Below are 54,693 nucleotides of genomic sequence, written 5' to 3' on the forward strand. Positions count from 1 at the left end.
TTGGCTGGAGGTGGCCCAGGCGCGTCCGTCACCTTCCAGATAGACACGCAGGCGCAGGGCGCCTGGCGCCTTGAGCGGAACGCTCAGCGCCAGCGGGAAGGGCTGGGTAGGCTGGATCTCGACACGATGGCCATGGGCCTGGCTGAGGGTCTGCAACTGTGTCAGCGGCGCCTGGCAGCCGCTCGCCAGCAGCAGGGCGAGCAGTGTGAACAGTCTGGAGTACATCGACAGGGCCCCGGAATGTGAAGGTGCATTCCTGTGCGCGCGGGTCGTATGTCCGAGGGGATGGAGCGGTAGCAACACCGCCGCGCACAGGAAGGCGCGGCGATTCTACGAAGATTGATAGCTCAGAGCCATCATTTTTGTCCGACAAACTGACGGATCAGCTTTCCAGCCACACGTCGCGCGCCCAGTGCCATACCGATTCCCAGGTTTCTTCGGTCACCAGCTCTTCTTCGGCCGACCACAGCACCACGGTGCCGTCTTCCTCGACGCAGTAGTAATCGTCACCATCCTGGCAGATCGGAATCAGCGAACGGTCCACGCCGGCATCCCAGGCATTGGCCGCCACGTCAGGCAGGTAGGTATGCGATTGCGGGTCGGTAACGGTCACCGGCTCCAGGCTGCCGTACACCACATCGCTGACGGTCAACAGGAACTCCCTGAAGACGAACGGGATATCGATGAACAGCTGTTCTTCAATCTCGACCAGCAGGTCTTCGTCGGGCAACTCAAGCGGTACGGGTACCGGTTCGTTGGCTTCACGCAGTTGCTCGATGATTTCTTCCACGGGTTCAATCCTCTTACCTTGACGACACGCTGCGCGTTATACCCTAGTAGGACGCTACGCTAAAAGCAAAACCCCGGGCAAGCCCGGGGTTTTTTGTGCAATGCCTCAAGATCAGCCGTTCTGGCGGATCCCTGCGACCAGCCAAGGCTGGTTTTCGCCCTGGGCACGTTCCATGTTCCAGCTTTCGCTGAACACTTCGCCCTGGTCGAAACGCGAGGTTTTCGACACACCGCTGAAGGTCAGGGTGGCGATGGTGCGGTCGGCACGGTCATCCACGCCTTCCAGTTGCACGTTCAGGTCGTCGATGTAGGTGGACTGGAAGCCTTCACCCAGCTCGGCACGTTCCTTTTTCAGGAACTGCAGCATCTGCGGGGTAACGAACTCGGCGATCTTGTCGATCTCGTTGGCGTCCCAGTGCTGCTGCAGGGTCTGGAAGTGGTTGCGTGCAGCGGCCAGGAAGCTCTCTTCATTGAACCAGGCTGGTGCATTGATTACCGGGCGGGCCGCGGCAGGTGCAGCGGAACCACCGAAGATCGACGGCTGAGCCGGTTGCTCGTGAACTTCACGCTGGAACGGCGCGTGACCGGCAGCGGCCATCTGCGGCTGTTGCTTGCGGCGACGGGCGGCAATGAAACGGAAGATCAGGAAGGCGATGACCGCCATGATCAGGATGTCGAAGATCTGCATGCCCTGGAAGCCGTCGCCCATGAACATGGAGGCCAGCAGGCCACCGGCGGCGAGGCCGGCCAGAGGGCCGAGCCAGCGCGAAGCACCGCTGGCGGCTGCCGGTGGACGGCCTGCCGCATTTGGCGTGGCGGCCGGCGTGGCCGGAGCGGCCTGGCGCGTCTGGTGGGTCGGCGCGGCGCCCGAGCTCTTGCCGCCGCCGAAGCGCTTGGCGTTGGCGTCGAGGCTCAGCGTAAGGCCGATGCACAGCGCCAAGGCGATGCTAAGAAAACGTTGCATAGAAGGGTATTCCCGTTTTGTGGAGTGCACGCGCGCCATGGTGCACAGGTTGTAGGACACATGACTAGCGCCATAATGTTTCTATCTTTTGCTTGGCGCTGTGGGATGTTTACCAAGTGCGTGTAGCAACTGCCCCACCTCTTCGCCGGCAAGGCGGGCTCCCACAGGGGACGGCCTTGCCGGCGGAGGGTGTTACAGCGGCTCCAGCTTGGCGTAGCCAAGCATCAGCCACTTGCTGCCTTCGGCGAAGTTCACCTGCACCCGCGCCTGGGCACCGGCGCCCTCGAAATTGAGGATCACGCCCTCGCCAAACACCGCGTGCTGCACGCGCTGGCCGAGGTTGAACGCGGTTTCGGGGATGTTCGCCGCACCGAACAGGCTGCTCGAATTCTGTTTCTGACCCGAGCCGAACGGCCGGCTGACGCTGTTGGACAAGCGCACTTCCTGCACCAGCCCCGCAGGGATCTCACGCACGAATCGCGACACCTTGTTGTAGGTTTCGCTGCCGTACAGGCGCCGGGTTTCGGCGTAGGTCATCACCAGCTGCTGCATGGCGCGGGTAATGCCCACATAGGCCAGGCGGCGTTCCTCTTCCAGGCGGCCGGGCTCTTCCAGGCTCATCTTGTGCGGGAACAGGCCCTCTTCCATGCCCACCAGGAACACGTGGGGGAACTCCAGGCCCTTGGCGCTGTGCAGGGTCATCAGCTGGATGCTGTCTTCGTGTTCCTCGGCCTGGGCATCGCCGGCCTCGAGGGAGGCGTGGCCCAGGAACGCAGCCAGCGGCGACAGCTCGGCGTCTTCCTCGGCGCTTTCGAAGTTGCGCGCGGCGCTGACCAGTTCTTCAAGGTTTTCTACCCGTGCCTGGCCCTTTTCACCCTTTTCTTCCTGGTGATAGATGATCAGCCCGGACTGCTCGATCACGGTCTGGGTCATCAGGTGCAACGGCATGTCCATGACCTTGGCCGAGAGGTTCTCGATCAGCTCGATGAACGCGGCCAGGGCGCTGGCGGCACGGCCCTTGAGGCCCTTGTTGGCGATCAGCAGGCTCATCGACTCCCACATCGATACCTGGGCGTGACGGGCGTGTTCGCGAATCGCCTCCACGGTCTTCTCGCCGATGCCGCGCGGCGGCACGTTGATCACCCGCTCTAGCGCCGCGTCATTGCCACGCCCTTCAAGCAGGCGCAGGTAGGCCATGGCGTTCTTGATCTCGGCGCGTTCGAAGAAGCGCTGACCACCATAGATGCGGTACGGGATGCGCTCGCGCAGCAGGGCTTCCTCGAGCACCCGCGACTGGGCGTTGGAGCGGTACAGGATGGCGATGTCGCTGCGCGCCATGCCGGTCTTGAGCGCGCTTTCGATGGTCTCGACCACATAGCGCGCTTCGTCGTGTTCGTTGAAGGCGGCGTACAGGCTCAGCGGTTCGCCGTCGCCGCCGTCGGTCCACAGCTCCTTGCCCAGGCGATCACTGTTGTTGGCGATCAGGGCGTTGGCCGCCTTGAGGATGCCGGCGGTGGAGCGGTAGTTCTGCTCCAGGCGGATCATCTGGGTGTCGGGGAAGTCGGCACTGTACTGGTGGATGTTCTCGATCTTGGCGCCGCGCCAGCCATAGATGGACTGGTCGTCGTCGCCCACCACCATCAGGCTGTCACCGCCCTGGGCCAGCAGGCGCAACCAGGCGTACTGCACGGCGTTGGTGTCCTGGAACTCGTCCACCAGCAGGTGGCGGAAGCGCCGCTGGTAGTGCTGCAGCAGGCCCGGGTTGTCGCGCCACAGGTCCAGCGCGCGCAGCAGCAGTTCGGAGAAGTCGATCACGCCGGCGCGCTGGCAGGCTGCCTCGTAGGCCTCGTAGATGCTGCGCATGGTGCCCAGGAACAGGTCGCCGCTGGCCTGGATGTGCTGCGGGCGCAGCCCTTCGTCCTTCTGCCCGTTGATGAACCACTGCGCCTGGCGTACCGGCCAGCGCTGTTCGTCCAGGCCCAGCTCGCGGATCACCCGCTTGACCAGGCGTTGCTGGTCGTCGCTGTCGAGGATCTGGAAGTTCTGGTTCAGCCCCGCTTCCTGCCAGTGGGCACGCAACAGGCGGTGCGCCAGGCCGTGGAAGGTACCCACCCACATGCCGGCCGGGTTGATGCCCATCAACTGCTCGATGCGCTGGCGCATCTCGGCGGCGGCCTTGTTGGTGAAGGTCACCGACAGCACCGAATGGGGTGAGGCCTGCTCGACCTGGATCAACCAGGCGATACGGTGCACCAGCACTCGGGTCTTACCGGAGCCGGCACCGGCCAGAACCAACTGGCGACCAAGCGGGGCCGCTACGGCCTGGCGTTGGGCGTCGTTGAGGGAGTTCAACAGGAGGGAGAGGTCATCGCGCATCCGGCCATTTTAGGGGCGCAAGCGAGCCGGGGGCAAACCCATGGTGGAAAAAGATCGCCCAAGGCGCCGCCCGCTCATCGGGCGCGCCCCTTGGCCCGCGTGCTTGAGGGCTCGGCACTGAAACCAGGTTCCATAATTGCCACGCACAATTTATGACCCAGAGCAGTTTGGCCCAGGCGCCTGCTTGTGTATGCTCCGTGCTCGTTCGAGGCTCACCATTACAAGAACATTGCCTATGACCTTCGCATCTGCCTCCGTCAGCGTGCCGCTGGAAGCGCGCCGCGGTATTCGCAAACAGTTCGCCACGCAACTGGCCGTCGAGCGTACCCGTCTGTTGTACCAGGGCTCGTTGCTGCCCACCCTGTTCATGCTGCTCAACGGCCTGGTGTGTGCCTGGCTGCTGTGGAGCCCGCAGCGCTACCTGCTGGTCAGTGTGTGGATCGTCTGGTTGATGGCGCTGGTAGCGCTGCGGGTCATTCAGGTTGCGGCCTTCGACGCGGCGATGCCCGATCGACAGGTGCAACCGACCTGGTGGCGCATGTTCCTGCTCGGTTCGGCCTTCAGCGGCCTGACCCTGGCCAGCGCGGCGATTGCCCTGGTGCCTGTGGATAACTTCGTGCAACAAGCCTGGGTCTTCGGCTTGCTGGGGGCCGCGACCCTGTCGGCGAGTGTGGCCTACGCGGTCAGCCTGCCGGCGTTCCTGAGTTTCACCTTGCCGTGCCTGCTGCCGCCGATCGCGTTTCTGTTCTGGCGCGGTGACGAGCAGCAGCAGGGCTGGGGCTGGCTGGGGCTGATCCTGCTCGGCGCGTTGATGGTGGTGGCCTGGCAGGTCAATCGGCTGATCGAGGGGGGCCTGTTGCGCCGCTTTCAGAACCAGGCGCTGATCGAGCACCTGCAGGCCGCGCAGGCGCGCAGCGAGCGGCTCAACAAGGCCCTGGCGACCGAGGTCGAGCAGCGTCGGCTGATCGAGGAGCAACTGCGTCAGGCCCAGGCCGGGCTGGAATCGAGGGTGGCGCAGCGCAGCCAGGAGCTGGACCGCGCCAACCAGGCCCTGAGCAAGAGCGAGCAGCGCCTGGCCCTGGCGCTGGAAGCCAGTGAGCTGGGGCTGTGGGACTGGAATCTGGAAACCGACGAGGTGCATCACACCCAATTGCACGAGCTGTTCGGCCTGAACCCGGAGCAGGTGCGGGCGGTGCAGGCGCACCTCAAGCCGCGCCTGCACCCGGATGACGTGCCCGCGCTCAAGCGCGCCCTGGTCGACCACCTCAAGGGGCGCACCGACGATTACCGTATCGAGTACCGCTTCCGCCACGCCCAGGGCCACTGGTGCTGGATCGAGGACCGCGGCCGCGCGGTGGAGCGCGATGCCGCCGGGCGGGTGGTGCGCATGCTCGGCACCCGGCGCGACGTGAGCGCGCGCAAGGCCCAGCAGGAACAGCAACGCCTGGCCGCAACCGTATTCGAGGCGGCCAGCGAAGGCATCGCGATCATGGGGCCGGACTATGCCGTACTGGCCGCCAACCAGGCGTTCTGCCACATGACCGGCTACGTGCGCGAAGAACTGCTGGGGCGCAATGCGCTGGAGCTGCCATGCAGCCGCGACGCGCGCCGGCACTACGGTGCCATCGACCAGGCCCTGGCGCAGCAGGGGCGCTGGGAAGGCGAGCTGGTTGAGGCGCGCAAGAGCGGGGAACTCTACCCGCAGTGGCTGCAACTGACCGGCGTGACGGATGCGCGTGGCCAGGTCGGCACCATCGTGGGTTTCTTCACCGACCTGTCGGCACGCCGCGAGTCCGAAGAGCGCCTGCGGTACCTGGCGCACTACGACGAACTGACCGGCCTGGCCAACCGCGCGTTGTTCCGCCTGCGTCTGCATGAAGCCGGCCAGCGCCTGCGTGGCAGCGGTCGCAGCCTGGCGCTGCTGCACATCGACCTGGACCGCTTCAAGCTGCTCAACGACAGCCTGGGTCACGAACTGGCCGACCGGCTGCTCAAGACCATGGCCCAGCGCATCGGCAACGCAGTGCCCGAGGCCGATACCGTGGCGCGTCTGTCCGGTGACGAGTTCGTGGTGCTGTTCGACGGCTATTCACACCTGTCCAGCCTGGTGCGGGTAGCGACGCGCCTGCTGGACAAGCTGCGCGTGCCGCTGCGTGTCGACGGGCACGAGCTGGTGATCAGCGCTTCAGTGGGGGTCAGTCTGCTGCCCGATGCCAGCCTGGATGTCAGCACCCTGGTGAGCCAGGCCAACATGGCCATGCAGCACGCCAAGCACCTCGGCGGCGACGGGTTCCAGTTCTACACCGAGAGCCTGCAGGCCAGCACCCTGGAGCGCCTGCAATTGGAGAACCAGCTGCGCAAGGCCATCGAAGAGCGCCAGCTGGAGGTCTATTACCAGCCCAAACTGTGCCTGACCAGCGGCCGCCTGCAGGCTGCCGAGGCCCTGGTGCGCTGGCATCACCCACAGGTGGGCATGGTGCCACCGGGCGACTTCATCGGCCTGGCCGAAGAGACCGGGCTGATCGCGCCGATGGGCGAGTTCGTGTTGCGCCAGGCGTGCTGGCAGGCCTGTGAATGGCAACGGCAGGGGCTGGCGCCGATTCGCGTGTCGGTGAACCTCTCGGTGTATCAGTTGCGCCAGGGCAAGCTGGTCAGCCTGGTGCGTCAGGTGCTGGAAGACAGCGGCCTGGCACCGCACCTGCTGGAGCTGGAGCTGACCGAAAGCCAGTTGCTCGACAGCGTGGAGCACATCATCGCGACCTTTCATCAGTTGCATGAACTGGGGGTCAAGCTGGCCATCGACGATTTCGGCACCGGCTATTCGTCGCTCAGCTACCTCAAGCGTTTTCCGGTGAATTACGTGAAGATCGACCAGACCTTCATCCGTGGCCTGCACGAAGGCAGCGAGGACGCCGCGATCACCCGTGCGATCATTGTCATGGCCCACAGCCTGGGCCTGCAGGTGGTGGCCGAAGGGGTGGAAACCCAGGAGCAGCTGGCGTTTCTGCGCGAGCAGGGCTGCGATGAGGTGCAGGGCTACCTGATCAGCCGGCCGGTGGAGGCCGACAGCCTGGCCGCCTTGCTGCGTGAAGATCGGCGCTGGTAGCCCCACGGCCAGGGCCCCGATCAACGGGGCCCTGGCGTTGTAACAAGTCGCAGCCTGCCGGTCAGTGAGTGACCAGGATCTCCTCCAGGCTCACCAGCAGTTTGCCGTTGTGGAAAATATCCACTTTCGGGATGTTGCTGTGGTCGCCGTCCATTTCGAAACAGACCGCACGTTCGGTGATCACCTGGGCAGCCAGGGCGTCCACGTTCTCCAGCTTCAGTTCCAGCGCCAGGGCGTGCGATTTGTCCTGGATGGCGCGTTTCACCAGCACCGGCACGATGGCCGAGGTGGCGACTTCCACGGTGCCATACACTCGAAACCTGGCGTTGCCCGGCATCTTGTCGTTCTGCGCGATCCAGCCTTTTGCTTTCAGGGACATTCCTTTGTACTCCATTCGATGGTGGGTGGGATGTTGCGTGCCCACTATCGAACAGCGCGGCTGCACCCGGCAGCCGGAAAACTTTCAACCGTGCCAGGCGCGTCCCTGGTGAGCCAGCAGGCTATGGGCCTGGTCCGGGCCATTGGAGCCGGCCGGGTAAGGGCGCGGGGCCTGGAAGTGCTCCTGCCAGCCAGTCAGGATCGGGTCGATCCAGGCCCATGCGGCCTCCACTTCGTCGCGGCGCATGAACAGGGTCGAGTCGCCGTCCAGAACATCCAGCAGCAGGCGTTCGTAGGCGTCCCAGCGTCGTGCCTGGCCGAACACCTGGGCCAGGTTCAGGTTCAGTTCCACCGGCTCCAGGCGCATGCCCTTGCCCGGTGCCTTGGTCATCATCTGCAGGCTGATGCGCTCATCGGGCTGCAGCTGGATCAGCAACTGGTTGGCCTGGTCGCCGTCGAACAGGCGATGGGGCACCGGCTTGAACTGGATGACGATCTGCGAGGAGCGCTTGGCCATGCGCTTGCCGGTACGCAGGTAGAAGGGCACGCCGGCCCAGCGCCAGTTGTTGATGTGGGCTTCGACGGCGACGAAGGTTTCGGTGTCGCTGTCGTTGTCCACGTCCTTCTCGAAGTAGTAGGCCGGAACCTCCTGCCCGCCGATCTTGCCGGCGCTGTACTGGCCGCGCACGGTCTTGTCCTGCACGTCCTGCCCGGTGATGGGTTTGAGGGCCTTGAGGATCTTGACCTTTTCATCGCGCACCGCCTCGGCCTCGAACTGCGCAGGTGGCTCCATGGCTACCAGGCAGAGCAGTTGCAGCAGGTGGTTCTGCAGCATGTCGCGGGTCGCGCCGGCACGGTCGTAGTAGCCGCCGCGGTTTTCCACGCCGAGGGTTTCGCACACGCTGATCTGCACGTGGTCCACCTGGTTGGTGCGCCACACCGGTTCCAGCAGCGCGTTGGCGAAGCGCAATGCCATGAGGTTCTGCACCGTCTCCTTGCCCAGGTAGTGGTCGATGCGAAACACCTGGGATTCGGCGAATACCGCGCCGATGGCGCTGTTGATCGTGGTGGCGGACTCCAGTGAGTGGCCGATGGGTTTTTCCAGCACGATACGCGCTTCGCTGTCGACCAGCCCGGCCACCTGCAGGTGGGTGGCGATGGGCACGAACAGGTTGGGTGCGGTGGCCAGGTAGTAGACCCGCGTCAGCCCGCCGGGCTCGCCCAGAAAGCGGGCGAGGCGGCCGAAATCGGCGCTCTGCATGGCGTCCATGGAGAAGTAGTCCAGGCGCGTGGAAAAGCGGTGCCACACCTCGTCGCTGAAGTCCTGGGGCGCGATCTGGGCGCGGCAGCGGCGTTCGACCAGCTTGAGAAATTCAATCCGTGGCAAGGGCCGGCGGGCCAGGGCGATGATCCGCACGGCGTTGTGCAGACGGCCTTCGCGAAACAGGTGGTAGAGCGCTGGAAGCAGTTTGTTCAGGGCCAGGTCGCCGGTGCCGCCGAACACCAGAATGTCGCACGGGATAGTCAATGCCACCACTCTCCAAGATCGTTTAGCTGGGCGGGTCGCCGGTCATGTAGTATAACTACAAGAAAGCTACAACCCGGTCAGCCGATCATAACCGAGTCCTGCCCTTGAATCTGTTGCAACACATCGCCCAGTCGCGCCATCTGCTACGCAAATCGGAACTGAAGGTTGCCGATCACGTATTGCTCGATCCAGCGGCTGTCATGCATAGCTCCATGGCTGATCTGGCGCACAGCGTCGGGATCAGCGAGCCGACCATCGTGCGTTTCTGCCGGGCGATCGGTTGCACCGGTTTCCAGGACCTCAAGCTCAAGCTGGCGCAAAGCCTGGCGGCGGGTGCGAGCTTCGGTCAGTTCGCGATTCATGAAGACGATTCGGTAGCCGACTACAGCCTGAAGATCTTCGACACCACCCTGCACACCCTGATGGAAGTGCGCGAGCACCTCGATGCCCAGGCATTGCAGCGCGCCGTGACGGCCATGGCCCAGGCGCAGCGCGTGGAGTTCTACGGGTTTGGTGCATCGGGTGCGGTGGCTGCTGATGCCCAGCACAAGTTCTTCCGCCTGTTGCTGACGGCAGCGGCGTATTCCGACCCGCACATGCAGGCGATGTCGGCGGTCACCCTCAAGCCGGGTGACGTGGCGATCTGCATTTCCCAGTCAGGGCGTTCCAAGGACCTGCTGATCACTGCCAACCTGGTGCGTGAAAGCGGTGCGACGCTGATCACCCTGTGCCCGAGCCAGACCCCGCTGGCCGAACTGTCCACGGTCAACCTGGCCATCGACGTGCATGAAGACACCGAAATCTACACCCCGCTGACCTCACGTATCGCCCACCTGGTGGTGATCGACGTGCTGGCCATGGGCGTTGCCATGGCGCGCGGGCCGAGCCTGGTCAACCACCTCAAGAGCGTCAAGCGCAGCTTGCGCAGCCTGCGCCTGTCGCCCAAGTCGATCAAGGCGATGGACGACTGATCGTCTTGCACCGCCCGAGCTGACACCTTCGCTGGCTTGCCAGCGAAGGGCAGCACCGCATACCACGCCTGATTGTTCATGCTTTTGTAACCCTCCCGCCGCCAAACCGTAACCCCGCCCGGGCACGCTGAAACTCCCCGCAATCGACCAGGGAGACACGCAATGGCTCGTGAATTCGATGGCTCGCACCAACCTACCGCCAAGTCCCGCAAGCAGCAGGAAAAGGATCAGCGCCGCATGGAGTTTCGCCGCGCGATCGAAAGCTATTCCGAGCAGCGCCAATTGCTGCAGGACATCGCCGACTACCCCGAACTGCACGCTGTCAGCGTATGGCAGGTGTCAGCGGCAACGTCCCCGAGAAACGCTCAACAAGCGCGCTGATCTGCGCACGTTCGCTGCGGATGAACGCAACAAAGGCCAGGGCCACCGGCGACTGCCGCTTGGCCTTGGCCTGCACCACGCACCAGCTGCGATACAGCGGCAGCTCCTCTACCGGCAGCTCGCGCAGCACCCCGGTGGCCAGTTCCATGTTCAGTGCATGCCGGGTCAAAAGGGCGATGCCAAGGCCTGCGATCACGCATTCGCGCTGGGCGTCGGCCGATGCCACTTCCAGGGTCTGGGTGAAGTGCACGCGCTTTTCCTTGAAGTACTCCTCGCACGCCTTGCGCGTGCCCGAACCCTGTTCGCGCACCAGCAGCGTATGCGGCTCCAGGTCCTGCAGGCGCAGGCTGTCGAGCGTGCACAGCGGGTGATCGGGCGGGGCCACGGCCACGATCGGGTTGTTCAGGAAGGGCAAAAACTCCAGGCCCATGTCCTGCGGCACCATCGACATGATGATCAGGTCGTCGCGGTTGTCCGACAGGCGCCGGATGGCCTGGGCGCGGTTGACCACGGTGAGGGTCAGGTTGACCTCCGGGTGCAGGCGCTTGAAGGCGGCGAACAGGTGCGGCACGAAGTACTTGGCGCTCGATTCCACCGCCAGCTTGAGCTGGCCCTGCAGCGAGCCCTGCATGTCCGACAGCTGCATGTCGAGGCTCTCCAGGCGTCCGAAGATGTCCCGGCTGGCGCGCTGCAGCGCCTCGGCGGCCTCGGTGAGGTAGAGCTTCTTGCCGACGTACTCGAACAGCGGCTGGCCTACCAGTTCTTCGAGCTGGCGGATCTGTAGACTAACGGCGGGTTGCGTCAGCGACATCTCCTCGGCGGCCCGGCTGTAGGAACGCAAATCACACACTTCATTGAAGATCTGCAATTGACGCAATGTCATACGCATCAGTGACTTACGCATATTTCCCGTCGCCTCGGCAAAACCCTGTTACGGCACTATAAGCAATTGCTAATGCTGCCCCTAACAAATATTGATTTTTGTTTATTCACGTTCGGCGCTAGGGTGATTATACGACTGGCCAGCGACGTCTGGTCACGCGCCGACCGGTACTGCCGGTTCGTTTGTTACCAACGGCTTTGGGAAGACTCCAGTGATAAAAAAAATCCTGATCGCCAACCGGGGTGAAATCGCAGTACGCATCGTGCGTGCCTGCGCCGAGATGGGCATTCGCTCGGTGGCGATCTATTCCGACGCCGACCGTCACGCCCTGCACGTAAAGCGTGCGGACGAGGCCCATAGCATCGGTGCCGAACCCCTGGCCGGTTATCTCAACCCGCGCAAGCTGGTGAACCTGGCAGTGGAAACCGGTTGCGATGCGTTGCACCCGGGCTATGGTTTTCTGTCGGAGAACGCGGAGCTGGCGGACATCTGCGCCGAACGCGGGATCAAGTTCATCGGCCCGGCCGCCGAAGTCATTCGCCGCATGGGCGACAAGACCGAGGCGCGGCGCAGCATGATCAAGGCCGGCGTACCGGTCACCCCGGGCACCGAAGGCAACGTGGCCGACATCCACGAAGCCCTGGAAGAGGGCGACCGCATCGGTTACCCGGTTATGCTCAAGGCCACTTCCGGCGGCGGCGGGCGCGGCATTCGTCGCTGCAACAGCCGCGAAGAACTCGAGCAGGCCTTTCCGCGGGTGATTTCCGAAGCCACCAAGGCATTCGGTTCGGCCGAGGTGTTCCTGGAAAAATGCATCGTCAACCCCAAGCACATCGAGGCGCAGATCCTGGGTGACAGCTTCGGCAACGTAGTGCACCTGTTCGAGCGCGACTGCTCTATCCAGCGCCGCAACCAGAAGCTCATCGAGATCGCCCCCAGCCCGCAGCTGACCCCCGAACAGCGCGCCTACATAGGCGACCTGTCGGTGCGCGCGGCCAAGGCCGTGGGCTACGAGAATGCCGGTACCGTGGAGTTCCTGCTCGCCGATGGCGAGGTGTACTTCATGGAAATGAACACCCGGGTGCAGGTGGAGCACACCATCACCGAGGAAATCACCGGTATCGACATCGTTCGCGAACAGATCCGCATCGCCTCGGGCCTGCCGCTGTCGGTCAAGCAGGAAGACATCCAGCACCGCGGCTTCGCGCTGCAGTTCCGGATCAATGCAGAAGACCCGAAAAACAACTTTCTGCCCAGCTTCGGCAAGATCACCCGCTACTACGCCCCCGGCGGCCCGGGCGTACGCACCGACACGGCGATCTACACCGGCTACACCATCCCGCCGTTCTACGACTCGATGTGCCTGAAGCTGGTGGTCTGGGCGCTGACCTGGGAAGAAGCCATGGACCGCGGCCTGCGGGCCCTGGACGACATGCGCCTGCAGGGGGTCAAGACCACCGCCGCGTACTACCAGGAAATCCTGCGCAACCCGGAATTCCGTAGCGGCCAGTTCAACACCAGCTTCGTCGAAAGCCACCCTGAACTGACCAACTACTCGATCAAGCGCAAACCCGAAGAGCTGGCCCTGGCCATCGCCGCCGCCATCGCCGCCCACGCAGGCCTGTGAGGAACCCTACAATGTCCAAGAAAATTTTCGTAACCGACACGATCCTGCGCGACGCCCACCAATCGCTGCTGGCCACCCGCATGCGCACCGACGACATGCTGCCGATCTGCGACAAGCTCGACAAGGTGGGCTACTGGTCGCTGGAAGTGTGGGGCGGCGCGACCTTCGACGCCTGCGTGCGCTTCCTCAAGGAAGACCCGTGGGAGCGCCTGCGCAAGCTGCGCGCAGCACTGCCCAACACCCGTCTGCAGATGCTGCTGCGCGGCCAGAACCTGCTTGGCTACCGGCACTACAGCGATGACGTGGTCAAGGCCTTCGTGGCCAAGGCAGCAGTCAACGGCATCGATGTGTTCCGCATCTTCGACGCCATGAACGACGTGCGCAACCTGCGCGTGGCCATCGAGGCCGTGAAGGCGGCCGGCAAGCATGCCCAGGGCACCATCGCCTACACCACCAGCCCGGTGCACACCATCGAGGCGTTCGTGGCCCAGGCCAAGCAGATGGAAGCCATGGGCTGCGACTCCATCGCGATCAAGGACATGGCCGGCCTGCTGACCCCCTACGCCACCGGCGAGCTGGTCAAGGCACTCAAGGCCGAGCAGTCGCTGCCGGTGTTCATCCACAGCCACGACACGGCCGGCCTGGCCGCGATGTGCCAGCTCAAGGCCATCGAGAACGGTGCCGACCATATCGACACCGCCATCTCCAGCTTCGCCTGGGGCACCAGCCACCCGGGCACCGAATCGATGGTTGCAGCGCTCAAGGGCAGCGAGTTCGATACCGGCCTGGACCTGCAACTGCTGCAGGAGATCGGCCTGTACTTCTATGCCGTGCGCAAGAAGTACCACCAGTTCGAAAGCGAGTTCACCGCCGTGGATACCCGCGTGCAGGTCAACCAGGTACCGGGCGGGATGATTTCCAACCTGGCCAACCAGCTCAAGGAGCAGGGTGCGCTCAACCGCATGAACGAAGTGCTGGCCGAGATCCCGCGGGTGCGTGAAGACCTCGGCTTCCCGCCGCTGGTCACGCCCACCTCGCAGATCGTCGGTACCCAGGCGTTCTTCAACGTGCTGGCCGGCGAGCGCTACAAGACCATCACCAACGAGGTGAAGCTGTACCTGCAGGGCGGCTACGGCAAGGCACCGGGGGTGGTCGACGAGAAGCTGCGTCGCCAGGCCATCGGCAGCGAAGACGTCATCGACGTGCGCCCCGCCGACCTGCTCAAGCCCGAGATGACCAAGCTGCGTGCCGACATCGGCAGCCTGGCCAAGTCCGAAGAAGACGTGCTGACCTTCGCCATGTTCCCGGACATCGGGCGCAAGTTCCTTGAAGAGCGTGAAGCCGGCAGCCTGACCCCTGAAGTGCTGCTGCCGATTCCGGAAGCCGGCGCGGTGGCCTCGGCCGGTGGCGAAGGCGTACCAACCGAGTTCGTGATCGACGTGCACGGCGAGACCTACCGCGTGGATATCACCGGTGTGGGCGTCAAGGCCGAAGGCAAGCGCCACTTCTACCTGTCCATCGACGGCATGCCGGAAGAGGTGGTGTTCGAGCCGCTCAACGAATTCGTCGGCGGTGGCAGCAGCAAGCGCAAGCAGGCCAGCGAGCCGGGCCATGTGAGCACCACCATGCCGGGCAACATCGTCGATGTGCTGGTCAAGCAGGGCGACACGGTCAAGGCCGGCCAGGCGGTGCTGATCACCGAAGCGATGAAGATGGAAACCGAGGTGCAATCGGCCATCGCCGGCAAGGTTGCAGCCATACACGTGGCCAAGGGCGACCGGGTCAACCCGGGCGAGATCCTGATCGAGATCGAAGGCTGACTCAGGCCTTCATCTGCAAGCGGTTAACCTCTGGGGAGCGAATTGCTCCCCTTTTTTTATCTTCTGTTGGATACGCCCGCTTCGGGTACCCGCCTCACGCACCCGTACGGCACGCTTCCAGCGTCTTGAGCTGACCCTCTGGGCGCTGGTTGTCCTCGCTCAGCCAGCGTTCGAAACCAGCGGCAATGGCCGGCCATTCGTCATCGGTGATGGAGTACCAGGCCGTGTCGCGGTTGTGGTCCTTGGTCACCATGTGCTTGCGAAACACCCCTTCGAAGGTGAACCCGAAACGCTCGGCCGCGCGCTTGGAGCGGGCATTGTCGTTGTTGCACTTCCATTCCAGACGCCGGTTGCCCAGGGCGAAGGCCTGCTTGCCCAGCAGGTAGATGGCCTCGGTGCCCCTGGGCGTGCGCTGCATGGCCGCGCCGAAGGCAATGTGGCCGATCTCGATACGGCCCTGCTCGGGCACGATCGACATCAGGCTGAGGATACCCTGGGTCTGCCCGCTGGCCAGGTCGATCACGCTGTAGAACAGCGGGTCGCTGCTGGCGGCGTTGCTGTCTAGCCAGTGGTCGAAGTCTTCGCGCTCGGTGAATGGTCCGTAGGCCAGGTACTTCCACAGTGTCTGGTCGGCCTCGGGGCCCTGGAACACCGCCCACAGGTGCTCGCGGTCGCGGCGCGGGTCGAGTTTTTCCAGGCGGATGAAGCGCCCGACCAGCGGGACAGGCTGCGGGGCCTTGGCCGGCCGCCAGTTCAACGGTGTGCTCATGGTGGCTTCTCCGATTACAGGGCTTTGCGGAACTGGATGAAACCCGGCCGTTCGGCCACCTGTTCATACAGCGAAATACCGGTGGCGTTGGTTTCATGGGTCAGCCAGTGCACCTTGGTGCAGCCGGCCTGGCGCGCCGTGTCGTACACCAGCTCGATCAGCTGGCGGCCCACGCCCTTGCCGCGCTGGTTGGCGTCGACATACAGATCCTGCAGATAGCAGGCGTTTTCCACCGTCCAGTTGGAGCGGTGGTAGATCCAGTGCACCATGCCCACCGCCTTGCCATCGACCCAGGCCAGCGCAGCGTTGGTCGGCTCGCTGGTGTCGAGCATGCGCTGCCAGGTCACGGCACTGACCGCCTCATCGATGCGGGTCTCATAGAAACGCTGGTAGGCCTGCCACAGCGGCAGCCAGGCGGCGTGGTCATCGGCGGTCACGGGGCGCAGGGTCACGGTAGACATCGAAGGATCCTTGTGTGCGATACAGGGGGTTGGCGAATGGCCCCATCCTAGGCAGGCTATTGGCTTATGGTAAGAGCCATTTCCAGCTTATTTGGCAGGTCCATTTCATGAGCGAACGCAGCGTTGCCTTGCCCTTCGACCCCACCGGCATCGTGCTGGACCGTCGTCAGGGGCTCAGTCGCCAGTTGTACCAGGCGCTGCGCCAGCGCGTGCTGGACGGGCGACTGGGTAGCGGCACGCGTCTTCCCGCCACCCGCGACATGGCCGCAGCGCTGGCCGTCTCACGTAACAGCGTAGTTCGTGCCTACGACCAGCTGTATGCCGAAGGCTATATCGAAAGCCGGGTGGGCGATGGTACCTACGTCAGTCAGCTGCCAAAACTATCCACAAAACTGTCCACAGGGTTATCCCTGGGTTTTTCCACAGGGTTATCCACAAAAACGGGTGATTGCACTGAGGATTTATCCAGTAAAGTTATCCACACGGGCGTGCTGGAGCGCCTGGAAAACAATCATTTATCCGTGCATGAGCCTCGTGCGCCGCGGGCTTTTCAGGTTGGCATACCGGCCTTCGATCTGTTCCCCTTCGAGGTGTGGGCCAAGCTGCAGGCGGGTTTCTGGCGAAATCCCGACCCGGCGTCACTCGGTTACGGCGACCCGGCCGGAGAACCGCTGCTGCGCGAGCTGATTGCCACCTACCTGCGTCGCTCCCGTGGGTTGTCCTGCGTGGCTGAACAAATTGTGATCACCAGTGGTGCGCAGCAGGCAATCAGCCTTTGTGCACAGCTGCTGCTGGCGCCCGGTGACGGTGTGGCTGTGGAAAACCCCGGCTATCGTGCGGCGGGCAAAGCCTTCGCCATGGCGGGCGCGAAGGTGCATGGCGTGGGGGTGGATCTCGACGGGTTGCAGTGCGCTGCCCTGGCCCAGTTGCCCAACTGTCGCCTGAGCTACGTTACCCCCGCGCATCAGTACCCCACCGGCGTCACCCTGAGCCTGGCGCGTCGCCTGGAACTGCTGGCCTGGGCCGAGCGCAACGACAGCTGGATCATCGAGGACGACTACGACGGCGAGTACCGCTACAGCGGCGCGCCGTTGGCCCCGCTGGCAGCCCTGGACCGCAGCGGACGGGTGCTGTATGTCGGCACCTTCGGCAAGGTGGCCTTCCCGGCGCTGCGTCTGGGTTACCTTGTGCTGCCGGCCCGGCTGGTGGAGGCATTCTCGCGCTTTCGGGCGTTGGCGGTGCGCCATTCCGAGGTCGGCACACAGGCGGTGATGGCGCAGTTCATGGCCAAAGGGCACTTCCAGCGTCATATCCGGCGCATGCGCCGCGCGGCGTTGAGCCGGCGCAATGCGCTACTGGCCGGCTGGCCGAAGGCTGTGGCGGGGCTGGGAGCCTTGCCGGAGGTGGCGGCGGGCCTGCACCTGAAGATCGACGTGCACAGCCAGGCGCGCGAACGGGAACTGATCGCCCGTGCCGCAGCGGTGGGTGTCGAACTCAATGCGCTGAGTGATTACTGGTTGCCCGACACGCCGCTGCCTGTGGATAAGCGTGCCGGACTGGTGCTGGGGTTCGCGGCCGTGAACGAGGCCGCGATTGCCCAGGCCCTGGCACGCCTTGCACGTGCCTGGGCCGACTGAGCCTAGCCTTGACGGGCGCGCTCGAAGCCCTCGAGCACGTTGACCGCGTTGACGCCGATCTCGGCCACGGCATAGCCACCTTCCATGATGAACAGGGTCGGCTTGCCCAACTGCGCGATGCGCTCGCCCATGGCCAGGTAGTCGGGGCTGTCGAGCTTGAATTGCGAGATCGGGTCGTCCTTGAAGGTGTCCACGCCCAGCGAGATCACCAGCACTTCGGGGTCATACGCGCCGATGCGTTCGCAGGCTTCGTCCAGCGCGCCGCGCCAGGTGGCCCAGTCGCTGCCTGCCGGCAGCGGGTAGTTGAAGTTGCAGCCCAGCCCGTCGCCTTCGCCGTGCTCGTCGGCATAGCCGAGGAAGAACGGGAATTCGGCCTGCGGGTCGCCATGGATCGAGGCGAACAGCACGTCGTTGCGTGCGTAGAAGATCTGCTGGGTACCGTTGCCGTGGTGGTAGTCCACATCCAGGATCGCCACGCGCTGGCGACCGTGGTCGATGAAGGCCTGGGCGGCGATCGCGGCGTTGTTCAGATAGCAGTAGCCCCCCATCACGTCGCTGGCGGCATGATGCCCCGGTGGCCGGCACAGGGCGAAGGCGCTGTGGGCACCGGCCTGCACCGCCGCCTGTGCGGTCAGGGCAACCTGCGCCGAGCTGTAGGCGGCCTGCCAGGTGCCGGCGGTGATCGGTGCACCGGCGTCGAAGCTGTAATAGCCCAGCTCGCCATGCAGGCCGCTGGGTTTGACCTGGCGCAGGCTGCGCGCCGGCCAGGTGAACGGCAGCAGGTCGCCGTCATGGCCCAGTGCGCTCCAGCGCTGCCAGGCGCCCTGGAAGAAGTCCAGGTAGTCGGCGCTGTGCACGCGCAGCAGCGGTGCGCGGCCAAAATCGGTAGGGCCTTCGACGGGCCCCAGGCCCTGGGCCTTGACCCGCTCGAGCACATGGTCGGCACGCGAGGGCATTTCGAAGCAGGGCATCAACTGCCCGTCGATCAGCTCGCAGCGGCCGTGGTGCAGGCGATGGTCATCGGAATAGATCGTCAGCATTTTTTGTTCTCCGGGTTTACTGGCGTGGCCCCATTGTCGAGAGGTACGCCCACCGGCAGAACGGCGCAAACGGCCAAAAGGGGATCGATATGGCCAACACGGTTGTCCGCATTTCGCCCCCTCGCGGTGCATGCGCGTGTTTCAGGCGCGAAAATGGCTCGGTGCCACGCCGCTCCAACGCAGGAAGGCGTGTCGGAAGCTGGCCGGCTCGCTGAAGCCCAGCACCTCGGCGATGCGGTAGATCGGCAGCTCGTCCTCGGCCAGCAACTGCTTGGCCCGTTCGAAGCGCAGCTCATCGAGTAGTTGTTGATAACTGCTGCCCAGCTCGTGCAGGTGGCGACGCAGGGTGCGTGACGAACAACTCATCTGCCGCGCCAGGCCCTCGAGGCCTGGTGGTGCCTCCAACTGCTGCTGCAGCAGCTGGCGAATGCGCCCGAGCCAGGCCTGGCGCCCGGTGAATTCCAGGTTCTGCCGGCGGCAGCGTTCGCTCATCGCACGGTGGGTGATCGGGTCGGCCAGGGGCAGGGCCCGGGCCAGCCAGTGGCGTTCGAAGGCAAAGGCATTGTCGCTGGCGCCGAACTGCAGGGGGCAGTCGAAAGGCGCACTGTAGAGCGCCTGGTAATCCGGGGCAGGGTGAGCGAAACGCGCGCCCAGCAAGGGCAGCGGCTGGCCGAGCAGGTCGTTGCAGATGACCTTGAGCGACGTCAGGCAGAACTCGGCATTGAACGCCGCAAGCTCCGGGGCCTGGCCGTAGTCGCTGGCGCTGAACCAGACCCGCTCGCCGTCCTCGATCAGGCGCAGCTGGAAAAGTGTTCCCAGCAGCGCGGGGTACTGCAGGGCCAGGTGCAGGGCGTCACCCAGGGTGGCACCGGAAAGCAGGGCGTAACCGAGCATGCCGTAGGATGAAACGTGCATGCGCTGGCCCAGTTCCAGCCCGACTTCCCGGCGCATGGCCACGGCGTTGGCGCACACGCGCAGTTCCTGGTGCGTGGTGATGCGCCAGTCGGCGCGGCCCAGGTCGGCCGGGGTGATGCCGGTGCCTTCGAGCAGCCGATGGGCGGCATGGTCTTCGTCCTTGAAGGCCTGCAGCATCAGGGAAACCGCGTTCAGGGTGGTGAGGTGGGAGTGGAGCATGCTCGGCATCCGGCTGAGGGGCTTGGGGTTGAGTGAGCAATTTGTATGCCCTTCAGGGCCTGTTCGCTGGCAAGCCAGCGAAGGGCTCAACGTAATTCGCCAGCCAGGTCCAGCCCAACCAGCCGTCGCACCTCGTCAACTGGCAACTGGCTACCGAGCAATGCCTGCAATTTGCCGAACGCCGCCTCCCGGGTCATTCCGCCACCCGACAGCACACCGGCCTCGCGCAGGCGGCTGCCGGCTGCGTACACCTCCAGTTCGACCCCGCCTTCATGGCACTGGGTGATCGCCACCACCACGATGTCACGCGCGCGGGCCTGTTCCAGCACGGCCACGAACGCATCGTCATCACACGGCCCGGTGCCGCTGCCATAGCATTCCAGCACCAGCCCCTGGACCCCGCTGTCGAGTGTGGCCTGCAACAGCGCGGCGTCGAGGCCTGGCACCAGCGGCAACACTGCAACCTTGGCCACCTGCAGCGGCGCGCGATAAGCCAGTGCTGCCGGTACAGGCGCCTGCGCCGCACCGCCCGAGCGCTGCAAGGTCGCGAACGGGTTCCGGCCGAAGCTGCGCACCTTGGCGGTGCGGTTTGGTGCCAGCAGCTGACCGTGGAAATACTGCTGAACACCCGGCGACGTACCCTGGCTCAGCACCTGCAGCGCCCCCGTGAGGTTCTCCCACGCATCGCTGTCCGGCGTACCGGCCGGCAGCATCGAGCCGGTGAACAGCACCGGCACCGTCAGCCCGAGCAACTGGAAGCTCATGGCGGCGGCGCTGTAGGCCAGGGTGTCGGTGCCATGCAGCACCAGCACGCCATCGCAGCCCTGGCCATCCACTGCTTCGATGATCGCGGTGCGCAGGCGCTGCCAGTAGCAGGGCGTCATGTTGGCGCTGTCGATCAGCGGCAGCAGTTCGCGGAACTGCCAGGCTGCCAGGCCAGGTTGCCCGGCCAGTTGCTCACGCATGCGCTGCTCGAAGCCCGACGCAGGGGCCAGGCCGCCGGCGCTGGCCTGCATGCCGATGGTGCCACCGGTGTACAGCACCATGATGTTGTGGGCAGGGGCCGGGGTCATGGCCTGTCTCCGTGCTCGACTGAAGGAAAGCCGACCACCTTACGCCATCCCCCGGCGCGCTGTCAGCGGCCGGGCCGCCCGAGTTCGCGATGGGCAGCGTGACGGCCAGCGGTTACCATCGCGCCTGCTTCAGGACGAAGGTGCCAAGGACGTGTCGACGAACAAGTACAAATCCGCGCAAGAGCGCCTGTGCGCCGCGGTGGACCTCAATTGCCCGGCATGCGGCCACGTCTGGTTGCCGAGCGAGGGCGAGCTGGAAACGCTCATGGGCGGGCAGCCGCTCACCTGTGCAAAGTGTGCCCAGGCACTGGTGTTGCCCGAGGCGGATCACCGGGCCATGAAGCGCCACCTCAGCCGTTCCAACTGGGCAGACCTGATCAGCGGGCTGGGCGTGGTGCTGTGCTTTATCGGGGTGCTCACGGTGCGCCATTACACGGGCGATCTGACCGCCTTCATGGTGGCGCTCTGCCTGGCGTTCGTGTGGTGGTTCATGAAGGAGATCGTCAGCGATTCGACCTTCCTGAATGTGCTGCTGCTGCCCTCGTCGGCAGAAGCAGCCGACACCACCGGTTCGCTGTAGGCGCCGGCATTGCTGGCGAAGCTCGCGGCGCAGGCAAAAAAAAGGGCCCGGAGACAAAGTCCCTGGGCCCTCAAAAGGTGAGAGGTGTCTAGTCCCTCAACCTGGTGAGCGGTAGTACGGCGTCGGTTACGCTTTGAGCGGTACCAGACGCGGTGCAATCATGTTTTCCGGACGCAGGATGTCGTTGAGCATCGCTTCGTCCAGCAGGCCTTCCTCACGCACCAGTTCCAGTACGCCGCGGCCGCTTTCCAGCGCGATACGGGCAATACGGGTGGCGTTTTCGTAGCCGATGTACGGGTTCAGGGCGGTGACCAGGCCGATCGAGTGTTCGACCAGTTCACGGCAGCGCTGTTCGTTGGCGGTGATGCCGACGATGCAGTGCTCGCGCAGCATGTCCATGGCGCGTTGCAGCAGACGGATCGAGTCGAAGATCTTGTAGGCGATCAGCGGCTCCATCACGTTCAGCTGCAGCTGGCCGCCTTCGGCCGCGATGGTCAGCGCGATGTCGTTGCCGATGATGGCGAAGGCCACCTGGTTGACCGCTTCCGGGATAACCGGGTTGACCTTGCCGGGCATGATCGAGCTGCCTGGCTGACGCGCCGGCAGGTTGATCTCGTTGATGCCGGTGCGCGGGCCGCTGGACAGCAGGCGCAGGTCGTTGCAGATCTTCGACAGCTTGACTGCAGTGCGCTTGAGCATGCCGGAGAACAGCACGAAGGCGCCCATGTCGGAGGTGGCTTCGATCAGGTCGGCAGCCGGTACCAGCGGCTGGCCGCTGATCAGCGCCAGACGCTGTACGGCCAGGGCCTGGTAGCCCGGGTCGGCGTTGATGCCGGTACCGATCGCGGTACCGCCCAGGTTGACTTCGGTCAGCACTTCCGGCGCCAGGGTGCGCAGGCGGTTGAGGTCTTCGGTCAGGGTGGTGGCGAAGGCACGGAATTCCTGGCCCAGGGTCATCGGCACGGCGTCCTGCAGCTGGGTACGGCCCATCTTCAGTACGTGGCTGAACTCTTCACCCTTGGCAGCGAAGGCTTGGATCAGGCTGTCGAGGCTGGCCAGCAGCGCATCGTGACCCAGCAGCAGGCCCAGACGGATGGCGGTCGGGTAGGCGTCGTTGGTCGACTGCGCCATGTTCACGTCGTTGTTCGGGTGCAGGTACTGGTACTCGCCCTTCTGGTGACCCATCGCTTCCAGCGCGATGTTGGCGATCACTTCGTTGGCGTTCATGTTGGTGGAGGTACCGGCACCGCCTTGAATCATGTCGACCACGAACTGCTCGTGGAAGTCACCGCGGATCAGGCGGGCACAGGCCTCGCTGATGGCGGCGTGCTTGGCATCGCTCAGGTGACCCAGCTCGCGGTTGGCGTCGGCAGCTGCCTGTTTGACCATGGCCAGGCCGACAACCATTTTCGGGTAGTGCGACAGCGGCACGCCAGAGAGGTGGAAGTTGTTGGCAGCACGCAGGGTCTGGATACCGTAGTAGGCATCAGCAGGGACTTCGAGGGTGCCAAGCAGGTCTTTTTCGACACGGAACGATGCAGCAGCGGACATGATAGAGATCATCTCGAGTTAGGCCCGGCACATGCCGGAATGGCGCCAATCCTAGGCCTGCACGGATTTTGCGGCCAATGCTGTTGCACGCTAACCTATGCACAAACGGCATAACGTTCCATGTGACGCCAATTGACATTCGAGCGTGTACCATTTTGGTGCATGCCTGGAGAGCCCGATGAACCTCGAAAGCAAATGGCTGGAAGATTTCAGCGCCCTGGCCGCCACCCGCAGCTTTTCCCAGGCGGCGGAGCGTCGCTTCGTGACCCAGCCGGCGTTCAGCCGGCGCATTCGCAGTCTGGAGGCTGCGTTGGGGCTGACCCTGGTCAACCGCTCGCGCACGCCAATCGAGTTGACCGCTGCCGGCCAACTGTTCCTGGTGACGGCGCGCACGGTGGTCGACCAGCTGGGCGAGGTGCTGCGCCACTTGCATCACCTGGAAGGCGGGCAGGGCGAGGTGATCCAGGTGGCGGCGGCGCACTCGCTGGCGCTGGGCTTCTTTCCGCGCTGGATCGCGCAGTTGCGCAACGACGGTCTGAACATCGCCACGCGGCTGGTGGCGACCAACGTCGGCGATGCGGTGCACGCCCTGCGCGAAGGTGGCTGCGACCTGATGCTGGCGTTCTACGACCCGGATGCGGCCCTGCAGATGGACGCCGAGATCTTCCCCTCGCTGCACCTGGGGCACACCGAGATGCTGCCGGTGTGTGCAGCGGATGCCGACGGCAAGCCGCTGTTCGACCTGGAAAACGACGCCAGCGTGCCCTTGCTGGCCTACAGCGCCGGAGCGTTTCTGGGGCGTTCGGTGAATCTGCTGCTGCGCCAGCGCAACCTGCGCTTTACCACCATCTACGAAACCGCCATGGCCGACAGCCTCAAGAGCATGGCCCTGGAAGGCCTGGGTATTGCCTGGGTGCCGCGCCTGTCGGCCCGTGCCGAGCTTGAACGTGGCGAGCTGGTGATCTGTGGCGGTGCGCAATGGCACGTGCCGCTGGAGATCCGCCTGTACCGCTGCGCGCTGGTGCGCAAGGCCAACGTGCGCCTGCTGTGGCGCAAGCTCGAAGGCGGGCCGGCGACGGCTTGACTCCAGAGTCAGCCCGAAGCCCTGAAAAAGCCCGAAAAATAAGGCTTACAGTTGGTCGCCGGGGTGCATCAAACACACGGCTTTACGATATACTGCGCGGCCTTCGGTCGGTACACCCGGCCCTAATTCGCATAACAAGCCACGCCGGTCGTCCCTGCGTGGCTTGTTGTTTTTTGACGCGCCTGAAGGCGCCCAAGAGAAGAGGCTCGACGATGAGTGCACTGGTTGGCGTGATCATGGGCTCCAAGTCCGATTGGTCCACCCTTAGCCACACCGCCGATATGCTGGAAAAACTCGGCATTCCCTACGAAGTGAAGGTGGTTTCCGCCCACCGCACGCCGGACCTGCTGTTCCAGTACGCCGAAGAGGCCGAAGGCCGTGGCATCGAGGTGATCATCGCCGGTGCCGGTGGCGCTGCCCACCTGCCAGGCATGTGCGCCGCCAAGACCCACCTGCCGGTGCTGGGTGTGCCGGTGCAGTCGGCCATGCTCTCGGGCGTCGATTCGCTGCTGTCGATCGTGCAGATGCCGGCCGGCATCCCGGTTGCCACCCTGGCCATCGGAAAGGCCGGCGCGATCAACGCCGCGCTGCTCTCGGCGAGCATCCTGGGCGCCAAGCACCCGCAGTTCCATACCGTTCTGAAACAGTTCCGCGCTGAGCAGACAGACAACGTTCTGGACAATCCAGACCCGCGCCAGGCCTGAGGTCACACGCATGAAAATCGGTGTAATCGGTGGCGGCCAACTGGGCCGCATGCTGGCCCTGGCGGGTACCCCGCTGGGCATGAACTTCGCTTTCCTCGACCCGGCCCCTGACGCCTGTGCGGCCGCCCTGGGCGAGCACCTGCGTGCCGACTACGGCGACCAGGATCACCTGCGCCAGCTGGCCGACGAAGTCGACCTGGTGACCTTCGAATTCGAAAGCGTGCCAGCCGAGACGGTGGCCTTCCTGTCGCAGTTCGTGCCGGTGTATCCGAGCGCCGAAGCGCTGCGCATCGCCCGCGACCGGCTGTTCGAGAAGAGCATGTTCCGTGACCTGGGCATCCCGACCCCGGCCTTCGCCGACATCCAGTCGCAAGCCGACCTGGAGGCCGCCGTCGCCAGCATCGGCCTGCCGGCCGTGCTCAAGACCCGCACCCTGGGTTATGACGGCAAGGGCCAGAAGGTGCTCCGCACCGAAGCCGATGTTGTCGACACGTTCGCCGAACTTGGTAGCGTGCCCTGCCTGCTGGAGGGCTTCGTGCCGTTCACCGGCGAGGTGTCGCTGATTGCCGTTCGCGGCCGCGATGGCGAGACGCGCTTCTACCCGCTGGTGCACAACACCCACGACAGCGGCATCCTGCGCCTGTCGGTGGCCAGCGAAGACCACCTGCTGCAGGGCCTGGCCGAAGACTACGCGAGCCGCGTGCTCGAGCAGCTCGACTATGTCGGCGTGCTGGCGTTCGAGTTCTTCGAGGTCGACGGTGGCCTGAAGGCCAACGAGATCGCGCCGCGTGTGCACAACTCCGGGCACTGGACCATCGAAGGCGCCGAGTGCAGCCAGTTCGAGAACCACCTGCGCGCCGTGGCCGGCCTGCCGCTGGGCTCGACCGCCAAGGTCGGCGAAAGCGCCATGCTCAACTTCATCGGCGAAGTGCCGGCGGTGGCCGCGGTCGTGGCTATCGACGACTGTCACCTGCATCACTATGGCAAGGCCTTCAAGGCCGGGCGCAAGGTCGGTCACGCCACCCTGCGCTGCGCCGACATGGCCACGCTGGAGCAGAAGATCCAGCAGGTCGAAGCGCTCATCGCAGGCTGAGCGGAACCATTCCCGCCGCGCATCCCTCTGATGGCAGGATGCCAAAGCGCTGACTAGGCTTTGGCTCGTGCACTCAATTCAGAGGGAATGCCATGGGTATCATCGGAACCATCTTCATCGGCCTGATCGTCGGCTTGCTGGCACGTTTTCTGAAGCCGGGCGACGACAGCATGGGCTGGATCATGACCATTCTGCTGGGTATCGCCGGCTCTCTGGCGGCGACCTACGGTGGCCAGGCGCTGGGGATCTACCATGCGGGCGAGGGTGCTGGCTTCCTCGGTGCACTGGTGGGTGCAATCATCCTGCTGGTGATCTACGGCATGATCAAAAAGCGCTGACAGGGCGCTAGAATGCTCGGCAACTTTCCGTCAGTTGCCGAGCTTTTTTTCATGCGCCGAGTCGTACTGCTTACCCTGTTGCTGTGTAGTGGCCTGGCCCGCGCCGAGCTGCCCGAGACCGACTGGCTGGAGCTGATGCCCAAGTCGGACCAGAAGGCGCTGGAGCAGATGCCCGAGATCGACCACAACTCCCCCGAGGCGATGGGTACCTTTACCGAGAAGGGTGGCCTGAAGCAGAGCAAGGGCCTGCCGGCGGTGATGTATTCGAGCAAGACGGTGGCTGCCATGAACGGCAGGCAGATCCGTCTGGGCGGGTACCCGGTGCCGTTGGAGACCGACGCCAAGGGCAACAGCACGCTGTTCTTCCTCGTGCCCTATCCGGGCGCCTGCATCCATGTACCGCCACCGCCGCCCAACCAGCTGGTGCTGGTGCGTTATCCCCATGGCCTGAAGCTGGACGATATCTACACGCCGCTGTGGGTCAGCGGCACGCTGAAGGTGGAGAAGGTCAGCAATGACCTGGCCGATGCGGCGTATGCGCTGGATGCGGGGAAGGTGAGGGTTGTGGAGGACTCCGACCTGTAACCGCGTCGTCTGCATCGCGGGTCAAGCCCGCTCCCACAGGTACAGTGCTGCCCTCATGATCAGTGCAATGCCCGGTGGGAGCGGGCTTGACCCGCGACAGCGGTCTAGAGCGGTTCGCTGCCGATACTGACACTCAGCGAATGGGTCGCCCCGGGCGCAAGTTCCACCACGTCATCCCACACGTTCGCCGTCTCGATGCACAGCATCCGCTGCCAGCCGTCATCGGCCATGTCCGTGAGCTGCGCGGCGCGGTCCACCCACGGGTTCCAGATCACCGCCGAACGCGAACCCTGGGTACGCAGGGTGATACGCCGGTTCCAGCCCGGGTCGACGATGCTCAGACGCTCAGGTGTCTGCAGGTAGATGCGGTCGGTTTCCCCGGCAAACCCCAGGTCGCCCTGCTGGGTGCGTTGCTCCCAGTCTGCCAGCGTCTCGATGTAGGCCAGCCCGTCCACGCCTTCAACCCGCGCGCCACGCACATCGCTGACTGCAAAGTAGCTGTGCAGCGCCTGGCTGAGGGTGACGCTGCCACTGCCCAGGTTGTGGCTGTCGAGGGTCAGCGCCAGTTCTTCGCCGAGCACGATGCTCAGTTTCAGTTCCACCGTGTGCGGCCAGCCGGGTAGCTCTCCCAACGCCTGGGGTAGCGTGAAGTCCACGCGTACCGAATCCGCACTGCTGTCGATACCCAGCAACTGCCAGTCACGCCCGCGCACCAGCCCGTGGGCCGGGGCCTCGGCGCCGTGGAACATGGCCTGTACGGCCGCTGGGTTGCGTTGCAGGTTGCCGAACCAGGGCCAGCACACCGGGGCACCGGCGCGCACCGATTTGCCCTGCCTGAAGATCGCCTGATCGCTGAGCCACAGCAGCGGCGGCTCGCCCACGCGCTGGTAACTGAGCACCTGTGCGCCCTGCTGGGCAATCAGCAGCTCGGCGCGAGGCGTGGTGATACGCCAGCAGGCAAGCTCGCCATGCTGTTCGACTTCTACCTTGGATGTGGACATGCGTTGCTCTCGAAGGGTGGCCTACGAGGTCTTGGACCTCGCGCAGACCCTCGAGTTTAGCGCGCCCCAGGCTCAGCGACGAGGCGGCACCGAGCGGGTGCGGCCGCTGCCGTCGATGGCGACGAACACGAACACCGCCTCGGTGACCTTGCGCCATTCACTGCTCAGCGGGTCGTCGCTCCACACCTCGACCATCATCTGGATCGAGCTGCGGCCGATTTCCAGGGTCTGGGTATAGAAGGACAGTTGCGCGCCCACCGCCACCGGCACCAGAAAGGCCATGCGGTCGATCGCCACGGTGGCGACGCGCCCGCCTGCGACTCGGCTGGCCATGGCCGTGCCGGCCAGGTCCATCTGGGCGACCAGCCAGCCGCCGAAGATATCGCCGAAACCGTTGGTTTCACGGGGCAATGCGGTGATCTGCAAGGCCAGGTCGCCTTGCGGAATAGGATCTTCTTGTTCGAGTTCAATCATGCCGGGGGTGCCTCTGACCCGTAACGCTTCGTTGGTTTGCGCTGGTGCGGACGCCGCGAAAAACGATTCAGCACGAACATACTACGCTGCTTCGCTCTGCCGTGCGGCGAAGGGAAACTCTGCGAAACCGACTAAGCATACCTAGCGGCGTTTTCGCACAACATCCCACACAAGGCGTAACCGTTTGATACGAGCGGCCAGTATATAGAGCCGCGCGTGGGGCGACGACCATGCGGTCATGATTATCTGCCCCGATTATGTCGATCCATGTGCTTTTTCGAACAATTTGCTATCGTTCGACCTCCTGACAGGCCGGGGCCAGCGCTGCCGCGGCCTGATTTGCCAATAAGAGACGCTTCGATGACCTCCGTGCCCCCCTCCATAGAGCAGCCCTCGCGGCCGCTCACCCGCAGTGACTACAAGACCCTGTCGCTCTCCGCCCTGGGCGGGGCGCTGGAGTTCTACGACTTCATCATCTTCGTGTTCTTCGCCGCGGTGGTGGGCAAGCTGTTCTTCCCGGTCGACATGCCCGAGTGGCTGCGCCTGATGCAGACCTTCGGCATCTTCGCTGCCGGCTACCTGGCGCGCCCGCTGGGCGGCATCGTGATGGCCCACTTCGGCGACCTGCTGGGGCGCAAGAAGATGTTCACCCTGAGCATCTTCATGATGGCCGTGCCGACCCTGATCATGGGCCTGCTGCCCACCTACGCACAGATCGGCATGTGGGCACCGATCCTGTTGCTGCTGATGCGCGTGATCCAGGGCGCCGCCATTGGCGGTGAAGTGCCGGGTGCCTGGGTGTTCGTGTCCGAACACGTGCCGGCGCGCAACATCGGCTACGCCTGCGGCACGCTGACGGCGGGCCTCACCTCGGGCATCCTGCTCGGCTCGCTGGTCGCGACCCTGATCAACACCGTATACACCCCCGAGCAACTGAGCGACTACGCCTGGCGGATCCCGTTCCTGCTCGGCGGCGTGTTCGGCCTGTTTTCGGTGTACCTGCGCCGCTGGCTGCACGAAACCCCGGTTTTCGCCGAGATGCAGCAGCGCAAGGCATTGGCCGAGGAAGTGCCGCTGCGCGCGGTGCTGCGTGACCACCGTGGCGCCATCGTACTGTCGATGCTGCTGACCTGGCTGCTGTCGGCCGGCATCATCGTGGTCATCCTGATGACCCCGACCGTGCTGCAGACCCTCTACGGCATCAGCGCCACCGAGGCCCTCAAGGCCAACAGCCTGGCCATCGTGCTGCTGAGCATCGGCTGCATCGTGGCCGGGCGCCTGGCCGACCGCTTCGGCGCCGGGCGCGTGTTCATCGTCGGCAGCCTGGCGCTGCTGGCCAGCTCCTGGAGCTTCTACCACAACCTGGCGGCGCACCCTGAGTGGCTGTACCCGATGTACGCCGTTACCGGGCTGTGCGTGGGCATCGTCGGTGCGGTGCCTTACGTGATGGTGCGCGCCTTCCCGCCGGTGGTGCGTTTCAGCGGCCTGTCGTTTTCCTACAACCTGGCCTACGCGATCTTCGGTGGCCTGACCCCGATCATGGTCACCTCGCTGATGAAGTTCAGCCCGCTCGGCCCGGCCTACTATGTCGCCGGCATCTGCACCCTGGGCCTGCTGGTAGGCATCTACCTGCTGCTCACCAAGCGCTGAAACCCCGCCCCGCGTCCGCTATAAAGGCCATCCCTCGAACGAGGTGATGGCCTTTCATCTAATTGTCACATTCAGTTCATAGAGTAGTCATACGGCCTGCAGATACTTGGGCCCGATCCATCTACCCCCAATTCCTGCTAGGAGTAAGGCATGAAACTGAAGCGTTTGATGGCGGCCCTGACCTTTGCCGCCGCTGGCGTTGCGACTGCCAACGCAGTTGCCGCTGTTGATCCTGCTATTCCGACCTACGTCAAAACCACCGGCGTATCGGGCAACCTCTCCAGCGTCGGTTCCGATACCCTGGCCAACCTGATGACCCTGTGGGCCGAGGCCTACAAGAAGGAATACCCGAACGTAAACATCCAGATCCAGGCCGCCGGCTCCTCCACCGCGCCACCCGCGCTGACCGAAGGCACCGCCAACCTGGGCCCGATGAGCCGCAAGATGAAAGACGTCGAGCTGCAGGCGTTCGAACAGAAGTACGGCTACAAGCCGACCGCCATCCCGGTCGCCGTCGACGCCCTGGCCGTGTTCGTGCACAAGGACAACCCGATCAAGGGCCTGACCATGGCTCAGGTCGACGCCATCTTCTCCTCCACCCGCCTGTGCGGTGCCAAGGCCGACGTGAAAACCTGGGGCGACCTGGGCGTGACCGGCGACCTGGCCAACAAGCCGGTCCAGCTGTTCGGTCGCAACTCGGTATCCGGCACCTACGGCTACTTCAAGGAAGAAGCCCTGTGCAAAGGCGACTTCAAGCCTAACGTCAACGAACAACCTGGCTCGGCGTCCGTCGTGCAGTCGATCAGCAGCTCGCTGAACGGTATCGGTTACTCGGGCATCGGCTACAAGACCGCCAGCGTGAAAACCGTGGCCCTGGCCAAGAAAGAAGGCGGCGCGTTCGTCGAAGACAACGAAGCCAACGCCCTGAACGGTACCTACCCGCTGTCGCGTTTCCTCTACGTCTACGTCAACAAGGCCCCGAACAAGCCTCTGGCCCCGCTGGAAGCCGAGTTCGTCAAGCTGGTGCTGTCGCAGGCCGGTCAACAGGTCGTGGTGAAAGACGGTTACATCCCGCTGCCCGCCAAAGTGGCCGAGAAAGCGCTGGCCGACCTGGGTCTGAACCACGCCGCCAAAGGCGTCGCTGCAAACTGAGTGTGAACGGGCGCGCCCTGCATTTGTGCGGGCCGCGCTGCAAATTGCGAGTCCGCTGCCAGGCATGCCTGAGCGGCGGGCTTTTTTGCGTCACTGCATTGTCATGTTTTTGTCATACGGGACCGCTAGGGTGAGCGCATGAATGATCTGGCCAACTCCACCATGACCCAAAATTCTCCCCCCGTGCGGATTGATTTCAATACGCCCGAGCTGCAACGCAAGCGTCGCCTGCGTGCATTCAAGGACCGCCTGACCCGCTGGTATGTACTGGTGGGCGGGCTCGCCGTGCTGGCGGCGATCACCTTGATCTTCTTCTACCTGGCCTACGTGGTGGTGCCGCTGTTTCAAGGCGCCGAACTGACCACCAAGAAGGCCATGACCCCGGCCTGGCTGACCCAGGACGCCGGCAAGCCGCTGATGATCGCGCTCGAAGAGCAGAACCTGGTCGGCATGCGCGTCTCGGACAAGGGGCAGGCGCTGTTCTTCGACACCAAGACCGGTGCCGAGCTCAAGCGTGTCGACCTGCCGGTACCGGCCGGCACCCAGGTGACCTCGATCGGCGCCGACCAGCCGGGCAACCCGCTGGTGGTGCTGGGCCTGTCCAACGGCCAGGCACTGGTGTTCAGCCACAGCTACAAGATCACCTACCCGGACAACCACAAGACCATCACCCCGGCCATCGACTACCCCTATGGCCAGCAACCGTTCGCCCTCGGCGATTCGGGCCGTGCGCTGGAGCACGTGAGCCTGAACGTCAATGGCGACACCCTGGTGGTGGCCGGCTCCAGCGGTGCGCAGTTGCAGGTACTGCAACTGAGCCGCGAAGAAAACATGATGACCGGCGAAGTCACCAGCGAGCAGAACCACATCGAACTGCCGCAGATGACCGAGGCGGTCAAGGCGATCTTCATCGACCCGCGCCAGCAGTGGTTGTACGTGATCAACGGGCGGGCCCAGGCCGATGTGTTCAGCCTGCGCGACAAGAGCCTCAACGGTCGTTACAAGCTGCTCGACGACGCCGATGCCGAAGTCACCGCCAGCGCCCAGCTGGTGGGCGGCATCTCGCTGATCATCGGTGACTCCAAGGGTGGCCTGGCCCAGTGGTTCATGGCCCGCGACCCGGACGGCGAACAGCGCTTCAAGCAGATCCGTACCTTCCAGATGGGCAAGGCGCCGATCGTGCAGATCGATGCCGAAGAGCGCCGCAAGGGCTTCGTGGCACTGGATGCCAGCGGCAAGCTCGGCGTGTTCCACAGCACCGCACATCGCACCCTGCTGGTGGAGCCGATGGCCGAAGGCGCCGGCGTGCTGGCACTGTCGCCACGGGCCAACCGCCTGTTCGTCGAAGAGGGCGGCAAGCTGATCCCGGCCAGCCTGCGCAACCCGCACCCGGAAGTGTCCTGGAGCGCGCTGTGGAGCAAGGTCTGGTACGAGAACTACGACGAGCCCAAGTACGTCTGGCAGTCCACCGCGTCGAACACCGACTTCGAGCCCAAGCTGAGCCTGTCGCCACTGACCTTCGGTACGCTCAAGGCCGCGTTCTACGCGATGATCCTGGCCGCACCGCTGGCGATTGCCGCAGCGATCTACACCGCCTACTTCATGGCCCCGGGCATGCGCCGCAAGGTCAAGCCGGTGATCGAGCTGATGGAGGCGATGCCCACGGTGATCCTCGGCTTCTTCGCCGGGCTGTTCCTGGCGCCTTACCTGGAAGGGCATCTGCCCGGTGTGTTCAGCCTGTTCGTGGTGATGCCGTTCGGCATCCTGCTGGCCGGCTTCATCTGGAGCCGCCTGCCGGAGTCGATCCGCCTGCGTGTGCCGGATGGCTGGGAAGCGGCGATCCTGATCCCGGTGATCCTGTTCACCGGCTGGGGTGCGCTGACCCTGAGCCCGTTCCTCGAAACCTGGTTCTTCGGCGGCGACATGCGCCTGTGGATCACCAATGACCTGGGCATCACCTACGACCAGCGCAACGCCCTGGTGGTCGGTATCGCCATGGGCTTTGCGGTCATCCCGAACATCTACTCGATTGCCGAGGACGCCGTGTTCAGCGTGCCGCGCAGCCTGACCCTGGGCTCGCTGGCACTTGGCGCCACGCCGTGGCAGACCCTGACCCGCGTGGTCATCCTGACCGCCAGCCCGGGCATCTTCTCGGCGCTGATGATCGGCATGGGCCGCGCGGTGGGTGAAACCATGATCGTGCTGATGGCCACGGGCAACACCCCGGTCATGGAAATGAACCTGTTCGAAGGTATGCGCACCCTGGCGGCCAACGTCGCGGTGGAGATGCCCGAATCGGAAGTCGGTGGCAGCCACTACCGCGTGCTGTTCCTCGCCGCGCTGGTGCTGCTGATGTTCACCTTCGTGATGAACACCTTGGCCGAGCTGATTCGCCAGCGTCTGCGCAAGAAATACTCGTCGCTTTGATAGAAAGGTAGAGATCCGTGAAAAAGGATTCCCTCAAGAGCTGGTTCAAGAGCGGCGCCCCTGGCGTCTGGATAAGCGGTGGCGCGGTGTCCATCGCGGTGATCATGACCATCGGTCTGCTCTCCGTGATCGCCGTGCGCGGCCTGGCGCACTTCTGGCCGGCCGACCTGATCCAGGCCAGCTACAACGTGCCGGGTCAGGCCAACCACATCGTCATCGGCGAAGTGGTGCAGAAGGAAGAGGTGCCGCTGGCACGCCTCAAGGGGGCCGGCCTGCCGGTACCCGACAACGGTCCGGAGTTCATGACCCGCGAGCTGATCAAGGTCGGCAACCGCGACCTCAACGGCAGTGACTTCACCTGGGTGGTCGGCGACTGGCTGGTGGACCAGCAGAAGCCGGTCGACCTGATCGCCCTGGAGCGCCGCGAGTGGGGCAACTTCTACGGCTACCTGGTCAGCGTCAAGGAAAACGGCAAGGTGGTTGCCGAAGGGCAGGCCGCCTGGAACGAGCTGCAGGCACGCCTCAAGCGTGCTGCCGGCCTGGCCGGCGAGCTGCAGAAGCTCGAGAAGAAGGACATCGGTGCGATCAACCATGGCCTTGAGCGCCTGCGCCTGCAAGCCCGCAAGCTGGAACTGCAAGGCAAGCTGACCCCTGTAGCGCAGGCCGACATGGATGCCGAGCGCGCCGAGCTGAACAACCGCTACAAGGCCATCGAGGACCGCCTGGGCAAGCTGCACCAGGACTTCAGCCGCGACAGCCTGGTGGCCCGTGACGGCAATGGCCGCGAAGTCGAGATCAACCTCGACAAGGTGGTGCACGCCTACCAGCCCAACGCCATGAACAACTTCACCAAGCTTGGCACCTACTTCGCCAAGGTGTGGGAGTTCCTCAGCGACGACCCGCGTGAAGCCAACACCGAGGGCGGGATCTTCCCGGCGATCTTCGGCACCGTGATGATGACCCTGATCATGGCCGTGATCGTCACCCCGTTCGGCGTGCTGGCGGCGGTGTACCTGCGTGAATATGCCCGCCAGGGCCCGGTGACCCGGCTGATCCGCATCGCGGTGAACAACCTGGCCGGCGTGCCGGCGATCGTCTACGGCGTGTTCGGCCTGGGCTTCTTCGTGTACGTGCTGGGCGGCTCGCTCGACCACCTGTTCTTCCCCGAAGCACTGCCGGCGCCGACCCTGGGTACCCCGGGCCTGCTGTGGGCCTCGCTGACCCTGGCGCTGCTGGCGGTGCCGGTGGTGATCGTGGCCACCGAAGAAGGCCTGGCGCGGATCCCGCGGACCGTGCGCGAGGGCTCGCTGGCCCTGGGTGCGACCAAGGCCGAGACGCTGTGGAAGATCGTGCTGCCGATGGCCAGCCCGGCGATGATGACCGGCATGATCCTGGCCGTGGCCCGTGCCGCGGGCGAGGTGGCGCCGCTGATGCTGGTGGGTGTGGTGAAACTGGCGCCGTCGCTGCCGGTGGACGGCAACTACCCGTACCTGCACCTGGACCAGAAGATCATGCACCTGGGCTTCCACATCTACGACGTCGGCTTCCAGAGCCCCAACGTCGAGGCCGCGCGGCCGCTGGTGTACGCCACGGCGCTGCTGCTGGTGATGGTGATCGCCACGCTCAACCTCTCGGCGGTATGGATACGCAACCACCTGCGCGAGAAGTACAAGGCGCTGGACAGCTGATACCCCTTATTGCAAGCGCCGCCCGTGTGTTGTGCCGGGCGGTACGATGAAACGAAATTGATAGCGTATGGAGTCTTACCATGCAGCATGAATCCCACACCCACGGCATCGACATGTCCGCCCTGGGTCGCACCAAGCAGAGCCTGCAGCTGGCCGACGAGACCGTGGCCATCGAAGTGCCGGGCCTGAGCCTGTTCTACGGCGAGAAGCAGGCGCTGTTCGATGTCAGCCTGAACATTCCCAAGCAGCGCGTGACCGCCTTCATCGGCCCCTCGGGCTGCGGCAAGTCGACCCTGCTGCGCACCTTCAACCGCATGAACGACCTGGTCGACGGCTGCCGGGTGGAAGGCGCGATCAACCTCGACGGCAACAACATCTACCGCAAGGGCGAGGACGTGGCCGAGCTGCGCCGCCGCGTGGGCATGGTGTTCCAGAAGCCCAACCCGTTCCCCAAGACCATCTACGAGAACGTGGTGTACGGCCTGCGCATCCAGGGCATCAACAAGAAGCGTGTACTGGATGAAGCCGTGGAGTGGGCACTCAAGGGCGCCGCACTGTGGGAGGAGGTCAAGGACCGCCTGCACGACTCGGCCCTGGGCCTGTCCGGCGGCCAGCAGCAGCGCCTGGTGATCGCCCGTACCATCGCGGTGGAGCCTGAGGTGCTGCTGCTCGACGAACCGTGCTCGGCGCTGGACCCGATTTCCACGCTCAAGGTCGAAGAGCTGATCTACGAACTCAAGTCCAAGTACACCATCGTCATCGTGACCCACAACATGCAGCAGGCCGCGCGGGTTTCGGACTACACCGCGTTCATGTACATGGGCAAGCTGGTGGAATACGGTGACACCGACACCCTGTTCACCAACCCGGCGAAGAAGCAGACCGAAGACTACATCACCGGTCGGTATGGCTAGGATTCAACGATTGAACGCCGCCTGACAGCACTTACCGGACGCGCCAAGGATTTCTCATGATCGACAAAGACAGCCTCACCCATCACATCTCCCAGCAGTTCAACGCCGAACTTGAAGAGGTTCGCAGCCATCTTCTGGCAATGGGCGGCCTGGTCGAGAAACAGGTCAACGACGCCGTCACCGCGCTGATCGAGGCCGATTCGGGCCTGGCCCAGCAGGTGCGCGAAGTCGATGAGCAGATCAACCAGATGGAACGCAACATCGACGAGGAGTGCGTGCGCATCCTGGCCCGGCGCCAGCCGGCGGCGTCGGATCTGCGCCTGATCATCAGCATCTCCAAGTCGGTGATCGACCTGGAGCGTATCGGCGACGAATCGACCAAGATCGCCCGCCGCGCCATCCAGCTGTGCGAAGAAGGCGAGTCGCCGCGCGGCTACGTGGAGGTGCGTCACATCGGCGACCAGGTACGCAACATGGTGCGCGACGCGCTCGACGCCTTTGCCCGCTTCGATGCCGAGCTGGCGCTGTCGGTGGCGCAGTACGACAAGACCATCGACCGCGAGTACAAGACCGCCCTGCGCGAGTTGGTGACCTACATGATGGAAGACCCGCGCTCGATCTCGCGGGTACTGAGCGTGATCTGGGCGCTGCGTTCGCTGGAGCGCATCGGCGACCACGCGCGCAACATCGCCGAGCTGGTGATCTACCTGGTGCGCGGTACCGACGTGCGTCACCTGGGCCTGAAGCGAATGAAGGAAGAAGTCGAGGGCAACGGCAACGGCGAAAAAGCTAATGTTCCGGGCAAACCTGACGATAAATAGGACTGCCCCGAGAATGAACGCCCGGCCTTGGCCGGGCGTTTTCGTTTGCGGCAGCGCAACAGCACGCACCCGCGAATGATTTGACGGAGCCCCGGCATGAGCGAAGTCTTGGCAAATGGCCATCAGTCAACGTTATGCTAGCCGGGTCTTGAAGGAGTGGCGATGAGTAAAGTCAGTGTTCTGGTCGTGGATGACGCGCCGTTTATCCGTGACCTGGTGAAAAAGTGTCTGCGCAATTACTTCCCCGGCATGGTCATCGAGGACGCGGTCAACGGTCGCAAAGCCCAGGTGCTGCTGGAGCGCGAGCGTTTCGACCTGGTGCTGTGCGACTGGGAGATGCCCGAGATGTCGGGCCTGGAGCTGCTGACCTGGTGCCGCCAGCACGAAGCGCTCAAGGCCATGCCGTTCATCATGGTGACCAGCCGTGGCGACAAGGAAAACGTGGTGCAGGCGATCCAGGCCGGTGTGTCGGACTTTGTCGGCAAGCCGTTCACCAACGAGCAGTTGCTGACCAAGGTGAAGAAGGCGCTGACCAAGCTGGGCAAGCTCGATACCCTGATGGCCAGTGCGCCCACCCGCGCCACCTCCGCGTTTGCCAATGACTCGCTGTCGGCCCTGACCGGCGGCAAGGCCGAGAACGTGCGCCCGGCCGCCCCAGCCGCGGCCCCGGTGGCGGCGGCCAAGCCACTGATCAATGCGCCGCAACCGGGCGCGGCCAAGGCGGCGGCGCCGGCGGGCCGCGGACAGGGCCAGCTGCGCCTGTCCAGCGGCAACCAGGCCTGCGTGATCAAGGCTCTGAGCCTGAAGGAAGCCCTGCTGGTGGTACGCCGTGGCGAAGTGCTGCCGCAGATCCTGGAAGGCGCGGTGCTGGACCTGGAGCAGGGCGACAATGCCGAGATCGCGCGGCTCAACGGGTACCTGCATGCGGTGGTGGCGGTGGAATCCAAGCCGGACAGCGACTGGCTGCAACTGACCTTCCGCTTTGTCGACCAGGATGCGCAGAAGCTCGACTACCTGTCGCGGCTGATTGCCCGCGGTACGGCGCTCAAGCACTTCGTGCCGGGGGCCTGACAGGCCCTTTGCTGCTTGCGGCCTCTTCGCCGGCAAGGCCGGCTCCTACAGCCGTAGGAGTCGGCCTTGCCGGCGAAGGACACACCACTGATCGCCTGCCATACCCCGCATCACTCCCCGCAACACGCCCTCCATATTCCCCTGCTAGGCTTGCTCACAGCTAACCTGTCAGATGGCCACTACCGATGCCGCCACACCTGCTGCTGTTCTGCGCCCTGTTGCTGGCTGCCGGCCCGAGCTGGGCCATGACCATCTACAAGAACACCGACGCCGACGGCGTGGTGTCCTATTCCGATCGCCCCAGCCCCGGCGCCCGCGCATTGGTGTTCCGTGATCGCATGGTCGAGCAGTTGGGCCAGCAGGTGCAGTTGCAGGTCAGCAAGTACGCCGACGGCGTGCGTTTCAGTGCCCGCAACGAGCTGCATGCCCCGGTCGAAGTGGAACTGCGCCTGGAGCGCCTGGGCAACGTGCAGAACCTGGCGCCGCGCATCGTCCGGCGGGTGGTGCCGGCCCGTTCCACGCTGCTGCTCACTGCCCTCGGTGCGCGCAAGCCCGGTACCCCGGTCAGCTACCGCGAGCAGTTCAACTACACGTTGGGCAACCCCGCCCAGCGCACCCAGGCCTATCGCTACCCGTTCCCCTGGCGCGGCGGCCCGTTCCGCCTCTCCCAGGGCCCCAATGGCACCTACAGCCACTTCGGCCCCAAGGGCCGTTATGCCATGGACATCGCCATGCCCGAAGGCACGCCGATCATCGCGGCGCGGGCAGGGGTGGTGATAAAGACGGAAAACACCCAGAGCGGGCGCGGTACCAACCCGGCAGGCAATTTCGTGCGGATTCTGCATGCCGACGGCACCATGGGCGTGTACCTGCACCTGATGCGCGGGTCGGTGGTGGTCAGCGAAGGCCAGCGGGTGGCCTATGGCACGCCGCTGGCAAGGTCCGGCAACACCGGCAACAGCAGCGGGCCGCACCTGCATTTCGTGGTGCAGCGCAACGTGGGGCTGGCGCTGGAGTCGATCCCGTACCAGTTCAACCAGCCCATCGGCGGGCTGCCGAGCTTTACCGCCGGCAACCCGTAAGGCGCGTCAATCGAGCTTGAGCACCTTGGCCAGCACGATCTTGGGCCCTTTCATCTTTTTGATGATGATGCGCAGGCCGTCGACCTCCAGCACCTCTTCTTCTTCCGGTACGCGCTTGAGCGTCTCGTAGACCAGGCCAGCAAGGGTTTCGGCCTCGATGTGGTCCAGGTCCACGCCCAGCAGGCGCTCGACCTTGAACAGCGGGGTGTCGCCGCGCACCAGCAGCTTGCCGGGCTGGTAGGCGAGGATGCCGCGCTCGGTCTTGCGGTGTTCGTCCTGGATGTCGCCCACCAGCACTTCGAGCACGTCTTCCATGGTCAGGTAGCCGATCACCTTGCCATCGGCCTCTTCGACCAGGGCAAAGTGCGCGCCGCCCTTGCGGAACTGCTCCAGCAGCTGCGACAGCGGCATGTGGCGCGATACGCGTTCCAGCGGGCGGGTCAGCTCGGCCAGGTTGAACGACTCGGGCAGGTGGTCCAGCGCGGCCAGTTCCAGCAGCAGGTCCTTGATGTGCAGCAGGCCGACGAATTCGCCGCTTTCGGCGTCGAGCACCGGGTAGCGGCTGAACTTGTGCCGGCGGAACATCGCGAGGATCTCCTTGAGCGGCGCATGGGCGTCGAGGCTGACCATGTCTTCACGGGAATTGGCCCAGTCGACCACCTCCAGTTCGCCCATCTCCACCGCCGAGGCCAGTACGCGCATGCCCTGGTCGCTGGGGTCCTGGCCCCGGCTGGAGTGCAGGATCAGCTTGAGCTCCTCGCGGCTGTAATGGTGCTCGTGGTGCGGGCCGGGCTCGCCCTGGCCGGCGATGCGCAAGATGGCGTTGGCACTGGCGTTGAGCAGGTAGATGGCCGGGTACATCATCCAGTAGAACAGGTACAGCGGTACCGCCGTCCACAGCGACAGCAGTTCGGGCTTGCGAATGGCCCAGGACTTGGGCGCCAGCTCGCCGACCACGATGTGCAGGTAGGAGATCACGAAGAAGGCGCTGAAGAACGATACGCCCTTGATGACTTCGGGCGATTGCACGCCCACCGCCGCCAGCAGCGGCTCGAGCAGGTGCGCGAAGGCCGGCTCGCCGACCCAGCCCAGGCCCAGCGAGGCCAGTGTGATGCCCAGCTGGCAGGCCGACAGGTAGGCGTCCAGCTGGCTGTGTACGGTACGCAGGATATGCCCGCGCCAGCCGTTCTTGCCGGCAATCGCCTCGACCCGGGTCGAGCGCAGCTTGACCATGGCGAACTCGGCCGCAACGAAGAATCCGTTGAGCAGAACCAGCAGCAGAGCAAAAAGAATCATGCCGAAATCGGCAAACAGTGAAGCGAGGGTGATACCAGGGGAAGGGTCCATGATGGAGTTTTACGGGGTCCGTCTTCTGAAATAAGGGAGTGTGGCAATGCCAGCAGATACTGGCGCGAGTCAGCCAATGTAGCGGCTGACTGCGCAAATTTAAAGGGCGGTCGCTCAGGAAACGGTGCGGGTTGCCACCTGAACGGGGGCGAAATGGCAGGTAAAGGTACTGCCGTGGCCCGGTACGCTGCTGATCTCCAGCCGGCCGCGGTGGCGCAGCAGTACGTGCTTGACGATCGCCAGGCCAAGGCCGGTGCCGCCGGTGGTGGAGTTGCGGCTGGAGTCGACGCGGTAGAAACGCTCGGTCAGGCGTGGCAGGTGCTTTGGGTCGATGCCGATGCCCGAGTCCTGCACGCTCAGGTGCGCGCCCTGGGCGTCGGCCCACCAGCGGATGCGGATCTGGCCCTCATCCTGGGTGTACTTGACGGCGTTGAACACAAGGTTGGAGAACGCGCTGCGCAGTTCCGCCTCGCTGCCCTTGAGGCGCACGCCCGGCTCGGCGTCCAGGGTGATGCGCTGGTTGCGCTGGCCGGACAGGGCCTGGGCATCGCCCTTGATCGACTGCAGCAGGCTGTCGATGGCCACCGGCTGATTGTCGGAGGGGTAGTCGGTGGCCTCCAGCTTGGCCAGCAGCAACAGGTCGTTGAGCAGCGTCTGCATGCGCACGCCTTGCTGCTGCATCTGGGTCAGGGCCCGCACCCAGCGCGGGTTCACCTCCTCGACGTTGTCGAGCAGGGTCTCCAGGTACCCGGCAATCACCGTCAGTGGCGTGCGCAGCTCGTGGGAAACGTTGGCGACGAAGTCCTTGCGCATCTGTTCGAGCTGGTGGATGCGGGTCACGTCGCGCACCAGCATCAGGTGTTCGTTGTTGCCGTAGCGGGTGATGTGCAGCTGGATGCGCAGGCGGTCGCTGATGGGTGAGGGGATTTCCAGCGGCTCGAGGTAGTTCTCCTGTTCGAAGTACTCCTTGAAGCGCGGGTGGCGCACCAGGTTGGTGACCGGCTGGCCGCTGTCCTGTGGGGTCTTGAGCCCCAGCAGGGTCTCGGCGGCGCGGTTCCACCACTCCAGGTTGCCGTCGCTGTCGAGCATGATCACCGCGTCCTTGAGGGCGGCGGTGGACTCCTGCACGCGGTCGATCACTGCCTGCAGGCGCCCGCGCACGCGTTGGTCGCGGCGTTGCAGGTGGTAGATGCTGTCGAACACCTCGCCCCACAGGCCATAGCCGTCGGGCGGGGCCTCGTCGGGTTTGTGCTGGCGCAGCCAGTCGTGCAGGCGCAGCAGCTGCTTGAGGGTCCAGCCCAGATACACGCCAAGGCCCAGGGCCAGGCTCCAGCCGTAATGGCCGCTGATCAGCCCTGCCAGCAGGCAGACGGTGGTCAGCAGCAGCATGTGGCGAATCAGGGTGCCATGCCAGTTTTGGTTCACGGTGGGTCCTTAGGACCCGCTGCAAGCTGCAAGCGGCAAGCTGCAAGATTGAAGCGGATCTGCGTTTGCTTTTGCTCTTACTTGAGGCTTGTAGCTTGCCGTGTTCTCAACTCTTGGTTGAGAACCGGTATCCCGTGCCGCGCACGGTTTGTACCAGATTTTCGTAGGCTTCACCCAGCGCCTTGCGCAGACGGCGGATATGCACGTCGACGGTGCGCTCCTCCACGTACACATTGCCGCCCCATACCTGGTCGAGCAGCTGGCCACGGGTGTAGGCGCGCTCCTGGTGGGTCATGAAGAACTGCAGCAGGCGGTATTCGGTAGGGCCCATCTCGGCAGGCTTGCCGTCGATGGTCACGCGGTGGCTGATCGGGTCGAGCAGCAGGCCGCCGACCTCGATCGGGGCCTCGCCATCACTGGGGCCGGCACGGCGCAGCACGGCCTTGAGGCGGGCCACCAGTTCGCGCGGGGAGAACGGCTTGGTGATGTAGTCGTCGGCGCCGACTTCCAGGCCCTGGATCTTGTTGTCTTCCTCACCCTTGGCGGTGAGCATGATGATCGGGATGTCGCCGGTCAGCTCGTCGCGCTTGAGGCGCCGCGCCAGTTCGATGCCCGAAGTGCCCGGCAGCATCCAGTCGAGCAGGATCAGGTCGGGCTTGCGGTCGACGATGATGGCATGGGCCTGCTGCGAGTTTTCCGCCTCCAGGCAGTCGTAGCCGGCCATTTCCAATGCAACGGCGATCATCTCGCGAATCGGCGCCTCGTCGTCAACGATCAGAATGTTCCTGCCAACCATGCTCAAACCTCTTCCCATTAAGGTGTCTTGGCCCGCATTAGATAACGGAATTATTGCAGTCGTGTGACAGGTCGTGTGGCCTGGCGGCAACATTCCTTGGCTGAGCTAGGCTTTAGCTCCCACCCATCACCAAAAACGGTGAATCCAATGACACGACATACGCTGAACTGGATGGCTCTCTTTGCTGTTGCAGCACTGGCCCTGCCGGGGGTGGCAGCGGCCGCGCCGGGGATGGAGAAGAACGGCGTGCTTGTCGATTCTGCCGGCATGACGCTGTACACCTTCGACAAGGATGCAGGCGGCAAATCCATGTGCAATGACGACTGCGCCAAGAACTGGCCGCCCCTCAAGGCCATGGCGGGCGACGCCGCCGAGGGCAAGTGGACGCAGATCAAGCGCGAAGACGGCTCGATGCAGTGGGCCTACGATGGCAAGCCGCTGTACACCTTCGTCAAGGACAAGAAGGGCGGTGACATGACCGGCGACGGCATGAAGGACGTCTGGCACGCCGCCAAGCCATGAGGCCGGCCTTGCGCGGCCGCCCCCGGGGGCGGCTAGCGCAGGGTGTAGTCCAGTACCACGCCGATGAACACCAGCAGCCCGGCCCAGTGGTTGTGCAGGAAGGCCTTGAAGCAGGCGTCGCGATCCAGGCTGCGGGTCGACCAGTATTCCCAGGCGAAGCACAGCGCCGCGCCTACCAGCCCCAGGTGGAACCAGCCACCCAGCTCGAAGCGGTTGCCGGCCATCAGCAGGCAGCCCAGCGACAGCAGCTGCAAGGTCAGGATGATGGCGCGATCGGCTTCGCCGAACAGGATCGCGGTGGACTTGACCCCGATCTTCAGGTCGTCGTCGCGGTCGACCATCGCGTAGTAGGTGTCGTAGCCCACGGTCCACAGCAGGTTGGCGATGTACAGCAGCCAGGCGATGGCCGGCAGCTCGCCGGTGGCGGCGGTGAAGGCCATGGGGATGCCCCAGGAATAGGCCGCGCCCAGCACCACCTGCGGGTAATAGGTGTAGCGCTTCATGAACGGGTAGCAGGCTGCCAGCGCCACGGCGCCGAACGACAGCCATACCGTCTGCGCATTGGTGCACAGCACCAGCACGAAACTCAGCCCCACCAGGGTCGCGAACAGGACCAGCGCCTCGCGCCCGCTGATGCGCCCGGCCGCCAGCGGGCGTTCGGCGGTGCGCTTGACGTGACCGTCGACCTTGCGGTCGGCAAAATCGTTGATCGCGCAGCCCGCGGCGCGCATCAGCACCACGCCGAACAGGAAGATCAGCACGTTGGCCACGGTGGGCGTGCCCTTGGCCGCGATCCATACCGCCGTGAGGGTGGGCCACAGCAGCAGGTAGATGCCGATCGGCTTGTCCATGCGGCTGAGCTGGATGAAGTCCCACGCCCGGGGGTGCAGGCGATTGAGCGACTTGAGCAGGCTCAGGTACATCAGCGGTCCTCCAGGCGGGTGTCGGTGGCCTGCCACAGGGCGGGCAGGAAGATCTCGGCCACCAGGATGCTCAGTTCACCCTGGTCGAACCGCGAACGGCGTGCCCACAGGCCGTCATGGCGCTGCTCGCGGGGCAACCAGGCGGCAGGGTAGTGGCACACCTCGATGGCCTGGCGGGTAAACCCGGGGCTGCAGAACAGCAACTCGCCCAGCGAACGGCTGCCCAGCGCTTCCATGTCCAGGCCGCCCTGCTGCAGGGCGCTGCGCGCGGCCACACTGCGTGCGTACACCCACGGCTGGCCATGCCCGCGCAGGTACACCTCGCGCACCCAGCCTTCGCTGCCCGGGGCCAGGCCGAGGCTGGTGCACTCGTCGGCGCGCAGCGGCTGCCAGCCCTCGTACAGGGGGGTCACGCTGAAGTGATCGGCGGATAATCGGGTCAGGCGGCGGGTCAACGAGCCCTGGTCGAACAGCCAGTCGGCGGTAAGGGGGTCGGCGCTTGCGGCCAGCGGCGTTTGCTGCTGCAGCCAGTGTGGCGCGGGCACTTGCGAGGTTTCGTACGGCACGGTAGGTATGCGGTTACAAGCCAGTGAGGCGCCGAGCTTAGCATGTTTGCCGGTTGCGCTTGCATCGCGCCACCAGCCTCAGTACAAAGCCCCCTGACGATCCATGCAGCGCCAAGACTGTAATGATCACAACCGATGTGCGTCTGGATTACTGGAGGGAGAGCGATCATGAAGAAGTGGCAATGCGTGGTATGCGGGCTTATCTACAACGAGGCCGATGGCTGGCCGGATGACGGCATTGCGCCGGGCACCTTGTGGCAGGACGTGCCGGAAGACTGGCTGTGCCCGGACTGCGGCGTGGGCAAGATGGATTTCGAGATGATCGAAATCAACTGATCATTTTTTATACAGGGAAGGGATGAAGGCATGAGCGATCCGGTGGTGATTGTCGGTACGGGGCTGGCGGGCTACAACCTCGCCCGCGAATTTCGCAAGCTCGACGGCGAGACGCCGTTGCTGCTGATCAGCGCCGATGATGGTCGCTCGTATTCCAAGCCGATGCTGTCCACCGGCTTTGCCAAGGACAAGGACGCCGACGGCCTGAGCATGGCCGAGCCGGGGGCCATGGCCGAGCAGCTCAAGGCCCAGGTGCGTACCCATACGCGCATCAGCGGCATCGATCCGGGCCACAAGCGCCTGTGGATCGGCGAGGAGCAGGTGCCGTACCGCGACCTGGTGCTGGCGCTGGGCGCGCAGACCATCCAGGTGCCGGTGCAGGGCGACGCAGCCGATGCGATCTTCCCGATCAACGACCTCGAAGACTACGCGCGCTTTCGCGCCGCGGCGGCCGGCAAGCGCCGGGTACTGATTCTGGGGGCCGGGCTGATCGGCTGCGAGTTCGCCAACGACATGCACCTGGGTGGCTTCGAGATCGACATCGTCGCCCCCTGCGAGCAGGTCATGCCGACCCTGCTGCACCCGGCCGCCGCGGCTGCGGTGCAGGCTGGGCTGCAAGGGCTTGGTGTGCGCTTTCACCTGGGCCCGGTGCTGACCCGCCTGGAACGTTCGGCCGATGCCCTGCAAGCGCATCTGTCCGATGGCAGTGTGATCGTCTGCGACCTGGTGGTATCAGCCATCGGCCTGCGCCCCCGCATCGACCTGGCTGCCGCCGCTGGCCTGCAGGTCAATCGCGGGGTGGTGGTCGACCGCCACCTGCGCACCTCGCACGCCAACATCCATGCCCTGGGCGACTGTGCCGAGGTCGACGGCATCAACCTGCTGTACGTGATGCCGCTGATGGCCTGCGCGCGCGCGCTGGCGCAGACCCTGGCGGGCAATCCGACGGTGGTCAGCTACGGGCCTATGCCCATCACGGTGAAGACCCCGGTATGCCCGCTGGTCGTTTCACCGCCGCCACGCGCCCGCGAAGGCCAGTGGCAGGTCGAAGGGCAGGGCAGCGACATCAAGGTGCTCTGCCGGGATGCCGATGGCCAACTGCTGGGCTATGTATTGACCGGTACGGCAGTGATGGAAAAGCTGGCGCTGAACCGTCAACTTCCGCCGTTGCTGGCATAAATAGCTGTCGTTCTGTCGGATATACCCTGCCATTGCCTGAACAATGGCCGCCCAGAGACTGGCGCGGCCACTGGCGGCGTGCCATTCTCACACCCGTCTGCCGCAGTTTAGAGCCTGCGGTGCCTTAGGCGCTGCCTGCAAGGCAGCACGGCATAACAACAAAAAATCCGTCAGAGGGGCTTCACCATGCGTAAACCAGAACTCGCCGCAGCCATTGCCGAGAAAGCCGACCTTACCAAGGAGCAGGCCAACCGCGTGCTCAATGCCGTACTGGAAGAAATCACTAACGCGCTGCACAAGAAAGACAGCGTCACCCTGGTAGGCTTCGGCACGTTCCTGCAGCGCCACCGTGGCGCGCGCACCGGCAAGAACCCTCAGACGGGCGAGCCGGTGAAGATCAAGGCCAGCAACACCGTGGCGTTCAAGCCAGGCAAGTTCCTCAAGGACAGCGTCAATCCGTAAGGCCGTGGGCTACTGATTGCATTGAAGAGCGGGCACCCCTACAAGGTGCCCGTTCTTGTTTGTGTGGCGGCTCTTCGCCGGCAATGCCGGCGCCTGCAGGAGATAACCGCCGTCTGCAGGAGCCGGCGTTGCCGGCGAGGAACCCACCGCGCAGTGCGCTATTGCCGTGCCCCGTGCTTGTGACTAGCATACGCCGCCGCCCACACCCGCGCGGCGGTGTTCCAGGGAGGGAGCGGCATGGGCAACTCATCATTCATCGAATCGTTCGGCTCATGCCTGTGAGCTGTGCGCCCCCCTATCGCTTCTACGTCTGGTTACCCTGGGTATGCCTGGTTTCGCTGCTGTGCCTGGATGTCTACCAGTACGGCCTGCGCGTGGCCGGTTTCGAGCCGTTCCTGCAAATCTACCTGCTGGGCTTCGGCCTGCTTGGTTACCCCCTGTTCGCGCTGTGGGCCAGCCGCCGCCTGCATCTGGCGCCTCGGCACCTGTGGTGGGCGCCGGTATGGTGCGTCCCTTTCTACGCACTGCCCTGGGTGCTGTATGGCCTGGTCTACCTGCTCACCGGTCGTATCGCCGGGTTGGGCCTGATGCTGATGTGGGTGGCCTTTGTGCCCTACCTGCTGGGCGCCGGCTATTTTTTCGTCACCCTGACCGCGCTGCTGCTGGCGGCGCAAAGGCGCCTGTGCAATGGACCTTGAGCTGAAGAATTACCTGGCAGGTCTCGCCGACAGCAACCTGTTCGGCAGCCTGGCCATCCTGTGCCTGTTCGCCTTGCTGCTGAACCTCGGCGAGCGCCAACGCAACACGCGCTGGGTTAGGCTGCTGACGTTTGGCTGCCTGTTGGCGGTGGTGCTGCTGCACGGTGTGGGCACCTACTGCATGAATACCCAGGTACCGTGATGAAGGCAGTAATCGGGGTGGTATTGGTGGCCGTGCTGGCGCTGGGGGTGGGCACGCCGCTGTTCGGCAACCTGCTGATGCTGCTGATGGACCGCGACAACTTCATCCCCGCCGAATCGTCGCTGCTGAGTTTCGAGCCGTATCAGGTGTCTCAGGGCTCATCGAACTATTGGCTGTACGGCGAGGACGACCGTTACTACTACCACTTCACCCATGAGCCCACTCACCCCTATCGCTATATCGCCAAGGACAATCACTGCCCGGCGTTCGACCGTGACGATGTGCGCAGCTGGTGCAATGCGCTGCAAGGAACGCTGCCCAAATGAAGCGACAACTGCTGATCAATGTCGCCCTGCATGCTCTGGCCATCGTGCTCTACGGGGTGCTCAACGATATTGCCGTGGACTGGTACAAGGGCCACTACGGCGGCTTTACCGCCCGTGGCGTGTCCTCCGGCAGCATTGTGTTCCTGGTGATGTGGGTGTTCGTGCCGCTCAATGTGGTGCTGCCCCTGTTGACCAACTGGAAGCTCAAGTACTGGCTGGTGGCCGCGCAAATCGTGTTGATCCTCTGGTGGCTGTTGCCCGAGCACCCGGTGCGGGCGTACTTCTTCAGTTGCCTGGCGGGCGGCCTCAGCCTGTCGGCGGTGCTGATCTCGCACTGGCTGAGGCGTAAATGAGCAGCCCGACCGTAAAGCAGCAACTGTGGCGCTGGCTGGTGGTGTTGGGCGTGCTGGCGTGGGTGGGCTATCAGATTCACGCGCTGATCGAGGCACCCGGACAGACCTCGTTCGTCAGCGAGTCGGGGCGCTACCGTTTCCAGAACGTGCCGGCGCGCAGTTGGCTGATACCTTTCGGCGGCATGGGCTACATGCGCGTGACCGATCGCGAGCGCCCGGGTGAGGTCTGGCGCACGCCGCTGTACGACCTGCAGTCGCTGGACATGCGCGACTTCGAGGATGAAGCCGAAGTGGGCATCTACTGGATCAATTTCAACAAGCGCGACCGCCATTTCGACATCGCCATGCCGCAATGGGAGCCGCACTGGCTCAACAGCTTCATCGCCAATACCGACTACACCGTGGCCGAAGAACAGGCCCGCTGCCGCAAGCCCGAGCACCTGGTGCGCTACATCTGGGACCTGTGGCTGTGGCTGGTGTGGGTCAGCGACTACCCCTGCACGCAAACCGAGTACTACATCAACCCGCCCCCGGTGTATCAGCCATGAAGTCGAGTATCCCGGTGCTGCTGGCCGGCCTGCTGGCAAGTGCGCTGGCGCAGGCCGCGCCGGTTTGCCCCAGCCGCGACTTCGCGATGTTTTTCAAGGCGTTTGCCGAGGATGCGCAGCTGCAGTCCGACTTTACCGCCCATACCCTGGTCGAGCAGCGCCTCCAGGCCGGGCCCGAGGGGCCGCAACCGGTGGTACGCAAGCTCGAGCCGGCCCTGCGTCCTGATCTTTCGCAGCTGTCGTCGGAGCGGGTGGCGGCCAACGGGCTGATCCGTGAAATCGCGCTGCCCGACCGGGTTTACCTGCGCGACCAGCGCGGCGAGGTGTTGCAGGCATTCATCTTCGAGCAGGCCGACTGCTGGGCGCTGGCACGGGTCGAGGACTGGTCGCCGAGCGACGCGCTCAAGAGCGTGAAAACCCCCGATGATGCCGCCCCCGGCGTGCGTGCGCTGCAGCGCGGCGATGCCTACGAGCAACTGGGCCAGGGTGAAATCAAGCCCATCGACAAGCAGCTGTTCATCGCTGCGCTCAACAGCTACCTCGATGCCGTGGACCAAGGCTCTGCCTACGCTGCCTACAGCGCTGCGGCAATCAGCCTGTCGGGCATGGCGCCGCGCCTGAGCAACCAGTGCCTGGAGCAGTTGCTGCGCCTGTCGTCGGCCACTGTGCCTGAAGGGGCACTGATGCTGGCGAGCTTCTATTGCGACGAGGGCCAGTACCGCCCCGACGACAACACCTGCAAACACCCGCAGAAGGCCCTCGAGGCCTTGCGTCAGTCCGCCGCGATGGGCTCGGGCAATGCCTTCAACGAGCTGGGCAGCGTGTATGCGCGCGGTGAAATCGTGCCCGCCCAACCGGCACGCTCGCTGGCCTGCTACACCGAGGCGGTGGCGCACGGTGCAGACTGGGCGGACTTCAATGCCCAGGAGATGATCAAACGCGGCGCCCGCGCCGACAAGGACCAGCCATGCCTGTAGCCCACAACTGGCGCGAATGCCTGCAAGACCCGACGCTGAGCCCGCCCGCGCCCTGGGTCAGCTTTCCCGAGCTCGACCCGCAGGGGCTGGGCAGCCTGCAGGGCGATTTCGAACACTACTGGCGTTACTGCTGGTGGCCGTTCTGGTTGCGCCTGGGCAAGGCCCGCCAGCAGGCCTACCTGCTGCGCCACAACGCACCGCGTGGCTGGGCAGAGTATCTGGCGCACATCGACCACCAGCCTCCGTCGCCCGGGCTGGCGCCACTGCCCGAACACTGGCGTGGCGACAGCCCGGTCACCCACCGCCAGTTGCTGCGCTGGGTGCTGCCGATAGTGGTGCACCTGTTTGCGGTGGTGGCCTACGTGGCGCTAAACGGCACGCTGGTGAGCTGGTACAAGCAGTACGCCGGCGGGCTGACGTCGCGCGGGGTAGCCGTTGGCATAGCGATGTACATGGTGTTCTGGTTCTTCGTCGGCATGAACCTGCTGATCGCCCTGCTGCCACGGGTGTGGGGCAAGGTACAGGCCACGGTGTTCATGGCGGCGATCATCGGCTTCTACCTGTGGCCCGAGCATCCGCTGCGGGCGCTGTTCTACAGCACACTGTCTGCCAGTGTGACCCTGGTGGCCATCGGCGCGAATGCGCAGCTGCACCGCCACTTTCTCAACCTCATCTTCAAGGGTTCGAAATGAAGCGTACCCCTCACGCCGTTGCCTTGGCGTTGTCACTGTCACTGGCAGGCACTGCCCATGCCGCAGTACCTGCCGAAAAAACCATCGAGGGCGCAGGCGGGGCGAAGCTTTCGTTCTCCAAATGGAGCGCCGAGGAGAACGGCTGGCATGCGGTGCAGTGGCAAGGCGCCAATGGCAAGGGCTTCACCTTGTACCCGCACGAGTTTGCGCGGGATGCGATCGATGGCGACGCTTCGGCAGTGTCGCCTGACGGGCGCTTCGTGATGCTCTACCGCCTGCGCCAGTCGGGGCGGCAGTTCACGCCCCCCACGCTGCGCTGCGACATGGTGGCGATGGACACCGGTTGTGTGATGGCCACGCGGCTGGCCCAGTACTGCGTGGGCCGTTGGCAGAACGGCGCCTGGCAGCCGGAGAACAAGCTGCCCTGGGCTACCAAGCTGGAAACCATCAAGCCGGCCAAGGTCGCAGGCCTGCTGCACAGCAGCGAGAACCGCGAGATACCCGCGCGTCACGCCGTACTGGCCGAAGAGGTGTACATGGGCCTGGATTCCTACATGGCCTGCCATGCGCCCCAGGACAACGTGCCCGGCTACAACGACATGGGCTACCTGATCGGCGACGACTGGAACCCCAACCTGATGCTGCGCATCTATCGCGCCATCGAGCCCTTTGCCCAGGGGCGTCGGGCGCTGCAGCTGAACATTGCCGATATTCTCTGGGGCTACGGCAACTCGCGCGAAGCCGGCCCTTACTACGCGCGCTATCGCCAGCAGATGCTGGAGGCCGGCGCGGCGCAGAAGATTCCGTCACGGGTGCAACTGCGCCTGGATGCGGTACCGGCTGCCGACCCCAACCGGTAGGCCGCACACCCTGACATACAGTCGCCTTCAACAAAGCGAAGACGGCTGTAGCCTTTGGTCGCAAAAAAGCTAAACTGCGCCCCTCAGTCACTTTTCGCCTAGGGGCGTATATGAAGTTTCGTTTTCTGCTCTGGGCCATGGGTTTGCTGATGGCGCGGGCCAGCCGCAACAACCCGGCGTTCCAGCAGCAACTGAAGGACAAGGACCTGGTGTTCCAGTTGCAGACCCTCGACGGCAAGGTCGCCCGGCACTTCATCGTCAGCAACCAGCGCATCCGCAGCAAGGGTGGCACCCATGCCGAGCCTGCGTTCGCCATTGCCTTCAAGGATGCCGCCTACGGCTTCGCCACGCTGCAGGCCAAGAACAAGCAGCTGGCGTTCATGCAGGGGATTCAGGACAAGTCGATCCAGATCAAGGGCAACCCGGCCCTGGTGATCTGGTTCCAGGGCCTGATGAAGTACCTGATGCCGCGCAAGAAGAAAGCCTGAGCGCAGCGCCCAGGCTTCAGGTTGTCAGTGCGGGGTGAACTGTGACGCCAGTTCACGCAGCAGCGATTCGGCTTCAAGCACCTTGTGCACCACGTCCTCGGCCTTCTCGCGGCTGATGTTCAGGCGCTCCAGCAACGCGTCGGGGATGCGGTCGTCCGGCCCCGAGCCGATGCCGCGCGCGCGCAGCAGGCGTACCGCCACGCACACCAGGTTGGGGAAGGCGGCATGGTCCCCCGCGTAATGCGGGTCGTGCTGAAAGCGCAGGGCGGTGGCCAGCTCTTCGGGCATGTCCCAGAAGCGCATCAGCCAGGCACCGATCTGCTCGCGGCTGATGCCCAGCAGGTGCTGCTCGACATAGCTGTGGCACAGGTGCGGGTTGACCTCCAGGTGGCGGCAGATCAGCGAGAAATGCGGCGGGAACACATGCGCCAGCAGCAGGTAGCCGAAGTTGTGCAGCAGCCCGGCCAGGTAGGTCAGGCCCGACTCAGGACGCTCGGCGCGGGGCATGGCGCGGGTCAGGCCCTCGATCACGGCGGCGGTGTAGATCGATTGCTGCCAGTAGGGGGTGGTCTGCTGCGGGTGATCCTTGGGCAGGCTCAGGGTCTTGCCCAGGGCCAGGCCCAGCGCCAGGTTGATCACCAGGTCGAAGCCCAGCACCCGCACGATGGCGTCTTCCACCGAGCGGATCTTGCCGGGGGAGGCGTAGTAGGGCGAGGCGGCCCAGCTGACCACCTGCGCGGCCAGCGCCGGATCGGTCTCGACCACACCGGTGATGTCGTCGATGGTGGCGTTGGGGTCGACCCGCAGCTTGATGATCTTCTGTGCGGTCTCGGCCAGCGGCGGGATCTCGATGGTCGATTCCAGGCGCTGCTGGATGCGTCGTGCGGTAAATGCCTGCACCGCCTCGGTGATCTCCTTGCTGTCATCGGCCGGACGGTCGAGGTTGGGGCGGATCTCGCTGAGCAGTACACCGAAATGCCCGGCACTGGCCTTGGCCAGCATCTTCCTGAAGTGCTCGCTGTGGATTTCCAGCAGCAGGCCGGGGGTTCCGGAATGAATCAGCAGGGCCGGCTGCTTGAGCAGGCGCTCCTCGTACAGGCACGGTGAGCTGGTCAGCGCCGGAATGGCGGGCAGGATCGTCAGGCCGTGCTTCTTGAGCATCAGTTCGAGCCGCTCGAGCGGCACGGCGGTGAGCTTGCGGCCGGTCAGCTCGGTCAGGTGGCTGAGGTCCAGCAGCTGGTTCTGCGGGAACAGCACCATCAGCGCACCGACCGCGTCGTCGAGCAGCACGGCCTGGACCTTTGCCTCGGGCGCCAGCTGCGGGTGGTCGATGACCTCGCGGTAGGCGATGCCGAGCTTGTCGAGCAGCAACCGGATAACAGACGGTGTGTGGGGGGTTGCGGTATCCAGGGCAACTTCAGTCATGGTCTGTATCCAGTATTTTTTCAGCGGCCAGTATAGCCGGCTCGATGGGGGCGGCCCGCGTCGACATGGGAGGTACGTCACACCTGGCCATATTGCTGCCCGTGGCGTAACCAGCGGTCGAGCAACGGGCTGACGTGGTCCGGCCAGCGTGCCAGCAGGGCCTGTGCAGCATCGCGCACCGCCGGCAGCAGGTCGGCGTCGCGCATCAGGTCGGCGACCTTGAACTGCAACAGGCCGGTCTGGCGGGTCCCGAGCATTTCGCCCGGGCCACGCAGTTGCAGGTCTTTCTCCGCAATGACAAAGCCGTCATTGGTTTCGCGCATGATCCCCAGGCGTTCACGCCCGATCTGCGACAGTGGCGGATGATACAACAGTACGCAATGGCTGGCCGCACTGCCGCGTCCGACTCGCCCGCGCAACTGGTGCAGCTGGGCAAGACCAAGGCGTTCGGGGTTCTCGATGATCATCAGGCTGGCGTTGGGTACGTCCACGCCCACCTCGATCACGGTGGTGGCCACCAGCAGTTGCAGGTTGCCCTGCTTGAACTCGGCCATCACCGCAGCCTTCTCGGCCGGCTTCATGCGCCCGTGGATAAGCCCCACGCGCAACTCGCCCAGGGCACTGGTGAGCTCTTCGAAGGTGGTTTCGGCGGCCTGGCAGGTCAGCTCTTCGGACTCTTCGATCAGGGTGCATACCCAATAGGCCTGGCGCCCTTCGGCACAGGCGGCGCGCACGCGCTCGACCACTTCGATGCGGCGGCTGTCGGCCACCAGTACAGTGTTGACCGGGGTACGCCCCGGCGGCAGTTCGTCGAGCACCGAGGTGTCGAGGTCGGCATAGGCGCTCATGGCCAGGGTGCGCGGGATCGGCGTGGCAGTCATGATCAGCTGGTGCGGGCACAACTGGCCGCCCACGCCTTTCTGGCGCAGGGCCAGGCGCTGCTGTACGCCAAAGCGGTGCTGTTCGTCGATGATCGCCAGCGCCAGGTTGTGAAACTTCACCTCTTCCTGGAACAGCGCATGGGTACCCACCACCATTGGCGCGCCGGCGGCGATCTGCTCCAGCGCGGCGGTGCGCGCCTTGCCCTTGAGCTTGCCGGCCAGCCAGGCGACTTCGATGCCCAGCGGTTCGAGCCAGCGCTTGAAGGTGACGAAGTGCTGCTCGGCAAGAATCTCGGTGGGGGCCATCAGCGCCACCTGGTAGCCGGCTTCCAGCGCCTGCAGGGCTGCGAGCGCGGCGACCACCGTCTTGCCGGCACCCACATCGCCCTGCACCAGGCGCAGCATCGGCTCGGGCTGGCTGAGATCGTAGGCGATCTCGTTGCCCACGCGCTGCTGTGCGCCGGTTGGAGCGAAGCCCAGGTTGGCCAGGTATTGGGCCGCCAGCCTGCTCGCCTTGGGCAACACCGGGGCCCGC

At 64.6% G+C, this 54,693-nt stretch carries 55 protein-coding genes (2 of these 55 running past the window's edge); 33 read left to right on the forward strand and 22 right to left on the reverse strand.

The window, feature by feature from the left end; genetic code table 11:
* The 4 genes from QMX96_RS07015 to uvrD form a co-directional block, all read right to left on the reverse strand.
* Nucleotides 1-225: the 5' portion of a hypothetical protein gene (locus tag QMX96_RS07015; RefSeq protein WP_058541958.1), read on the reverse strand. The gene continues 588 nt to the left of window position 1, outside the view; the window shows 225 of its 813 coding nt (coding positions 1-225); it begins with the start codon at nucleotides 223-225; its stop codon lies off the left edge, out of view.
* A gap of 157 nt (nucleotides 226-382) precedes the next feature.
* Nucleotides 383-790, reverse strand: a complete 408-nt coding sequence (locus tag QMX96_RS07020) for an SMI1/KNR4 family protein (RefSeq protein WP_014720555.1) — start codon at nucleotides 788-790, stop codon at nucleotides 383-385.
* Nucleotides 791-901: 111 nt separating this feature from the next.
* Entirely contained in the window at nucleotides 902-1,753 is an 852-nt protein-coding gene (locus QMX96_RS07025) for a TIM44-like domain-containing protein (protein WP_043861520.1), read from the reverse strand.
* Nucleotides 1,754-1,945: 192 nt separating this feature from the next.
* Nucleotides 1,946-4,129 (reverse strand): DNA helicase II, encoded by a 2,184-nt coding sequence (gene uvrD / locus QMX96_RS07030; protein ID WP_054916451.1) that lies wholly within the window; start codon nucleotides 4,127-4,129, stop codon nucleotides 1,946-1,948.
* A gap of 235 nt (nucleotides 4,130-4,364) precedes the next feature.
* Between uvrD and QMX96_RS07035 the strand changes: the two genes are divergently transcribed.
* Nucleotides 4,365-7,235: an EAL domain-containing protein gene (locus tag QMX96_RS07035; RefSeq protein ID WP_054916452.1), complete on the forward strand. Its 2,871-nt coding sequence runs from the start codon at nucleotides 4,365-4,367 to the stop codon at nucleotides 7,233-7,235.
* Nucleotides 7,236-7,296: 61 nt separating this feature from the next.
* Here the strand turns inward: QMX96_RS07035 and QMX96_RS07040 are convergent, their stop codons facing one another.
* Together QMX96_RS07040 and zwf are read right to left on the reverse strand one after the other, a co-directional pair.
* Complete coding sequence (locus QMX96_RS07040) at nucleotides 7,297-7,614, reverse strand: hypothetical protein (protein ID WP_282361477.1); 318 nt, start codon at nucleotides 7,612-7,614, stop codon at nucleotides 7,297-7,299.
* A gap of 84 nt (nucleotides 7,615-7,698) precedes the next feature.
* Nucleotides 7,699-9,141: a glucose-6-phosphate dehydrogenase gene (zwf, locus tag QMX96_RS07045; RefSeq protein ID WP_043861580.1), complete on the reverse strand. Its 1,443-nt coding sequence runs from the start codon at nucleotides 9,139-9,141 to the stop codon at nucleotides 7,699-7,701.
* A 104-nt stretch (nucleotides 9,142-9,245) separates the two neighbouring features.
* On the opposite strand from zwf, the gene hexR reads away from it, so the two are divergent.
* Both hexR and QMX96_RS07055 read left to right on the forward strand, forming a co-directional pair.
* Nucleotides 9,246-10,112 carry a transcriptional regulator HexR gene (hexR, locus tag QMX96_RS07050; RefSeq protein ID WP_043861524.1) on the forward strand — a complete coding sequence of 289 codons (867 nt, stop codon included), beginning with the start codon at nucleotides 9,246-9,248 and terminating at the stop codon, nucleotides 10,110-10,112.
* Nucleotides 10,113-10,274: 162 nt separating this feature from the next.
* Entirely contained in the window at nucleotides 10,275-10,493 is a 219-nt protein-coding gene (locus tag QMX96_RS07055; RefSeq protein ID WP_078481432.1) for a hypothetical protein, read from the forward strand.
* Here the strand turns inward: QMX96_RS07055 and QMX96_RS07060 are convergent.
* Nucleotides 10,435-11,382: a LysR family transcriptional regulator gene (locus QMX96_RS07060; RefSeq protein WP_162484870.1), complete on the reverse strand. Its 948-nt coding sequence runs from the start codon at nucleotides 11,380-11,382 to the stop codon at nucleotides 10,435-10,437. The genes QMX96_RS07055 and QMX96_RS07060 overlap by 59 nt on opposite strands.
* A gap of 205 nt (nucleotides 11,383-11,587) precedes the next feature.
* On the opposite strand from QMX96_RS07060, the gene QMX96_RS07065 reads away from it, so the two are divergent.
* Complete coding sequence (locus tag QMX96_RS07065) at nucleotides 11,588-13,003, forward strand: acetyl-CoA carboxylase biotin carboxylase subunit (protein WP_043861526.1); 1,416 nt, start codon at nucleotides 11,588-11,590, stop codon at nucleotides 13,001-13,003.
* Between the two features lie 11 nt (nucleotides 13,004-13,014).
* Nucleotides 13,015-14,823, forward strand: coding sequence for a sodium-extruding oxaloacetate decarboxylase subunit alpha (gene oadA / locus QMX96_RS07070; protein WP_043861527.1), 1,809 nt, complete (start codon nucleotides 13,015-13,017; stop codon nucleotides 14,821-14,823).
* 94 nt (nucleotides 14,824-14,917) lie between these two features.
* Here oadA and QMX96_RS07075 read toward each other — a convergent pair whose 3' ends face one another.
* Both QMX96_RS07075 and QMX96_RS07080 read right to left on the reverse strand, forming a co-directional pair.
* Entirely contained in the window at nucleotides 14,918-15,592 is a 675-nt protein-coding gene (locus tag QMX96_RS07075) for a GNAT family protein (protein ID WP_043861528.1), read from the reverse strand.
* A 14-nt stretch (nucleotides 15,593-15,606) separates the two neighbouring features.
* Entirely contained in the window at nucleotides 15,607-16,053 is a 447-nt protein-coding gene (locus tag QMX96_RS07080; RefSeq protein ID WP_043861529.1) for a GNAT family N-acetyltransferase, read from the reverse strand.
* 107 nt (nucleotides 16,054-16,160) lie between these two features.
* Here QMX96_RS07080 and QMX96_RS07085 point away from each other — a divergent pair, with 107 nt between their 5' ends.
* The gene (locus QMX96_RS07085) at nucleotides 16,161-17,690 is read left to right on the forward strand and encodes a PLP-dependent aminotransferase family protein (RefSeq protein ID WP_282361478.1); all 1,530 of its coding nucleotides are present in this window, start codon (nucleotides 16,161-16,163) and stop codon (nucleotides 17,688-17,690) included.
* 2 nt (nucleotides 17,691-17,692) lie between these two features.
* On the opposite strand, the gene QMX96_RS07090 is transcribed toward QMX96_RS07085, so the two are convergent.
* The 3 genes from QMX96_RS07090 to QMX96_RS07100 all read right to left on the reverse strand — a co-directional run bounded on the left by QMX96_RS07090 (nucleotide 17,693) and on the right by QMX96_RS07100 (nucleotide 20,937).
* Complete coding sequence (locus QMX96_RS07090; protein ID WP_043861530.1) at nucleotides 17,693-18,730, reverse strand: histone deacetylase family protein; 1,038 nt, start codon at nucleotides 18,728-18,730, stop codon at nucleotides 17,693-17,695.
* Nucleotides 18,731-18,871: 141 nt separating this feature from the next.
* Complete coding sequence (locus QMX96_RS07095; RefSeq protein ID WP_282361480.1) at nucleotides 18,872-19,864, reverse strand: AraC family transcriptional regulator; 993 nt, start codon at nucleotides 19,862-19,864, stop codon at nucleotides 18,872-18,874.
* Nucleotides 19,865-19,950: 86 nt separating this feature from the next.
* Entirely contained in the window at nucleotides 19,951-20,937 is a 987-nt protein-coding gene (locus QMX96_RS07100; RefSeq protein WP_282361481.1) for an asparaginase, read from the reverse strand.
* Here QMX96_RS07100 and QMX96_RS07105 point away from each other — a divergent pair.
* Entirely contained in the window at nucleotides 20,936-21,517 is a 582-nt protein-coding gene (locus tag QMX96_RS07105; RefSeq protein ID WP_229589177.1) for a hypothetical protein, read from the forward strand. The two genes, QMX96_RS07100 and QMX96_RS07105, sit on opposite strands and share 2 nt — an antisense overlap.
* 126 nt (nucleotides 21,518-21,643) lie before the next feature.
* On the opposite strand, the gene aspA is transcribed toward QMX96_RS07105, so the two are convergent.
* Nucleotides 21,644-23,068, reverse strand: coding sequence for an aspartate ammonia-lyase (gene aspA, locus QMX96_RS07110; protein ID WP_043861534.1), 1,425 nt, complete (start codon nucleotides 23,066-23,068; stop codon nucleotides 21,644-21,646).
* A 178-nt stretch (nucleotides 23,069-23,246) separates the two neighbouring features.
* Here aspA and QMX96_RS07115 point away from each other — a divergent pair, with 178 nt between their 5' ends.
* The 5 genes from QMX96_RS07115 to QMX96_RS07135 all read left to right on the forward strand — a co-directional run bounded on the left by QMX96_RS07115 (nucleotide 23,247) and on the right by QMX96_RS07135 (nucleotide 26,872).
* Nucleotides 23,247-24,152 carry a LysR substrate-binding domain-containing protein gene (locus tag QMX96_RS07115; protein ID WP_043861535.1) on the forward strand — a complete coding sequence of 302 codons (906 nt, stop codon included), beginning with the start codon at nucleotides 23,247-23,249 and terminating at the stop codon, nucleotides 24,150-24,152.
* Between the two features lie 212 nt (nucleotides 24,153-24,364).
* Nucleotides 24,365-24,856, forward strand: a complete 492-nt coding sequence (purE, locus tag QMX96_RS07120; protein ID WP_054916459.1) for a 5-(carboxyamino)imidazole ribonucleotide mutase — start codon at nucleotides 24,365-24,367, stop codon at nucleotides 24,854-24,856.
* A gap of 10 nt (nucleotides 24,857-24,866) precedes the next feature.
* Nucleotides 24,867-25,949: a 5-(carboxyamino)imidazole ribonucleotide synthase gene (locus QMX96_RS07125; protein ID WP_210014033.1), complete on the forward strand. Its 1,083-nt coding sequence runs from the start codon at nucleotides 24,867-24,869 to the stop codon at nucleotides 25,947-25,949.
* A 92-nt stretch (nucleotides 25,950-26,041) separates the two neighbouring features.
* A complete protein-coding gene (locus QMX96_RS07130; RefSeq protein WP_043861538.1) occupies nucleotides 26,042-26,287 on the forward strand; it encodes a GlsB/YeaQ/YmgE family stress response membrane protein in 246 nt (81 codons plus the stop codon).
* Nucleotides 26,288-26,338: 51 nt separating this feature from the next.
* Nucleotides 26,339-26,872: a DUF3299 domain-containing protein gene (locus QMX96_RS07135; RefSeq protein ID WP_043861581.1), complete on the forward strand. Its 534-nt coding sequence runs from the start codon at nucleotides 26,339-26,341 to the stop codon at nucleotides 26,870-26,872.
* Nucleotides 26,873-26,976: 104 nt separating this feature from the next.
* On the opposite strand, the gene QMX96_RS07140 is transcribed toward QMX96_RS07135, so the two are convergent.
* Nucleotides 26,977-27,873, reverse strand: coding sequence for a D-hexose-6-phosphate mutarotase (locus QMX96_RS07140; RefSeq protein WP_100634852.1), 897 nt, complete (start codon nucleotides 27,871-27,873; stop codon nucleotides 26,977-26,979).
* A 72-nt stretch (nucleotides 27,874-27,945) separates the two neighbouring features.
* Nucleotides 27,946-28,347 carry an acyl-CoA thioesterase gene (locus QMX96_RS07145; protein ID WP_009402429.1) on the reverse strand — a complete coding sequence of 134 codons (402 nt, stop codon included), beginning with the start codon at nucleotides 28,345-28,347 and terminating at the stop codon, nucleotides 27,946-27,948.
* Between the two features lie 360 nt (nucleotides 28,348-28,707).
* On the opposite strand from QMX96_RS07145, the gene QMX96_RS07150 reads away from it, so the two are divergent.
* The 8 genes from QMX96_RS07150 to QMX96_RS07185 all read left to right on the forward strand — a co-directional run bounded on the left by QMX96_RS07150 (nucleotide 28,708) and on the right by QMX96_RS07185 (nucleotide 39,152).
* A complete protein-coding gene (locus QMX96_RS07150; RefSeq protein ID WP_043861540.1) occupies nucleotides 28,708-29,997 on the forward strand; it encodes an MFS transporter in 1,290 nt (429 codons plus the stop codon).
* 150 nt (nucleotides 29,998-30,147) lie between these two features.
* On the forward strand, nucleotides 30,148-31,149 hold the full coding sequence (locus QMX96_RS07155; RefSeq protein WP_043861541.1) for a phosphate ABC transporter substrate-binding protein PstS: 1,002 nt from the start codon (nucleotides 30,148-30,150) through the stop codon (nucleotides 31,147-31,149).
* A gap of 138 nt (nucleotides 31,150-31,287) precedes the next feature.
* The gene (locus QMX96_RS07160) at nucleotides 31,288-33,576 is read left to right on the forward strand and encodes an ABC transporter permease subunit (RefSeq protein ID WP_043861542.1); all 2,289 of its coding nucleotides are present in this window, start codon (nucleotides 31,288-31,290) and stop codon (nucleotides 33,574-33,576) included.
* Between the two features lie 17 nt (nucleotides 33,577-33,593).
* The gene (pstA, locus tag QMX96_RS07165) at nucleotides 33,594-35,264 is read left to right on the forward strand and encodes a phosphate ABC transporter permease PstA (protein WP_043861543.1); all 1,671 of its coding nucleotides are present in this window, start codon (nucleotides 33,594-33,596) and stop codon (nucleotides 35,262-35,264) included.
* An 80-nt stretch (nucleotides 35,265-35,344) separates the two neighbouring features.
* Nucleotides 35,345-36,178, forward strand: a complete 834-nt coding sequence (gene pstB / locus QMX96_RS07170; RefSeq protein ID WP_043861544.1) for a phosphate ABC transporter ATP-binding protein PstB — start codon at nucleotides 35,345-35,347, stop codon at nucleotides 36,176-36,178.
* Nucleotides 36,179-36,234: 56 nt separating this feature from the next.
* On the forward strand, nucleotides 36,235-36,999 hold the full coding sequence (gene phoU, locus QMX96_RS07175) for a phosphate signaling complex protein PhoU (protein WP_043861545.1): 765 nt from the start codon (nucleotides 36,235-36,237) through the stop codon (nucleotides 36,997-36,999).
* A 162-nt stretch (nucleotides 37,000-37,161) separates the two neighbouring features.
* Complete coding sequence (locus QMX96_RS07180) at nucleotides 37,162-38,070, forward strand: response regulator (RefSeq protein WP_213606580.1); 909 nt, start codon at nucleotides 37,162-37,164, stop codon at nucleotides 38,068-38,070.
* A 185-nt stretch (nucleotides 38,071-38,255) separates the two neighbouring features.
* Nucleotides 38,256-39,152 carry a M23 family metallopeptidase gene (locus tag QMX96_RS07185; protein WP_054916463.1) on the forward strand — a complete coding sequence of 299 codons (897 nt, stop codon included), beginning with the start codon at nucleotides 38,256-38,258 and terminating at the stop codon, nucleotides 39,150-39,152.
* Between the two features lie 6 nt (nucleotides 39,153-39,158).
* Here the strand turns inward: QMX96_RS07185 and QMX96_RS07190 are convergent, their stop codons facing one another.
* The 3 genes from QMX96_RS07190 to phoB form a co-directional block, all read right to left on the reverse strand.
* Entirely contained in the window at nucleotides 39,159-40,499 is a 1,341-nt protein-coding gene (locus QMX96_RS07190) for a hemolysin family protein (protein ID WP_043861548.1), read from the reverse strand.
* A 114-nt stretch (nucleotides 40,500-40,613) separates the two neighbouring features.
* On the reverse strand, nucleotides 40,614-41,888 hold the full coding sequence (phoR, locus tag QMX96_RS07195; protein WP_213085772.1) for a phosphate regulon sensor histidine kinase PhoR: 1,275 nt from the start codon (nucleotides 41,886-41,888) through the stop codon (nucleotides 40,614-40,616).
* 142 nt (nucleotides 41,889-42,030) lie between these two features.
* Nucleotides 42,031-42,720: a phosphate regulon transcriptional regulator PhoB gene (gene phoB / locus QMX96_RS07200; RefSeq protein ID WP_028942483.1), complete on the reverse strand. Its 690-nt coding sequence runs from the start codon at nucleotides 42,718-42,720 to the stop codon at nucleotides 42,031-42,033.
* 147 nt (nucleotides 42,721-42,867) lie between these two features.
* Between phoB and QMX96_RS07205 the strand changes: the two genes are divergently transcribed.
* Nucleotides 42,868-43,242 (forward strand): hypothetical protein, encoded by a 375-nt coding sequence (locus tag QMX96_RS07205; RefSeq protein ID WP_043861550.1) that lies wholly within the window; start codon nucleotides 42,868-42,870, stop codon nucleotides 43,240-43,242.
* Between the two features lie 32 nt (nucleotides 43,243-43,274).
* Here the strand turns inward: QMX96_RS07205 and ubiA are convergent, their stop codons facing one another.
* The gene (gene ubiA, locus QMX96_RS07210) at nucleotides 43,275-44,165 is read right to left on the reverse strand and encodes a 4-hydroxybenzoate octaprenyltransferase (protein ID WP_282361482.1); all 891 of its coding nucleotides are present in this window, start codon (nucleotides 44,163-44,165) and stop codon (nucleotides 43,275-43,277) included.
* Nucleotides 44,165-44,692 carry a chorismate lyase gene (locus tag QMX96_RS07215; protein ID WP_213085773.1) on the reverse strand — a complete coding sequence of 176 codons (528 nt, stop codon included), beginning with the start codon at nucleotides 44,690-44,692 and terminating at the stop codon, nucleotides 44,165-44,167. The genes ubiA and QMX96_RS07215 overlap by 1 nt, the downstream gene beginning before the upstream one ends.
* A 207-nt stretch (nucleotides 44,693-44,899) precedes the next feature.
* Here QMX96_RS07215 and QMX96_RS07220 point away from each other — a divergent pair, with 207 nt between their 5' ends.
* The 12 genes from QMX96_RS07220 (at nucleotide 44,900) to QMX96_RS07275 (ending at nucleotide 51,852) form a co-directional block, all read left to right on the forward strand.
* Entirely contained in the window at nucleotides 44,900-45,067 is a 168-nt protein-coding gene (locus tag QMX96_RS07220) for a rubredoxin (protein ID WP_007954349.1), read from the forward strand.
* A gap of 30 nt (nucleotides 45,068-45,097) precedes the next feature.
* Nucleotides 45,098-46,246 (forward strand): FAD-dependent oxidoreductase, encoded by a 1,149-nt coding sequence (locus QMX96_RS07225; RefSeq protein ID WP_054916465.1) that lies wholly within the window; start codon nucleotides 45,098-45,100, stop codon nucleotides 46,244-46,246.
* Between the two features lie 186 nt (nucleotides 46,247-46,432).
* The gene (locus QMX96_RS07230) at nucleotides 46,433-46,708 is read left to right on the forward strand and encodes an HU family DNA-binding protein (protein WP_008366879.1); all 276 of its coding nucleotides are present in this window, start codon (nucleotides 46,433-46,435) and stop codon (nucleotides 46,706-46,708) included.
* A gap of 272 nt (nucleotides 46,709-46,980) precedes the next feature.
* The gene (locus QMX96_RS07235) at nucleotides 46,981-47,406 is read left to right on the forward strand and encodes a hypothetical protein (RefSeq protein ID WP_282361483.1); all 426 of its coding nucleotides are present in this window, start codon (nucleotides 46,981-46,983) and stop codon (nucleotides 47,404-47,406) included.
* Nucleotides 47,396-47,608, forward strand: coding sequence for a hypothetical protein (locus QMX96_RS07240; RefSeq protein WP_043861554.1), 213 nt, complete (start codon nucleotides 47,396-47,398; stop codon nucleotides 47,606-47,608). The genes QMX96_RS07235 and QMX96_RS07240 overlap by 11 nt, the downstream gene beginning before the upstream one ends.
* On the forward strand, nucleotides 47,608-47,934 hold the full coding sequence (locus QMX96_RS07245; RefSeq protein WP_058541950.1) for a hypothetical protein: 327 nt from the start codon (nucleotides 47,608-47,610) through the stop codon (nucleotides 47,932-47,934). The genes QMX96_RS07240 and QMX96_RS07245 overlap by 1 nt, the downstream gene beginning before the upstream one ends.
* The gene (locus QMX96_RS07250; RefSeq protein WP_043861556.1) at nucleotides 47,931-48,287 is read left to right on the forward strand and encodes a hypothetical protein; all 357 of its coding nucleotides are present in this window, start codon (nucleotides 47,931-47,933) and stop codon (nucleotides 48,285-48,287) included. The genes QMX96_RS07245 and QMX96_RS07250 overlap by 4 nt, the downstream gene beginning before the upstream one ends.
* Nucleotides 48,284-48,835: a hypothetical protein gene (locus tag QMX96_RS07255; protein ID WP_078481447.1), complete on the forward strand. Its 552-nt coding sequence runs from the start codon at nucleotides 48,284-48,286 to the stop codon at nucleotides 48,833-48,835. Before QMX96_RS07250 ends, QMX96_RS07255 begins: the two co-directional genes overlap by 4 nt.
* Nucleotides 48,832-49,812 (forward strand): sel1 repeat family protein, encoded by a 981-nt coding sequence (locus QMX96_RS07260; protein ID WP_282361484.1) that lies wholly within the window; start codon nucleotides 48,832-48,834, stop codon nucleotides 49,810-49,812. Before QMX96_RS07255 ends, QMX96_RS07260 begins: the two co-directional genes overlap by 4 nt.
* Nucleotides 49,803-50,504 (forward strand): hypothetical protein, encoded by a 702-nt coding sequence (locus tag QMX96_RS07265; RefSeq protein WP_058541948.1) that lies wholly within the window; start codon nucleotides 49,803-49,805, stop codon nucleotides 50,502-50,504. The genes QMX96_RS07260 and QMX96_RS07265 overlap by 10 nt, the downstream gene beginning before the upstream one ends.
* Nucleotides 50,501-51,364, forward strand: coding sequence for a hypothetical protein (locus tag QMX96_RS07270; protein WP_088513976.1), 864 nt, complete (start codon nucleotides 50,501-50,503; stop codon nucleotides 51,362-51,364). The genes QMX96_RS07265 and QMX96_RS07270 overlap by 4 nt, the downstream gene beginning before the upstream one ends.
* Before the next feature lie 110 nt (nucleotides 51,365-51,474).
* Nucleotides 51,475-51,852, forward strand: coding sequence for a helicase (locus QMX96_RS07275; protein WP_043861558.1), 378 nt, complete (start codon nucleotides 51,475-51,477; stop codon nucleotides 51,850-51,852).
* 24 nt (nucleotides 51,853-51,876) lie between these two features.
* On the opposite strand, the gene QMX96_RS07280 is transcribed toward QMX96_RS07275, so the two are convergent.
* Together QMX96_RS07280 and recG are read right to left on the reverse strand one after the other, a co-directional pair.
* Nucleotides 51,877-53,277 carry an aminoacyl-tRNA deacylase and HDOD domain-containing protein gene (locus tag QMX96_RS07280; protein WP_054916472.1) on the reverse strand — a complete coding sequence of 467 codons (1,401 nt, stop codon included), beginning with the start codon at nucleotides 53,275-53,277 and terminating at the stop codon, nucleotides 51,877-51,879.
* 77 nt (nucleotides 53,278-53,354) lie between these two features.
* Nucleotides 53,355-54,693, reverse strand: the 3' portion of a protein-coding gene (recG, locus tag QMX96_RS07285) for an ATP-dependent DNA helicase RecG (RefSeq protein ID WP_078481456.1). The gene runs 737 nt beyond the window's last position; only the last 1,339 of its 2,076 coding nucleotides appear in the window; the start codon falls outside the window, past its right edge; its stop codon occupies nucleotides 53,355-53,357.

The sequence above is a fragment of the Pseudomonas sp. PS01300 genome, assembly GCF_029960155.1.
GTDB classification, from domain to species: Bacteria; Pseudomonadota; Gammaproteobacteria; order Pseudomonadales; family Pseudomonadaceae; genus Aquipseudomonas; species Aquipseudomonas palmensis.

What these genes read in the sequence shown, in the direction of transcription:
- QMX96_RS07025 (WP_043861520.1), bottom strand. Translation starts at nt 1,753, where the DNA reads ATGCAACGTTTTCTTAGCATCGCCTTGGCGCTGTGCATCGGCCTTACG.
- uvrD (WP_054916451.1), bottom strand. Translation starts at nt 4,129, where the DNA reads ATGCGCGATGACCTCTCCCTCCTGTTGAACTCCCTCAACGACGCCCAA.
- QMX96_RS07035 (WP_054916452.1), top strand. Translation starts at nt 4,365, where the DNA reads ATGACCTTCGCATCTGCCTCCGTCAGCGTGCCGCTGGAAGCGCGCCGC.
- QMX96_RS07040 (WP_282361477.1), bottom strand. Translation starts at nt 7,614, where the DNA reads ATGTCCCTGAAAGCAAAAGGCTGGATCGCGCAGAACGACAAGATGCCG.
- QMX96_RS07055 (WP_078481432.1), top strand. Translation starts at nt 10,275, where the DNA reads ATGGCTCGTGAATTCGATGGCTCGCACCAACCTACCGCCAAGTCCCGC.
- QMX96_RS07060 (WP_162484870.1), bottom strand. Translation starts at nt 11,382, where the DNA reads ATGCGTATGACATTGCGTCAATTGCAGATCTTCAATGAAGTGTGTGAT.
- oadA (WP_043861527.1), top strand. Translation starts at nt 13,015, where the DNA reads ATGTCCAAGAAAATTTTCGTAACCGACACGATCCTGCGCGACGCCCAC.
- QMX96_RS07075 (WP_043861528.1), bottom strand. Translation starts at nt 15,592, where the DNA reads ATGAGCACACCGTTGAACTGGCGGCCGGCCAAGGCCCCGCAGCCTGTC.
- QMX96_RS07080 (WP_043861529.1), bottom strand. Translation starts at nt 16,053, where the DNA reads ATGTCTACCGTGACCCTGCGCCCCGTGACCGCCGATGACCACGCCGCC.
- QMX96_RS07085 (WP_282361478.1), top strand. Translation starts at nt 16,161, where the DNA reads ATGAGCGAACGCAGCGTTGCCTTGCCCTTCGACCCCACCGGCATCGTG.
- QMX96_RS07090 (WP_043861530.1), bottom strand. Translation starts at nt 18,730, where the DNA reads ATGCTGACGATCTATTCCGATGACCATCGCCTGCACCACGGCCGCTGC.
- QMX96_RS07095 (WP_282361480.1), bottom strand. Translation starts at nt 19,864, where the DNA reads ATGCTCCACTCCCACCTCACCACCCTGAACGCGGTTTCCCTGATGCTG.
- QMX96_RS07105 (WP_229589177.1), top strand. Translation starts at nt 20,936, where the DNA reads ATGGCCTGTCTCCGTGCTCGACTGAAGGAAAGCCGACCACCTTACGCC.
- QMX96_RS07100 (WP_282361481.1), bottom strand. Translation starts at nt 20,937, where the DNA reads ATGACCCCGGCCCCTGCCCACAACATCATGGTGCTGTACACCGGTGGC.
- aspA (WP_043861534.1), bottom strand. Translation starts at nt 23,068, where the DNA reads ATGTCCGCTGCTGCATCGTTCCGTGTCGAAAAAGACCTGCTTGGCACC.
- QMX96_RS07115 (WP_043861535.1), top strand. Translation starts at nt 23,247, where the DNA reads ATGAACCTCGAAAGCAAATGGCTGGAAGATTTCAGCGCCCTGGCCGCC.
- purE (WP_054916459.1), top strand. Translation starts at nt 24,365, where the DNA reads ATGAGTGCACTGGTTGGCGTGATCATGGGCTCCAAGTCCGATTGGTCC.
- QMX96_RS07125 (WP_210014033.1), top strand. Translation starts at nt 24,867, where the DNA reads ATGAAAATCGGTGTAATCGGTGGCGGCCAACTGGGCCGCATGCTGGCC.
- QMX96_RS07130 (WP_043861538.1), top strand. Translation starts at nt 26,042, where the DNA reads ATGGGTATCATCGGAACCATCTTCATCGGCCTGATCGTCGGCTTGCTG.
- QMX96_RS07135 (WP_043861581.1), top strand. Translation starts at nt 26,339, where the DNA reads ATGCGCCGAGTCGTACTGCTTACCCTGTTGCTGTGTAGTGGCCTGGCC.
- QMX96_RS07140 (WP_100634852.1), bottom strand. Translation starts at nt 27,873, where the DNA reads ATGTCCACATCCAAGGTAGAAGTCGAACAGCATGGCGAGCTTGCCTGC.
- QMX96_RS07145 (WP_009402429.1), bottom strand. Translation starts at nt 28,347, where the DNA reads ATGATTGAACTCGAACAAGAAGATCCTATTCCGCAAGGCGACCTGGCC.
- QMX96_RS07150 (WP_043861540.1), top strand. Translation starts at nt 28,708, where the DNA reads ATGACCTCCGTGCCCCCCTCCATAGAGCAGCCCTCGCGGCCGCTCACC.
- QMX96_RS07155 (WP_043861541.1), top strand. Translation starts at nt 30,148, where the DNA reads ATGAAACTGAAGCGTTTGATGGCGGCCCTGACCTTTGCCGCCGCTGGC.
- QMX96_RS07160 (WP_043861542.1), top strand. Translation starts at nt 31,288, where the DNA reads ATGAATGATCTGGCCAACTCCACCATGACCCAAAATTCTCCCCCCGTG.
- pstB (WP_043861544.1), top strand. Translation starts at nt 35,345, where the DNA reads ATGCAGCATGAATCCCACACCCACGGCATCGACATGTCCGCCCTGGGT.
- phoU (WP_043861545.1), top strand. Translation starts at nt 36,235, where the DNA reads ATGATCGACAAAGACAGCCTCACCCATCACATCTCCCAGCAGTTCAAC.
- QMX96_RS07180 (WP_213606580.1), top strand. Translation starts at nt 37,162, where the DNA reads ATGAGTAAAGTCAGTGTTCTGGTCGTGGATGACGCGCCGTTTATCCGT.
- QMX96_RS07185 (WP_054916463.1), top strand. Translation starts at nt 38,256, where the DNA reads ATGCCGCCACACCTGCTGCTGTTCTGCGCCCTGTTGCTGGCTGCCGGC.
- QMX96_RS07190 (WP_043861548.1), bottom strand. Translation starts at nt 40,499, where the DNA reads ATGGACCCTTCCCCTGGTATCACCCTCGCTTCACTGTTTGCCGATTTC.
- phoR (WP_213085772.1), bottom strand. Translation starts at nt 41,888, where the DNA reads ATGCTGCTGCTGACCACCGTCTGCCTGCTGGCAGGGCTGATCAGCGGC.
- phoB (WP_028942483.1), bottom strand. Translation starts at nt 42,720, where the DNA reads ATGGTTGGCAGGAACATTCTGATCGTTGACGACGAGGCGCCGATTCGC.
- QMX96_RS07205 (WP_043861550.1), top strand. Translation starts at nt 42,868, where the DNA reads ATGACACGACATACGCTGAACTGGATGGCTCTCTTTGCTGTTGCAGCA.
- ubiA (WP_282361482.1), bottom strand. Translation starts at nt 44,165, where the DNA reads ATGTACCTGAGCCTGCTCAAGTCGCTCAATCGCCTGCACCCCCGGGCG.
- QMX96_RS07220 (WP_007954349.1), top strand. Translation starts at nt 44,900, where the DNA reads ATGAAGAAGTGGCAATGCGTGGTATGCGGGCTTATCTACAACGAGGCC.
- QMX96_RS07225 (WP_054916465.1), top strand. Translation starts at nt 45,098, where the DNA reads ATGAGCGATCCGGTGGTGATTGTCGGTACGGGGCTGGCGGGCTACAAC.
- QMX96_RS07230 (WP_008366879.1), top strand. Translation starts at nt 46,433, where the DNA reads ATGCGTAAACCAGAACTCGCCGCAGCCATTGCCGAGAAAGCCGACCTT.
- QMX96_RS07235 (WP_282361483.1), top strand. Translation starts at nt 46,981, where the DNA reads ATGCCTGTGAGCTGTGCGCCCCCCTATCGCTTCTACGTCTGGTTACCC.
- QMX96_RS07240 (WP_043861554.1), top strand. Translation starts at nt 47,396, where the DNA reads ATGGACCTTGAGCTGAAGAATTACCTGGCAGGTCTCGCCGACAGCAAC.
- QMX96_RS07245 (WP_058541950.1), top strand. Translation starts at nt 47,608, where the DNA reads ATGAAGGCAGTAATCGGGGTGGTATTGGTGGCCGTGCTGGCGCTGGGG.
- QMX96_RS07250 (WP_043861556.1), top strand. Translation starts at nt 47,931, where the DNA reads ATGAAGCGACAACTGCTGATCAATGTCGCCCTGCATGCTCTGGCCATC.
- QMX96_RS07255 (WP_078481447.1), top strand. Translation starts at nt 48,284, where the DNA reads ATGAGCAGCCCGACCGTAAAGCAGCAACTGTGGCGCTGGCTGGTGGTG.
- QMX96_RS07260 (WP_282361484.1), top strand. Translation starts at nt 48,832, where the DNA reads ATGAAGTCGAGTATCCCGGTGCTGCTGGCCGGCCTGCTGGCAAGTGCG.
- QMX96_RS07265 (WP_058541948.1), top strand. Translation starts at nt 49,803, where the DNA reads ATGCCTGTAGCCCACAACTGGCGCGAATGCCTGCAAGACCCGACGCTG.
- QMX96_RS07270 (WP_088513976.1), top strand. Translation starts at nt 50,501, where the DNA reads ATGAAGCGTACCCCTCACGCCGTTGCCTTGGCGTTGTCACTGTCACTG.
- QMX96_RS07275 (WP_043861558.1), top strand. Translation starts at nt 51,475, where the DNA reads ATGAAGTTTCGTTTTCTGCTCTGGGCCATGGGTTTGCTGATGGCGCGG.
- QMX96_RS07280 (WP_054916472.1), bottom strand. Translation starts at nt 53,277, where the DNA reads ATGACTGAAGTTGCCCTGGATACCGCAACCCCCCACACACCGTCTGTT.